The sequence below is a fragment of the Phreatobacter sp. AB_2022a genome (assembly GCF_026847585.1).
GTDB lineage: Bacteria > Pseudomonadota > Alphaproteobacteria > Rhizobiales > Phreatobacteraceae > Phreatobacter.
The window spans coordinates 1-41,279 of record NZ_JAPSET010000050.1; the positions used below are offsets into that span (position 1 = coordinate 1).

The following is a 41,279-nucleotide window of genomic DNA, read 5'->3' on the forward strand; positions in this document are numbered from 1 at the left end:
GCTGCGTCTCGGCCCAGGCGGCGCTCCAGGCAAGCGCGGTCGTGGCGCCGAAAAGCGCCGCGGGAACAAACCTTGAGAGCATGCGTCCAGCCAAGAATTGAGTCATGAAGCGGATCGGTAACCACAACGATAAGTGTGATCCTTAGCGCAAATAAGGCATGGCGATGCAAGCCTCGACCCTGCCGGACATGCTCGATTTGGTGGCTGCCGTGGCGGAAAGGTCGCAATTGGCTGGTCGATCGGACCGGTTTGGCGGCGTTCCGGGTTACGATCTGTTAGGGCCTGCGGCTGAAGCGCGGCGGCAAGACCTGTACCCGCCGGCACATGACTGGCGGTTCTGCTTGGCGCGACCGCCGGTGCGTCAGCCGCCCCTTCCGGCTCGCTCCATCGCCGCGAGGAGGCTGTCGGGAAGCGCCGCCGGCCGGCCCGTCGCGGTGTCGACATAGACGTGGACGAAGCGGCCGTGGGCGAGGGTCATCGGCTCGCCCGCGCGGAAGATGCCGATCTCGTAGGTCTGGCTGGTCCGGCCGCGTTCGGCAAAGCTTATGCCGGCCTCGAGTGCCTCCGGATAGCGCGCCGGAGCGAAATAGGAGCAGCGCGTGTCGACCACCAGGCCCTGCCAGGTGCCGCCGACCGGCGCGAGGCCGGCCTCGCCGATCAGGAAGGCGTTCACCGCCGTGTCGAAATAGGCATAGAAGACGACGTTGTTGACGTGGCCGTACTGGTCGTTGTCGGACCAGCGGGTCTGGATCGGGTGGAACCAGGTGAAATCGCTGCGCGGGCGCGGCACGGGGCGGGATGTCATGGCAGGTCTCGCGGCGGGCTTGGGATGGTCGGTCAGGTCAGGGCGGCCATGGCGGCGCCGAGTTCCGCGGCATCGAGCGGCCGCAGGTCGGGCGGAAGATAGGCCCGGCGCGCCGCGGCCGAGAACAGCACATCGCGGCTCCAGAAATGGAAGATGCCCTGCTTCGCGCCGAACGGGCTTTCGACGAAACCGTTGGTTCGCGCGGCCAGCGGCAGGGGGGCGACGGTCTCCAGATAGCGGGCCGCCGCCCAGGCGTAGTAGCGCGTCACCGTGTCGTGGTAGCCGCGCATGTCGTTGTTCGGCGTGCCGACCGCCTCGTTGTAGCGTCGGATCCGCTCGGCGAGCAGGTCGCCGGCGGCCTGTTCGCCTGCTGTCTCGACATGCCAGAGACCGACGGCGAGATGGGCCTGGTGGCTCCAGGCGGCGGCCGGCAGCGTCCGGGTCAGGAAGCCGCCGATGACGGCGCGCACGGCCTCGTCATCGTCGAAGGGCGCGAAGCTGCGCGCCGGGGTTTCCATGCTCATGCGACCGTCGTGTCCTGTTCGCCCGGCACGATCATGCCCGAGCCAGGGCGCCCCGCGCCAGGGCCTTCGCTCCTTGGCTGCGGCGGCCGGTCAGCCGGCGGGCCTGTCGTTCTTCGGGCCGCGCCCGGGAAAGACGATCAGCCGCGTCATGGCGAAGTTGGTGACGAAGGCGAAGCCGATCGGCACGATGGCGGCGATGGTCAGCGGCAGATAGCGCACCGCCACGAGGAAGCTCAGGACCTCGACCACCAGGCCGAGGGTGCCGGAGGCGACGAAACGGCCATAGGTCGGCCAGGTGAGCCGCCGGCCGCTTTCGGCGGCGAAGGTGGTGAGCGTGTTCAGCACGTAGGAATTGGTCACCGCGACGGCCCAGCCGACCGCCTTGATCACGCCGAGCGCCGTATCCGAGGCGCCGAGCCCCAGCGGCACCAGCACGGCCATGGTCAGGCCGACGGTGATCACGTAGTTGACCAGCGCGTTGACGACGCCGACCAGTCCGAAAGACACGAATTTCGGCGCTTCGCGCAGCGCGAAGGCGTAAAGCCGCGCGACGATCGAGCGATCCTGTTGGCTGCCGTTCATCATGGGGCCGTGCTCTACACGCTTTTGCGTCATGAAACAGCCGGCTTGGGCGCGCATCCCTTCACGCGGCTGTGAATGCGGTGCATCATGGCCGCCTTTCCAGGATCGGCCGGGGGCCGTGAGTACGATGATCGCGAATGACGGGCGAGTGATCGCCTTCCCGGGCGCAGAAGTCCAGCCTTTCGGCCTCACTATCGTGGTGCCGGCTTACAATGAGGCCGAGGCGCTGCCCCATACCCATGCCAAGCTCCTCGCCCTGGCGCGCATGCTGAAGCAGACGCGCGGCCTCAGCGTCGAGCTGCTTTATGTCGATGACGGCTCGCGCGACGGCACGCTGGCGGTGGCGAGCGGCCTCAAGGCCGAGGGCGCCGACGTCCAGGTGGTCTCGTTCTCGCGCAATTTCGGCAAGGAGGCGGCCCTGCTCGCCGGGCTCGACCAGGCCCGCTACGGCGCCGTCATGTTCATGGACGCCGACGGCCAGCATCCCACCGCCGTCGCCGAAAAGCTGATCGCGCACTGGCTCGACGACGGCTACGACGTCGTCTTCACCTACAAGGAGAACCGGCACGGCGAGCCGCGGCTGCGCACGCTCTTCGTCAATGCCTTCTATGGCCTCGTCAATGCCGGGGTGCGCCAGAAGATCCCGGCCGATGCCGGCGACTTCCGCCTGCTCTCGCCGCGCGCCGCCGCGGCGCTGCGCCGCCTTCCCGAGCGCGGGCGCTTCTTCAAGGGCCTGTCGAGCTGGGTCGGCTTCCGCCAGATCGGCGTGCCCTATACGCCCGATCCGCGCCGGCAGGGCGAGGCGAAATGGAGCTTTTTCGGCCTGCTCGCCTTTTCGATCGAGGGGCTCACCTCGTTCTCGATCGTGCCGCTGCGCCTGGCGAGTCTGCTGGGCGCGGTCCTGGCCACCGTGGCGCTCGTCTACGGCCTGGTCATCATGGTCGAGACGCTGCTGCTCGCCGAGAGCGTGCCCGGCTATCCCTCGCTCTTCGTCGGCATGATGTTCATCGGCGGCGTGCAGTTGCTGATGATCGGCGTGCTCGGCGAATATGTCGGCAAGATCCTGTCGGAACTGAAGGGCCGCCCGGTCTATCTGATCGGCGACCACTTGCTGAAGCGGGCGGTCGACAGCCCTGCCGCCGACCAGCCGGCCACGCCTTCGGCGCAGCAATCGGAACAATGAAGCGGCTGATCGTCTGCGCCGACGATTATGCCCTGAGCCCGGGCGTATCGGCGGCGATCCGGGAGCTCGCCTCGGCCGGCCGGCTCAATGCGACGTCGGTGATGACGCCGGGGCCCGATCTCGCGGCCGAGGCGGCGCGGCTGTCGGCGCTTGGCCTCGATGGCTTCCAGATCGGCCTGCACGTCACGCTGACCAGCGGGCTGACGCCGCTCACCGCCCCCGGCCTGCCGCGCTATTTCGATCTCGGCCCGCTGATGCTGCGCTGTTTCCTGCGCGCCGTCGACACACGGCGCCTCGCCGCCGAGATCGAAGCGCAGTTCGCGGCTTTCCAGGGCGTGTTCGGCCGGCCGCCGGATTTCATCGACGGCCATCAGCACGTCCACCTCCTGCCCGTCATCCGTCCGCTGGTGCTCGATGCCGCGCGCCGGCATGCGCCGCACGCCTGGCTGCGCCAGTGCCGCGGCGCGGGGGAGGGGCTGAAGGGGCGCATCATCTCGGCCCTGTCGGGCGGGCTCGTCGCCGATGCCCGTGTGCTGGGCTTTGCCACCAATCCGGGTTTTTCCGGCGCCTATGAGTTCGAGCGCGCCGCTGCCTTCGCCGAACTGTTCCCGCGGTTCCTCTCCGGGCTGCCCGACGGCGGGCTCGTCATGGTCCATCCCGGCCATGTCGACGAAGCGCTGAAACGGGTCGATCCGGTCCACGCGCCGCGCGCGGCCGAATATGCCTATCTGGCCGGGCCGGCCTTCCCGGTAGCGCTGGCCGCCGCCGGCTTTTCACTGTCCTGAGCCGAGAAAACATTTGACCTTGGGGGGGGACCTCCGTCACGCTCATGCAAATGATTTGCAGTTGCGTTGGGCGGAGGCGGGTGTGGCAAACGGATATCGCAGCGCGTCAGCGGCGCCGGCCGTCCGACCGCGGCGCATTGTCCGCCGGACGATCGGCGCAGTGGCGCTGCTGCCGCTGCTGTCGCTTTTGGCGGTTCCCGCCCGCGGCCAGGGCTGGGCGACGCCGGAGGGCGAGCGGGTCCCGGAAAATGTCAGGCTCAATGCCCAGCTGACCGAGTTCATCCAGGGTTATCCGAGCTTTCGGGCCGCCTATTCCGGGCCGAACAGCCTGCCGCCCGGCGGCCAGGTCCGCCAGTCGACCAGCATCACCGCCTATCTCGGCATGCGCCTGCCCTGGGCCGGCGGCGAACTCTATTTCAATCCCGAATATTTCCAGGGTTTCGGGCTCGGCCAGACGCTCGGCATCGCCGGCTTCACCAACGGCGACGCCCAGAAGGCGGGCAACCGTGTCGGCGTGCTCTCCATTGCGCGCCTGTTCCTGCGCCAGACCATCGCGCTCGGTCCGGAGACGGAATGGCGGCCGGGCGACTTCAACCAGCTTGCCGGCTTCGTGCCGACCCGGCGCATCGTCGTCACCGCCGGCAAGTTCGCCTCGCTCGACATCTTCCAGACGAGCGCCTATGCCGGCGACGCGCGCCGCCAGTTCTGGAACTGGTCGCTCTGGGGACCGGGCGCCTGGGACGTCGCCGCCGACGTGCGCGGCTATACGCAAGGGCTGGCGATCGAGATCGTGCCGGATCCTGCCTTCGTCATCCGCTACGGCGCGCTGCTCCTGCCCTCGCAGCCGAACGGCGGCGAGCTGCCGCTCCGCCCCAACAACGTCAACCACATTCTCGAACTCGCCTATCAGCACCGCTGGTTCGGCCGGCCCGGGACGGTCAAGCCCTTCGCCTTCTATTCGCTTGGGGCGATGGGCAGCTATCAGCAGGCTCTCGCGCTCGGCGCCGGCGGCCTTGCCGTCGACGACGCGATGGCCACCACGCGCCGCTATGGCAATCGCAAGTGGGGCTACGGCGTGCTGATCGACCAGGAGATCGCCGACAATGCCGGCTTCTTCTTCCGGGCGAGCTGGAGCGACGGCCGGACCGAGACCTTCGCCTTCACCCAGATCGACCGGTCGATCGCCTTCGGCCTCAGCTTCAAGGGCGAGTTGTGGGGCCGGCCCGGCCATTCCGCCGGCATTGCGGTCGCGCAGAACGATCTTTCCCGCTACCACCGTGATTTCCTGGCGGCAGGCGGCACCGGCATCATCATCGGCGACGGCGCCCTGCGCTACGGCTCGGAGCGGCTGATGGAGGCCTATTACGAGCTGCCGGTCTACCGCGAGAACCTGTTCGTCGCGGCGAACTATCAGCTCGTCCACAATCCCGGCTACAACCGCGACCGCGCCGGCCCCGTCCATGTTTTCGGCCTGCGCATTCACGCCCGTTACTGAGCCGGCGGATTTGCAATCGAACTGTCAGGTGGCATGCTTATTGTCGCGCCGCCGCCGATGCCGGTGAGCTGTCGTGAATGCAGGCGCCGTCATGGATCCGACGCAGACTTCTACACCTGGTCGCGGTGACCGCCGCGTGATCCTGCGCGTCGGCGGTATGGCCCTTGCCGCGGCGCTTGCCCTTCTGGCTCCGATCGGCGTGCCGGCGGCGGGCGCCTTCGATCTCGGTTCCATCGCGCGCCTGTTCGGGTTCGGCGGCGAGGCCGCGGCTCCGGCCGGCGGCGCCGAGCGGGTCAAGCCGCGCGACGGCCGCTTCGTCGTCTCCGAAGCCGACTGGTCGACATTCGGCCGCGTCACCGTGCAGGAGGTCACCTTCCGCGAACAGGTGGTGACCGAGGGGCGCCTCGCCATCGACGAGAACAGCGCGACGCCGGTCATCTCGCCCTATTCGGGCCGGGCGACGCGCATTGCCGTGGTGCCCGGCGACATCGTCAGGCGCGGCCAGCCCCTGCTCTTTCTCGAAGCCAACGAGATGGTGCAGACGCAGAACGATTTCATCGCGGCCATGTCGGCGCTCGACAAGTCGCAGACCCAGCTGCGGCTCGCCGAGATCAATGCCCGCCGGCAGCAGGACCTGTTCGCCGGCCGCGCGGCGCCGCAGCGCGACGTCGACCAGGCCCGCGCCGACCTCGACGCCGCGCGCGCCGACAACCGCACGGCGATCACGGCGCTGGAGGCGGTGGAAAACCGCCTGCGCCTGTTCGGCAAGACCGATGCCGACATCCAGAGGTTCCGCTCGGGGCGCCGAATCGATCCGGAAGTCGCGCTGCTGTCGCCGATCGAAGGCACGGTCGTGTCGCGCAAGATCGGTCCCGGCCAGTTCATCGCCGGCGGCGGCGGCGAGCCGATCTTCGTCATCGACGACCTCGATACGCTCTGGCTCAACGCCTATGTGCGCGAGGACGAGGCGCCGCGCGTCATGCGCGGCTCGCTCATCGAGTTCCGCGTACTCGCCTTCCGCGACCGGGTCTTCGTCGGCAAGCTCGACTTCGTCGCGCCGGCCATCGACGCGTCGAGCCGCCGGCTGCTGGTGCGCGCGACGGTGGAAAACCCCGATCGCGAACTGAAGCAGCAGATGTTCGTCAACGTCGCCATCCAGGTCGGCGATCCCGTCAGCTCGCCCGCCGTGCCGCGCAACGCCATCGTCTACGAGGGCGAGGTGGCGCGGGTCTGGGTGGCCTATCCCGACCGGTCGGTGGAACTGCGCCGCGTGACCGTCGGGCTCATTCGCGGCGAGACCGTGCAGATCACCAGCGGGCTGAAGGCCGGCGAGGAGGTGGTGGTGCGCGGCGCGCTGTTCATCGACCAGATGACGGCGGCCTTCCGCCGATGACGACGAGCCGGTCCCGGTCATGAATGCCATTGTCGAATTCGCGCTGAAACAGCGGGTGCTGATGGTGCTCGCCTTCGGCGCCATGTGTCTCGTCGGCGCGCTCACCTTCATGCGGCTGAATATCGAGGCCTATCCCGATCCCGTGCCGCCGATGGTCAACGTCATCACCCAGGGGCGGGGCCTCTCGGCCGAGGAGATCGAGCGCTACATCACCATTCCGATCGAGGGCGTCACGGCGGGGCTGCAGAACCTCAAGCTGATCCGCACCACCTCGGTCTTCGGCCTGTCCGACATCAAGCTGCAATTCACCTACGACGTCACCTACGAGCTCGCCCTCCAGCGCGTGCTCAACCAGCTGTCCCTGCTGCCGCCACTGCCGAACGGCGCCCAGCCGCAGATCTCGCCGATGAGCCCGATCGGCGAGATCTTCCGCTATCGCATCGTCGGGCCGCCCGACTACAGCGTCACCGATCTGAAGACGCTGCAGACCTGGGTGCTGCAGCGCCGCTTCCGCGCCATTCCCGGCGTCGTCGACGTCGTCGGCTGGGGCGGCAAGAACAAGACCTATGACGTCTCGATCGACTTCAACAAGCTGCTCGCCTATGGCCTCACCCTGCCGCAGGTGATGACCGCGCTGCAGAACGCCAATCTCAATGTCGGCGGCAATACGGTGTCGATCGGCGTCCAGTCGGGCGTCGTCCGCGGCGTCGGCCTGATCTCCTCGATCGACGACCTCAACGACACCTTCATCGCGACCGTCGGCCATTCGGCCGTGCGCGTGCGCGACATCGCGACGGTGACCATCGGCAACCAGCCGCGGCTCGGCATTGCCGGCCAGAACAACGACGACGACGTCGTGCAGGGCATCGTGCTGATGCGCCGCGGCGAGCAGAGCATGCCTACCATCCTGCGCGTGCAGGAGGAGGTGGCGCGCCTGTCGGCCGGCGGCGTATTGCCGCCGGGCGTGCGCATCGAACGCATCTACGACCGCAAGGAGTTGATCGACGTCACCACCGCCACCGTGCTGCACAGCGCGCTGTTCGGCATCGTCCTGATCTTTTTCGTGCAGTGGCTGTTCCTCGGCAATCTGCGCTGCGCCATCACGGTGGCCGCCACCATTCCCTTCGCGCTCGCCTTCGCCGTCACCATCATGGTGCTGCGCGGGGAATCGGCCAATCTTCTCTCCGTCGGCGCCATCGATTTCGGACTCATCGTCGATGCCACCGTCATCATGACGGAGAACATCTTCCGCCTGCTGGCCGAGCGCAGCCACCACAAGCGCACGCACGGCCTCGTCGAGGATGGCCCGACCGATCTCAGGCGCCGGCTGCAGACGATCCTCGGCGCCTCCAACCAGGTGGTCACCGCCATCCTGTTCTCCTGCCTGATCATCGTCACCAGCTTCATCCCGCTGTTCACCATGCAGGGGGTCGAAGGCTACATTTTCGGCCCCATGGCCAAGACCTACGCCTATGCCCTGGCAGGCGGCCTGACCGCCGCCTTCTTCGTCACGCCGGCGATCGCCGCCTTCCTGCTCAAAGGCGAACTGTCCGAACGCGAGACCCCGGTCGTCCGCGCGCTGCGCGCGGCCTACGAGCCGCTGCTCGAGCGCGCCGTCGCCCGCCGGCCGGTGACGCTGCTGTTCGCCGGCGGGCTGCTGGCGGTGTCCCTGCTCGCCGGCCGCAGCCTCGGCCTTGAATTCCTGCCGAAGCTCGAAGAGGGCAATCTCTGGATCCGCGCCACGCTGCATCCGACCATCTCGCTGGAGGAGGGCAACATCTACGCGAACCGGATCCGCCGGATCGTCGCCGGTTTCCCGGAGGTGGCCTCCGTCGTCTCCCAGCAGGGCCGCACCGACGACGGCACGGAGGTCGCCGGCTTCAACAATGTCGAGATGTTCACGCCGCTGAAACCGCGCGAGCAGTGGCGGCCGGGCGTCGACAAGGCAAAGCTCGTCGAGGAGATCCTGGCGGCTCTGCAGAAGGAGTTTCCCGGCGTCGACTTCAACTTCTCGCAATATCTCGAGGACAATGTCTCCGAGGCGGCGTCCGGCGTGAAGGGCGAGAACGCCATCAAGCTGTTCGGCAACAACCTCGCGGAAGCGACCGACTATGCCGAGCGGATCCGCAAGATCCTGAGCGGCGTGCGCGGCATCGACGATCTCGCCGTCTTCACCGTGCTCGGCCAGCCGACCATCGCCGTCACCGTCGACCGTCTGGCGGCCGGCCGCTACGGCCTCTCGCCCGGCGACATCAACACGGCGATCCGCACTGCGGTCGGCGGCGATACGCCCGGCGACTTTTTCGAGCCCAGCAGCGACCGGCGCTTCCCGATCATCGTCCGCCTCGCGCCCGAGTTCCGCCAGTCGCCGGAGGCGATCCAGAATCTCAGGATCGGGGTTGCCGACAGCGACGGCACGGTGACCCAGATCCCGCTGAGCCAGGTGGCGACCGTCAGCCTCGTCTCGGGCGCCTCCACCATCTATCGCGAGCAGCAGCAGCGCTATATCCCGATCCGCTTTTCCGTGCGCGACCGCGACCTCGGCTCGACCATTTCCGAAGCGCAGGCGCGGGTTGCGAACGAGATCAGGCTGCCGCCCGGCATGCGCATCGAATGGGCCGGCGAGTTCGAAAACCTGCTCGCCGCCATCGCCCGCCTGCAGGTGGTGGTGCCGATGACGCTGCTGCTCATCGCCTTCCTGCTGTTCGCCAACTTCAATTCGCTCACCGACACGCTGCTCGCGCTGTCCGTCATTCCGCTCGCCATGGTCGGCGGCGTCTTCTCGCTGTTCCTCACCGGCACGCCGTTCGGCGTCTCTGCGGCCATCGGCTTCATCGCGCTGATCGGCGTCTCGGTGATGGAGGGCATCATCGTCATCACCTATTTCAACGGCCTGGTGGCGCAGGGCCGCGAGCGGGTCTCGGCGGCCATCGAATGCGGCAAGGTGCGCATGCGGCCGGTGATGATGACCTGTGTCGCAGCCTGCGTCGGCCTGACCCCGGCGGCCCTGTCGACCGGCATCGGCAGCCAGGTGCAGAAGCCGCTCGCCTATGTCGTGGTGGGGGGCGTACTGGTCGCGCCGTTCCTGATCCTGGTCATCCTGCCGGCGCTGATCGTCATGTTCTCGCGGCGGCAGAAGGTGGATGCGGAGGCGGGGGCCCTCGGCTGAGGGCGTCCGCCGTCAGCGGCTGCTCGGCGGCCCTGCCGGGCCGGTCGGGTTGCGCAGCTCGCGCCAGGCGTCGAAGCGCACGCCGATGTCGGACTGCGGCTGGGGCGATGCCACCGCCGGCTGGCTGATGCCGAGCCGCGGCAGGTCGAGCCGGCCGGTCGCGGCGAGGATCGTGTAGGACGCCACCAGCCGGTCGCTCTGCGACTGCAGCAGCCGCGCCCGGGCATTCACGGAATCCTGCTGGGCGTTCAGGAGATCGGTCAGCGTGCGCAGGCCCGCTTCCACCTGCTTGCGCACGCCGTCGACGGTCACTTCGGCAGCGCGCACTTCCGCCGTCGCCGCGCGGATCGTCTGGTTGGCATTGTCGAGCGCGGCATGGCCGGCGAAGGCCGCCGAGCGCGACTGCACGCGGGCGCTGTCGAGCTGCATCTGCGCCTGGCCGAGCAGCTCGCGCGCCTGGCGCACCTGCGATTCCGGCGCGCCACCGGCATAGAGCGGCACGGTCAGACGTCCGACCACCTGGGCATTGTCGTTCTGCAGCGTCTGGGTATCGATGCCGTAGTCGCGCGAGACCTGCGCCTGCAGGCTGACCTGGGGCAGCATCTGGCCCTGGGCGACGCGCACGGCGGATTCGGCCGCGCGCACCGAGGCGATCGCCGCGAGCACCGCCGGATTGTCGCGGCCGGCAATGTCGCGCGAGCTTTCCCGCGAGCGCGGCAGCAGCCGGTCGACGGCGCCGACCGGGCTCAGCCGCGCGGCCGGCGGCGCCCCCACGATGCGCAGGAACCGGTCGCGCGCGATCGAGAGGTCCGTCTCCGCCTGGCTGAGGTCGGCAAGGCCGCGGCTGAGGCGTGCCTCGGCCTGCGAGACGTCGGTCGGGGTGGCGACACCCGAGGCGAGCCGCGTCCGCGTGGTGTTCAGCGTTTCGGTCAGGAAGCCGACATTGCGCTTCTGCACCTCGACCAGCGCCTGGCCGGTGGCGACCGCCAGATAGGTGGTGGCGACATCGAGCAGCACGGCCTGCTCGATGGCGCGCATCTGCTCGCGCTGGGTGCCGACCTGCGACTGGGCCTGCAGCACGGAGTTCTGCGTTCGCCAGCCGTCGAACAGCGTCTGGGTCGCGGTCAGCGCCACGCCGCGCTGGTAGTAGGTGGCGCCCTGCGACACTGTCGGCGGGCCGGCCTGCAGCTGGCGGATCGCCAGGACGCCGGCATAGGCGGTGGCGCTGACCTGCGGCAGCAGGCCGGCGCGCGCCTGCGGGATCGCCTCCTGGGCCGCCCGCGTCGCGGCGCGCTGGGCGAGAATGTCGGGATTGGTGCGGAAGGCGCGCTGGAAGGCAGCGCCGAGGGTGGCGATGCCGGTCTCGGCGCGGGCCCGTGCCGGCGCGGGATGGCTGCGCCGGGGCGGCTCGGCCAGGGCCGGGCCCGCCGCCAGCACGGCCAGCGCGGTCGCGGCCATCAGGCGGCCCCGCTTGCCGTGGAACGGAAGGCGCGGCATCCGGCGCTCCTGGGCTTCACCCGGGCTGTGGGCTTTCGCCGCCGCGAGAAGGCCGGCGCAAGCTGGCGTTGACGAAACTTTGGTCGGCATGTGTCAATGCCGCTGCGACAGGCCCTGCGGCCCGGTCGACGGCATCACGGTCGATTCGCTAGCATCGAAGCGGGCGAGGGTCGAGCGGGCTTGACGGCGGCGTGATGATGCTTGGCGATTATCCCCGGAAAAAGCCACGGATCGGCCATAACTCATCGTAAAAAGGCACTTCATGGCACGCTTCTTCTTCAACCGCCGTGGGGCCGACCCCGAAACGTCAGACGCCTCGCGACGACTGACCGCATCCGTTCGCGAGATCTTAACACTTGGACCTGACGACGGCGTTACAGTCAGTGAAATCGCCTGTTCGCACCCCGAATGCGGCGATGCCGAGACGGTGGTGCTGATCATGCGGCTCGGCCGCAGGACCGAGGCGGTCAAGATCCTCAAGGCCATGCGGCTGGTGACCGAGGACGATCTGCGCGCCTCTCTTGCGGCCGCCGGCGCGTGAGATCGCCTCTTTCCTTCACCGCCCGCACATGGTCCTGTGCGAGCGCGCGCCCGCAGGCCGCGCTCGCCACCCGGCGGGCGGCCCGTTCCCTTCCCCTCATCCGCGACTGAGGTCGTCCATGCTGCCCATCGCCGTCGTCACAGGCCTCGCCGGTATCGCGCTCGCGGGCGCCTGGCTTTCCGGTGCGCTCACCCTGCCGGCCTATCTGTTCATTCTGACGCTGGTTGCGGCGGCGGTGAGCTTTCTGGCGCGTCCGACCGCGACCCTGGTGCGCGCGATCGTCGGCTTCCTGGTGGTCTGGCACCTGGCATCGGTCGCGACCCTCGTCGCCAACGAGCTCGGCGCCTTCCCCGACGCGCTTGCGCCCTACCTGCCGACGCGGGCGAGCGTGCTGCTCTCGGCGGTCTTCGCCGTCGTCGTCTACGGCATCAGCTTCCTCGGCACGATCCGGCAGATCACCAAGCTTGCCGATCCCTATTTCGAGGCGCGCGACAAGGGCGTCATCAACCTGCCCTTCGGCCTGACCATCAGCATGCAGGAGCGCTACATCGCGCACGGCCTGCTGTTCATCCTGCTTGCGATCAACATCGCCCAGGTTCTGGCCACCGTCCTGCTCAACCAGTGGAACAATCGCTTCTACACGGCGCTGCAGGAACGCGCCGAGGCGACCTTCTGGACCGAGCTGCGCTTCTTCACCATCGTCGCCTTCATCTGGGTCGTGCTGGCGGTCTACGAGCTCTATCTGACCCAGTACGCCCAGATCCGCTGGCGCCGCTGGATGACCGCCCAGCTCACCTCCCATTGGCTCTCGGCGGGCGTGCACTACCGCATGCGCCTCACCGGCTCGCAGACCGACAATCCCGATCAGCGCATCGCCGAGGATGTGCGCCTGTTCACCTCGACGACCCTCGAACTGATGATCCGCTTCTTCTCGGCGGTGCTTTCGCTCTATGCCTTCGTGCTGATCCTCTGGGGTCTGTCGGCCAACTTCAAATATCAGGTTGCCGGCTTCAATCTGGAGGCCATCCCGGGCTACCTCGTCTGGGCCGCTCTGATCTTCGCTGTCGTCGGCACCGTCTTCGCCCACCTCATCGGGCGCTCGCTGATCACGATCAACTTCCAGCGCCAGCGCTACGAGGCCGACTTCCGCTTCAGCCTGGTGCGGGTGCGCGAGAACGACGAGCAGATCGCGCTGCTGAAAGGCGAGGAGGCCGAGCGCGCCGGGCTCCGCCGCCGGTTCGGCAACATCATGACGAACTGGTTCGACTACATGCGCTACACCAAGCGCCTGACCTGGTTCACCGCCTTCCTGAACCAGACCTCGATCATCTTCCCCTTCGTGATCCTGGCGCCGGCCTATTTTTCCGGCGCCGTGCAGCTCGGCGCGCTGACCCAGACGTCGGGTGCCTTCGGCCGGGTGGAAAACGCGCTCTCGCTGTTCACCAACCTCTATGGCTCGCTCGCCGACTTCAAATCGGTCATCGACCGTCTGACCGGCTTCAACCGGACGGTGGCGGCGGTGGAGCAGCCGCCCCAGCCGGCGATCGCCACGCGCACGGCCGGCGAGGCCCTGACGCTGACCGACCTCGCCGTCACCCTGCCGAACGGCAAGCCGGTGGTGAGCGCGCCGAGCCTGACCGTCCGGCGCGGCGATCGCGTGCTGGTCACCGGCCCCTCAGGCTCGGGCAAGTCGACCCTGTTCCGGGCGCTGGCAGGCATCTGGCCGCATGGCTCGGGCGAGGTGGTGGTGCCGGCGGGCGCGAGCCTCATGCTGCTGCCGCAGCGTCCCTATTTCCCGATCGGTACGCTGCGCGACGCGGTCAGCTATCCGGCCGGGCGCGGCGACTATTCCGACGCCGACATCGTCAAGGCGCTGGAGGCGGTGAAGCTGCCGGGCCTGGCGGCGAGGCTCGACGAGGAGGCCTCCTGGCACATGATCCTGTCTGGTGGCGAGCAGCAGCGCCTCGCCATGGCGCGCGCGCTGCTGTGCAGGCCGGACTGGCTGTTCCTCGACGAGGCAACCGCAGCGATCGACGAGCCGGGCGAAGCCGCGCTCTACACTACCGTGCGCGAATGGCTGCCGGACACGACCCTGGTTTCGATCGGCCATCGCTCGACCCTGGTCAATTTCCACGACCGCCGGGTGCATCTGACGCCGGACGCGAACGGGCTGCATGTCGCCGCGGAGGCGCCGCTCATGCTGCTCGCCAAGGCCTGATCCGCGACCGTCGGGACGAGGGGCCGCCCCTCTCGCGATGGTCAGAAGGCGGGAGCGAAGGTCACCGTGCCGCGCCGGCCGGTGAAGACCATGCCGCGCAGGCCCACCGGCCGCCAGTGGCTCGCGCCCTGGATGGCCCAGAAGATCGCCCGCTCCTGGCGGTCGATGACGCCGCCGCAGCGCCGCTCCACGAAGTTGAGCGGGCCGAAGCGGATGTCGTCGACGCCGCGGCGATAGTCGGCATTGACGGGATTGCAGCCCCCCCAGCCGGTCAGCCGGCCGCTCTCCGTGAAGGTGAAGCTCGGCCGGTCGGGAGCGACCGGCCGCTGGCCGTTGATCGAGACGACGGCGAGCCGCGTGCCGACCGGAAAGCGCAGATAGGTCTGGATCTCGGCGCGGGTCGGCTGGCGCGGGCGCGGCGGTTCGCGGCGGGCGCGCTGGGCTTCGGCGGCGGTGGTCAGGGCAAGCAGCGCAACGGCGGCAAGAGCGGGGGCGATGCGGGCACGGTTCTGCATGGTCTACGGTTTAACCCGCATTTCCAGCGCTGGCTACCGGGCGCCCGGCAGGCCTCAAGCCCGCAGGCGCTCGATCTCCGTGGCCGCCGGGTCGCCCGCATCGCCCTCGCGGGCCCAGTTCTCGCGCTTGCGGTAGATGGTCGACGGGCTGATCTCCAGCGCCGCGGCCGCCCGCGAGAGATTGCCGTCGAAGGCGGCGAGCGCGCCCTCGATGATGCGCCTTTCCTGCACGGCGAAGGGCTCGATGACCGGCGCGAGCGAGGCCGCCGCGCTGTCGGCGAGCTGTTCGACGCCGCCCTGCAGCGCGCCATGGGCGAGCGCCAGCGGCAGCATGGCCGCGCTCACCGTGGTGCCCTCGTGCATGACGACCAGCCGGCGCATGACGTTCTGCAGCTGGCGGACATTGCCCGGCCAGTCGAAGCCGGCGATGATGGCGGCCGCGGCGGGCTCGAAATCCCTGAACTGGCGGCCTTCCTCGGCGGCGAAGCGGGTCAGGAAGGCGCGGGCCAGCATCATCACGTCGTCGCCGCGCTGGCGCAGCGGCGGCAGGTGCAGCGGCAGCACGCAGAGCCGGTAGTAGAGGTCCTCGCGAAACCGGCCGGCGACCACCTGGGCCAGCGGGTCGCGGTTGGTCGCGCAGACGAAGCGGACGTCGACCCGGCGCACGCGCGTGTCGCCGACCCTGCGCAGCTCGCCGGTCTGGATGAAGCGCAGCAGCTTGGTCTGCAGGCTGAGATCCATCTCGCAGATCTCGTCGAGAAACAGCGTGCCGCCGTCGGCGAGCTCCGCCGCGCCGCCACGGTCCTCGGTCGCGCCGGTGAACGCGCCCCTGGCATGGCCGAAGATCTCGCTTTCCATGAGATCGCGCGGGATGGCGCCGCAGTTCAGCGCCACGAAGCGGCCGGCCGGTCGTCCGGAGCGCTGGTGGATCGCCTGCGCGGTGACCTCCTTGCCCGTGCCGCTCTCGCCGGTCACGAAGACCGGCGCCTTCGACGCCGCGACACGCCGGATCTGGTCATAGACCTCGCGCATGACCGGCGAACGGCCGACGAAACCTTCGAAATCGTTGCTGCGCTGCTTCGGTGGCCGGGCAGGGGCCGGCAGATGGCCGTCGCTGCCGAGCTGGGCGGCGAGCCGCCGGGCGAGCTCTCCCGGAGCGATCGGCGTGACCAGCATGTCGCAGGCACCGGCCCGCATGGCCTTGACCGCAACCTGCAGCGACGCCCTGGCGCTGACCGCAAGGATCGGCCCTTCATAACCACCGAAGCGCAGCGCCTCGATCACCTCGGCCGACACGGCGTCGCCGCGGTCGAGCGAGGCGACGACGGCGGCCGGCTCCATCCGGTCGAGCATCGCGAGCGCCTCGTCGGCATTCGCCGCCTCGCTGGTGCGCACGGCATCCTTCAGGCCCTGCACGAGAAGGCGGCGCGCCGTCGGGTCGGCGTCGACCACCAGAACGCTACGCGAACAGGGCGGCATTGCAGGCTCGAACGAGCCCATGTCAGGCATCATGGCCGGGCGACCCCTCACACCAACCGGGACGAATGGATGGCCGCCACTGTGCTTGAATCAGGGTAAACGGACCGTTGCCAAGATCTCTCAAACCTGAGGCGTTCGCGTTTTTCGGGCCGAGCAGCACCAAAGGACAGGGCCCGCGCGCGGCGCGGGCCCTCGACAGATCGGTTCGGGCCGCCGCTTACTGGCGGTTGTCGCCACCGGGGCCGCGATGCATGCCCGGACCGCCTTCGCCACGCATCATGCCGCGCTCGTGATGCATCATGCCGTGGCGGCCGGCCATCATGCCGCGGCCGCGGTTCAGGAACGCATCAGCGCGGCGCTTCTGATTGGCGTCGAGCGTGGCGTAGAGCGGCTGGGCGGCGTCGGCGAGCTTCTTCATCGCCGCGGCATTTTCCGTCATCCGCTCGGCGGCGGCGCGCAGCCGCTGGATCGGATCCTGCTGCGCGGCATTGGGATTCATGCGCATTTCGCGCCATTGCTGCATGCGCTGGGCGCGCAGCGTGGCGGATTCGCGCAGGGCCGCCTCGACCGGCGGCCACAGCCGCTCCTGCTCGGGCGTCAGGCGCAGCAGCGCCTTCAGTCCGGCAATGCGCGCATCGAGGAAGGCGGCGCGGTCTTCGGGGTTCATTTGCGCACGGCGGCCCCGTCCGGCCTCGGCACCGGCGGCCTGGCTTGCGCCCGGCTGCGCAGCCTGTCCCTGCGGAGCCGGCGTCTGCGCAAATGCGGTCGCCGCCATCATGGCCGCAAGGGTGCCTGCGACAACAAATGTCCTCATCGGGTATCTCCTCGAACGCCGCCCCCGCAGCAACGAAGGCATCATAGGGCCGAACACCCGGGCGCCCGAGTTAAACTTCGTTCATGTCCGCCGGACCGGCGCGCCGCCGATCTGCGCCGTCGCACCTACGCCTTCGGCCGGAACTGGTCGAACAGCCGTTCGAGTTGCGCCAGCTGCTGGTCCTGGATTTCGCGGCCGCTCTCGAACATGCGGCCCATCGTGGCGGTCCAGGTGTCGGCGGCCTGCTGGCCGAGGGTGCGGGGGCCGGAGGCTTCCGCGTCGGCGCCGGTCGCGGCCTGGGCCAGGCTGCCGTTGAGCAGCGGATTTGCCGCCTGCAGCTGGCGCGCCAGCGCGACGAGCTGGTCGAGGCCGGGCAGGCCCGCGCCGGTGCCCGGAGCCGGCTTCGCACCCATCAGCCCGCCCATCGCATTGGTGAAGGCTCCGACGAGGCCGGTCATGGCATCTGTCGCCGGCTTCGCCGCTCCGGCCGTGCCCTGGCCGAGCATGGCTGACAGCAGCGCACCCAGCGGGTTCTGCCCGTCCATCGCGCCCTTCAGCAGCGATCCCATCAGCAGGGTCGCCATGACCGGCATGACCTTGGCCATCATGTCCTGGCCGATGCCGCTGGCGGCGGCCGCCTGCTGCGCGATGGCCTGGGTCAGCGCCTGCGAGCCGAACAGCTTGCCGAGCACCTCCTGGCCGGCATTGATCATGGCCGGCCCCGCGGTCATCGGGTTCTCCAGGATCTCGGCATAGCTGGGCTTTACGGTGAAAAGGCTCATCAGGTCGGCCAGCCCGGCGGGCGACTGGGTCGCCCGGTTCATGCCCATGGTGAAGGCCGGCAGCAGGGCCGCCATGGCGGCCTGGGCCTGGTCGGGCGACCAGCCGAACTGGCCGAGCAGCGCATCGAAGCCCTGTTTGCCCTGAGCCTGGGCCAGGATGTCGGCGAGATTGAACATGGTCTGTTCCCGGCTGTCGTTCGGCCCGTGCCCGATTCCACCGGGCTGCCGGGGCATCTAATCACGCAGCGCGGAACACGTCACGCGCCCGCCGTCGCACCCTTGCCCGAGGTGAATGGCGACTGCGCTGTCGGCGGGCCGGCCGGCACCGGCTCTTCGTCCGGCGGCCTGCGCGCGGCGCGGTCGATGACCTTGAAGCAGACCACCATGGAAATGATGCCGAACACGATGCCGCCGATCGACTGGCCGGCAATGATGCCCTCCGCCCCGTGGGTCGGCCCGCCGAGCCATGCGCCGATCATGGCGAAGGGCACCGTGCCGAACGTCGCGCGGGCCCAGTTGAGAGCGGTCGAATAGGTCGGAAAGCCCAGATTGTTGAAGGCGGCATTGCCGACGAACACCGCGCCGTTGAAGGCCCAGGCGAGCGAGGCGTAGACACAGAAGAAACGGATCACCGCCTCCGCCGTGCCGGTCGCGTCGAAGGCCTGCACCACATAGGGCGTGGCGATGAGCAGGATCAGCCAGACGGTGATGCCGTAGAGGCTCATGAAGATCAGCGAGTCGATCAGGGTCTGGCGCACGCGCGGATAGAGCCGCGCCCCGACATTCTGGCCCATGATCGGGCCGACCGCCCCGGACAGTGCGAAGAAGGCGCCGAAGGCGACCGGCACCAGCCGGCCGAGCACGGCCCAGCCGGCGACCGCGCCGTCGCCATAGCGCGCGATCATGGCGGTGACGATGCTGTTGCCGACGGGCGTTGCAAGATTGGTCAGGACGGCCGGCACGGCGATCGCCGCGAGTGGCCTGGCGTCGCCGAGAACCGTCGCGAGATCGACCCGGGCGGTCAGCCGGTGCACCCGCACCACCGCGTGATAGCCCATGGCCAGCATGGCGAGCCGCGAGATCACCGAGGCGATGGCTGCGCCATCGACGCCGAGGCCGAACAGGAAGATCAGGATCGGGTCGGCGATCGCCGTGACGATGCCGCCGATGAGCGTCACCCACATGGCGCGCTTGGCATCGCCGGCCGCGCGCAGGATGCTCGAATACATCATGCCGACGCCCAGGAAGACGGTGGCTGGCATGACCATCCAGAGAAAGCGGTCGGCAATGGCCAGCGTCCGGCCGCTGGCGCCGAGCGCGGCGAGGATCCAGCCCGAGAAGGGCAGCGGGCCGAGGCTGACGATCAGCATGCCGACCGCCATGATGACGAGGCTCGACGTGCCGAGCCGGCGCGCCCTGTGGCGGTCGCCGGCGCCGAGTGCGCGCGAGACGAGCGCTGTGCCGGCGATCGACAGACCGATGCCGAACGAGGTGAGGAAGAACAGCACCGTGCCGGCATAGCCGATGGCCGCCGCCAGCTCCTGTTCGCCGAGCCGGGCGATATAGAAGAGGTTGAGGAGATCGACGACGAAGATCGCCACCAGACCGACCGCGCCGGTCACCGTCATCTCGACGACGTGGCGCATGGTCGAGCCCTGCGTGAATTTGGCAGGCGCCGCGGCGGTCATCCGGAAAACCTCGTTTCGTCCGTCAGCACGTCCTCCGCTTCCGGATTGAGCGCCCGGGCCTGGCGTGCGGGTTCGGTCAGCGGCGCCGGCGTCACCTGCTGCTGGTGCAGCAGGTGGTCGCCCGCCTGGATGCCGTCCTGCTGCTGCAGCACCAGCCGCTGGGCATCGCGCTTGCGCAGGTCCGCCATGACGGCGTCGGCGTGATCGGGATCGACGCCGAGCTCGATCAGCGCGCCGCGGCCGAACATGAGCGCGCTCTCGAAGACCTCGCGGATCTCGAAGTCGACGCCGGCCGCGCGCAGGGCGATGGTGTGGGCCCGGTCGAACGAGCGCACATAGAGCTTGGCGAGTGGGAATTCGCCCTTGACCAGCTCGACGATCCGGTCAGCGACGTCGCGCTTGTCGACGCAGACGCAGATCAGCCGGGCCCGTCCGGCGCCGGCGGCGCGCAGCACGTCGAGCCGCGTGCCGTCGCCGTAATAGATCTTGAAGCCGAACATGCCGGCCGCCTGGATCATCTCGACATCGTTGTCGATGATGGTCACCTCGGCCTGCTCGGCCAGCAGCATCTGCGAATTGACCTGGCCGAACCGGCCGAAGCCGATGATCAGCACCTCGCCGCGCACGTCGCTGAAATCTTCCTCGGGTTCCGGCGCGCCGTCGTCGCGCCGGGCGATGAGCCATTCGCCGAAGCGGTAGAGGAATGGATTGACCGCCATCGACAGCACCACCAGCGCGACGAGCAGCGAAGCGTGCTCGGAGGTCATCACGCCGGCCGAGACCGCCGCGGCATAGAGCACGAAGCCGAACTCGCCGGCCTCGGCGATCAGCAGCGCCACCTTGACCGACTGCGCATGGTCGTGCCGGAACAGGCGCATCACCGCATACATCACGCTCGCCTTGAGAACGAGCAGCAGCACGAGCGCAAAACCGAGGCGCCAGCCGGCCGCGATCACCACGGGCAGGTCGATGGTCATGCCCACCGACATGAAGAACAGGCCCATCAGAATGCCGCGGAACGGCTCGATATCGGCCTCCAGCTGGTGGCGGAAGTTCGATTCGGCGAGGAAGACGCCGGCCAGGAACGCGCCCATCGCCATCGACAGGCCGGCATAGGTCATCAGCGCCGCCGCGCCGACCACCACCAGCAGGGCGGCGGCGACCATGATCTCGCGGGCCCCCCAGGTGGCGAGAAAGCGGAACAATGGGTTCAGGAGATAGAGCCCGGCCAGCACGACGCCGCCGACGGCGACCACCACCTTGGCGAAGGACACCCACCAGACCTCGCCCGACTGCGCCGGCAGGGGCGAGAGGAAGGCGACCAGCAGCAGGAGCGGGATGACGGTGAGGTCCTGGAAGATCGAAATGGCGAAGGCCCGCTCGCCGTGCGGCGAATGCACCTCGCCCTTTTCCTCCAGCACCTGCATCATCACGGCGGTGGAGGTGAGGGCGAGGCCGAGGCCGGCGACCAGCGAGGCGTTGAACGGCCGGCCGAACAGATAGGGCACCCACATGACCACCGCGCCGGTGACGATCATCTGGGCCGCGCCGAGCCCGAAAATGTCCTGCCGCATCGACCAGACGCGCGACGGCTTCAGCTCCAGTCCGATCAGGAACAGGAACATGACGATGCCGAGCTCGCCGATGGTCAGGATGGTGCCGGGATCATGGAACAGCCCGAACACCTGCGGACCGATCAGGAGGCCCGCGACCAGGTAGCCGATCACCGTTCCCAGCCGGAAGCGGCGGAACAGCGGAACGGCCACGACGGCCGCACCCAGCAGGGTGACGGTGGGCACGAGGAAACTGGCGGAGGAGTGGTCGGTCATGCGTTCGGGGGGCGGGCCGGCGGGGAAGGTTCCATATCTAGGCAGTCGGCCGCGGCGGGGATACCCGAGGGTTTTCCCGCACGTCCGGCCGTGCCGGCCGCGACACGCCCGTCAGCCGGTGCCGCCGACCGTGATCCGTTCCATCTTCAGCGTCGGCTGGCCGACCCCGACGGGTACCCACTGGCCGGCCTTGCCGCAGGTGCCGATGCCGCTGTCGAGGCTCATGTCGTCGCCGATCATGGTGATGCGCTTCATGTCGGCCGGGCCCGAGCCGATCAGCATGGCGCCCTTGACCGGGGCACCGATGCGCCCGTTCTCGATGCGGTAGGCCTCGGTGCATTCGAAGACATATTTGCCCGAGGTGATGTCCACCTGGCCGCCGCCGAAATTGACGGCGTAGAGGCCCTGGCGGACGCTCGCGATGATCTCCTCGCGGCTGTGGCCGCCGCCGAGCATGTAGGTGTTGGTCATGCGCGGCATGGGCGTATGGGCATAGCTCTCGCGCCGGCCGTTGCCGGTTGGCGCGACGCCCATCAGCCGGGCGTTCTGCCGGTCCTGCATGTAGCCGACCAGCACGCCGTCGGCGATCAGCACCGTGCGGTTGGAGGCGGTGCCCTCGTCGTCGATCGAGATCGAGCCGCGCCGGCCGGCGAGCGTGCCGTCGTCGACCACGGTCACGCCCCTGGCGGCGACCTCCTGGCCCATCAGGCCGGCGAAGGCGGAGGTGCCCTTGCGGTTGAAATCGCCCTCGAGGCCGTGGCCCACCGCCTCGTGCAGCATCACGCCCGGCCAACCCGGGCCGAGCACGACATCCATTTCGCCGGCCGGAGCGGCGACGCTGTCGAGATTGACCAGGGCCTGGCGGATCGCTTCGTCGCAGGCGTGCTGCCAGCGGCCCTCGGCGATGAAGTCGGCATAGCCGGCACGGCCGCCATAGCCGTGCGAGCCGGTTTCCTGCCGGTCGCCCGCCCCGGCGACCACCGAGACGTTGAGGCGCACCAGCGGCCTGACGTCGCGATAGAGGCCGCCGTCGGCACGCAGGATCTCGACCACCTGCCAGGAGGCCGCGAGCGAGGCGGTGACCTGCCGGGCCTTCGGCTCGCGCGCGCGGATATAGGAGTCGATGGTCTCCAGGAGCTTGACCTTGTCGGCGAAGGCCGGCTCATCGAGCGGGTTCTCGTCGCCGTAGAGCCGCGCATTGCTGCGGCCCGGCTCGGCGGCGAACGTTCCCTCGTAGCCGCCGGCCACCGCCCGCACCGTGTCGGCGGCGCGCCTGAGCGCCTCTTCCGAGATATCGGAGGAATGGGCGTAGCCGATCGCCTCGCCCTTCACGGCACGCAGCCCGAAGCCCTGCGAATTGTCGGTGCCCGCCTGTTTCAGGCGGCCATTGTCGAACAGAAGCTGCTCCGACTGCCGATATTCCAGGAAAAGCTCGCCGTCGTCCGCGCCCTCGAGCGCCCGGGCGACGATGGTGCGGGTCTCGCCGGCATCGAGGCCGGCGCGGGCGAGCAGCGAGAGATCGGTCATGATCGATATTCCATTCTCGCGAGGACCGTCCGGCATTCCGGGCGGCATGGGCGTCTTCGGCGGGCGCCGGATCCGGCCCGGCACCGCTTGTGGCGGTCAATCTGGGCGCGGGCGTGACATAACCGCGGAGCCGAGGGTCACGGCAGGGCCGTGAAACCGTCCTTGAAGCCGTTGAGGGAGACCGGCACGCCGATGCCCTCCTCGGGCGTCTGGAAGATGATGAAGGTCGCGGTCTGGCCGGAGGAGAGCTGGTTGAGCAGCGTATCCTCCAGCACCACCTCGGCAACGCAGCCCGACGGCAGGCAGCGCACGAAGCCGGCGCGGCCGACATCGGCATTGTCGATCTTCAGCCCGAGGCCGGACGGCAGCAGCACTCCGAGCGGGGCCAGCACGCGCAGCAGGCGGGCGCGCCCGTCCGCCGTCTTCAGCGCGATGATGGTCAAGGCGACGTTCGGGCGGTCCTCGGCGGCGACGTTCTGCACCAGCGCGCATTGCTCGGAGCGCGCGCCGGGCGGGGTGTCGCAGCGAATCTGCCAGTCGCCATGGGTCGCCTTCACCGCGCCCTGCGCCAGGGCGGGCGCGGCCGCAAAGCCTGCGGCGAGCGCCAGCGCCGCGCCGAAGGCCAGGGCGGCGCGCGCCAGGCGAGGGCGCGCCATACCGATGCGCGCCGGGCCGCTCAGTCCGGGCGACCGCATCGAGGACGGCATGTTCATTGGTTGTGCTCCCAGAAGTTCAAAGGCACGGCGACGGCCGGGTCGAATCGCGCCGGACAGGCGGCCGAACCCCCCCGGGCCAGGGGAGGGACCATTCCACGGTAACCCTGTCAAGGCTGAGAGCCAAATGCCGGCGCGGTGCCGCAATCGCGAGGGCAAATGTCGCCTTTGGGAGGATTCCACGGTTCTGTCGTCGAGTTTATAACGAGTTTAGGCTAGATCTGTTTGGGGCGCCGCACAGGGCCCCAACGGTCGCATTGCGAGCATGGCGTTTTTGTGTTTCAAGGGGGCCGAAAGCCCCTCCTTTTACCGTGTGTGGCGTGTCCCGTGACGACGCGCGCCCGCTCGGAAAGCACGAGGATCTTTGCCCGCGACGCAGCGCCGGACCGGTGCGCAGGCCGCGAACGGATGAACAAAGTCGGACTCGCAGCACGAGGGAACGTGTTCGAGCCTGAGGATATGGAGCGGAAGAACATGCGTGAGGCGATGCGGAACGGCGCGCCGGCCGGGTGGGGCGGAGCTTTGGCGCTCCTGTGCGCCACGGTGCTGCTCGGCGCCCTCGATCCGGCAATGGCGCAGACCCCGGGTCTCGGTCAGCCGGAGCCGGGCGGCATCAATTTCCAGGTCGCGGCCTCGCCGATCATGGAATTCATGCACTGGTTCCATAATGCCTTCCTGCTGCCGATCATCGTCGTCATCTCGGTGTTCGTGGCCGTGCTGCTCCTGTGGTGCGTGTTCCGCTTCAACGAGAAGCGCAACCCGGTCGCCTCCAAGGTCACGCACCATGTCGGCCTCGAGGTCGCCTGGACGGTGATCCCGGTCTTCATCCTGATCATCATCGCCGTGCCCTCGTTCCGCCTGCTCTACCAGCAGCTGACGATCCCGCGCGCCGACGTGACCATCAAGGCCATCGCCTCCACCTGGAAGTGGTCCTACGAATATCCGGACAACGGCAATTTCAGCTTCGTCTCGACCATGCAGACCGAGCAGGAGATCGCCGAGCGGGTGGCCCGCGGCACGCCGCGCTCCGAAGTGCCGCGCCTGCTCGCCGTCGACAACGAGGTCGTCGTTCCCGTCAACAAGATCGTCCGCGTCCAGGTCACCTCGTCCGACGTGATCCACGCCTTCGCCCTGCCATCCTTCGGGGTCAAGGTCGACGCCGTGCCGGGCCGGCTGAACGAGACCTGGTTCCAGGCGACCCGCGAGGGGATCTTCTACGGCCAGTGCTCCGAGCTCTGCGGCAAGGATCACGCCTTCATGCCGATCGCCATCCGCGTGGTCTCCGAGCAGGCCTATGCCGCCTGGCTCGAGGAGGCGAAGAAGAAGTTCGCTTCCGCCGAACAGCCGGCGACCACGGTTGCTGCTGCCGATCTTCCCGCGGCGCGCTGATGCGCCGCTCTCGCGTTCATAACCGACAGAAGATGTCGAGGACTTGAAGTAATGGCTCAGGCTCACGCGTCCGCCGATCATGCGCACGATCACGCGCATGACGATCATGCGCATCCGACCGGATGGCGCCGCTACGTCTATTCGACGAACCACAAGGACATCGGCACGATGTATCTCGGGTTCGCGATCATTGCGGGCCTGGTCGGCTTCGCCCTGTCGATCGGCATCCGGCTGGAACTGATGCATCCGGGCATGCAGATCTTCACCAATCCGCAGACCTTCAACGTCTTCACCACCGGCCACGGCCTGATCATGATCTTCTTCATGGTCATGCCGGCGATGATCGGCGGTTATGCCAACTGGTTCGTGCCGATCATGATCGGCGCGCCGGACATGGCCTTCCCGCGGATGAACAACATCTCGTTCTGGCTGCTGCCGCCCGCCTTCGGCCTGCTGATCATCTCGCTGTTCGTCGAGGGCGCCCCCGGCACGCACGGCTTCGGCGGCGGCTGGACCATCTATCCGCCGCTCTCGGTCTCCGGCCATCCCGGTCCGGCGATGGACTTTGCCATCCTGTCGCTGCACATCGCCGGCGCCTCGTCGATCCTCGGCGCGATCAACTTCATCACGACGATCTTCAACATGCGCGCCCCGGGCATGACGCTGCACAAGATGCCGCTGTTCGCCTGGGCGATCCTGGTCACGGCCTTCCTGCTGCTGCTGTCGCTGCCCGTGCTCGCCGGCGCCATCACCATGCTGCTGACCGACCGCAACTTCGGCACGACCTTCTTCGATCCGGCCGGCGGCGGTGACCCGATCCTGTTCCAGCACCTGTTCTGGTTCTTCGGCCACCCCGAGGTCTACATCCTGATCCTGCCGGCCTTCGGCATCATCAGCCACATCGTCTCGACCTTCTCCCGCAAGCCGGTCTTCGGCTATCTCGGCATGGCCTACGCCATGGTCGCCATCGGCGTCGTCGGCTTCGTCGTGTGGGCCCACCACATGTACACGGCGGGCCTGTCGACCTCGACCCAGGCCTATTTCGTCGCCGCCACCATGGTGATCGCGGTGCCGACGGGCGTGAAGATCTTCTCCTGGATCGCCACCATGTGGGGCGGTTCGATCCGCGTCACCACGCCGATGCTGTGGGCGGTGGGCTTCATCTTCCTGTTCACGGTCGGCGGTGTCACCGGCGTGGTTCTTGCCAATGCCGGCATCGACCGTGCTCTGCACGACACCTATTACGTCGTCGCGCATTTCCACTACGTGCTGTCGCTCGGCGCCGTGTTCGCGATCTTCGCGGCCTGGTACTACTGGTTCCCCAAGATGAGCGGCTACATGTATTCCGAGTTCCTCGGCAAGCTGCACTTCTGGGTCACCTTCATCGGCGTCAACCTGGTGTTCTTCCCGCAGCACTTCCTGGGCCTGCAGGGCATGCCGCGCCGCTACGTCGACTATCCCGACGCCTTCGCGACCTGGAACTTCGTTTCGTCGATCGGCTCCTACATTGCCGCCGTTGGCGTCGCGATCTTCCTCGTCGGCATCGCGCTCGCCTTCATCCGCAAGGAGAAGGCTGGTGAGAATCCGTGGGGTGAGGGCGCGACCACGCTGGAATGGACCCTGTCCTCGCCGCCGCCGTTCCACCAGTTCGAGGAACTGCCGCGCATCCGCTGATGCCGGAGGCCGGTTCGCCGGCCCGACCACGAGACCGGCGGGTCCGAGGCCGCAGAGCGCCCCGGACCCGTCATCCACCCGGGCACCTGAGAGGTGGCCGACATGACCTTGAAAGCACCCCGGTTGCCGTCCGGCTTCCGGCCCGAGACGAGTGAAGAGCACGCTTTGGCTTTCGTCGACGAAACCAACGGAGCCGGCCGCGCGGCCTTGGTCAGCCAGGCGACGCCGGGAGACTTCATCGCGCTCCTGAAGCCGCGGGTGATGTCGCTCGTCGTGTTCACGGCGCTGGTCGGCATCGTGGTGGCGCCGGGCACGCTGCATCCGGTCCTGGCCGCGGCGAGCCTCCTGTGCATCGCGGTCGGCGCCGGCGCCTCCGGTGCGCTCAACATGTGGTACGATGCCGACATCGACGCCCTGATGTCGCGCACCGCCCAGCGTCCGATTCCCGCCGGCCGTGTCTCACCGGGCGAGGCGCTCGCCTTCGGCCTGATCCTCTCGGCCTTTTCGGTCGTCGTACTCGGCCTCGTCGCCAACTGGCTGGCCGCCGGCCTGCTTGCCTTCACCATCTTCTTCTATGCCGTCATCTATACGATGTGGCTGAAGCGCTCGACGCCGCAGAACATCGTGATCGGTGGTGCCGCCGGCGCGTTTCCGCCGATGATCGGCTGGGCTGCCGTGACCGGCACGGTGTCGCTCGAAGCGGCCGTCCTGTTCCTCATCATCTTCTTCTGGACGCCGCCCCATTTCTGGGCGCTGGCCCTGCTGAAGTCGGACGACTATGCCCGCGCCGGCGTGCCGATGCTGCCGGTGGTGGCGGGCGAGGCCGAGACGCGCAAGCAGATCCTGCTCTACAGCGTCATTCTCGCCCCGCTCGGCGTCCTGCCCTGGTTCATGGGCTTCGCCGGCATCGGCTACGGCGTTGCGGCCGCCATCGGCGGGATCGGCATGCTCTGGCTGTCGATCGAGGTCTACCGGCTGCGCGAAGGCGCTCCGGCGCGCAAGGCGGCCGGCCGGCTGTTCGGCTTTTCGCTCGTCTATCTCTTCGCGCTCTTTGCCGTCCTGCTCGTCGAGCAGGGCCTGATCGCCCGGTTTCTGTGAACGATGGGGCGTGTCATGGCAGGCCAGGAGCCGGAGAAGGGGATCGTCCTCACCGAGGAGGAGAAGAAGCGCCGCAGGCAGCGCAACGTCGCGCTGGCGCTGGTGCTCGCCGGTCTCTGCGTGCTGTTCTGGGCGGTCACCCTGGTGAAGGGCCCGGCCATGTTCAACCGTCCACTGTAGGGTCGCGCCATGCCCGGTCCGAAGGCTGACGACATTGCGAGGCGGAACTGGCTGCGCGACCTGAAGGTCGGCGGCGCGGCGCTCGGCTTCGGCCTCCTCATGTTCGGCGCCGCCTACGCCATGGTGCCGCTCTACGACATGTTCTGCAGGCTGACCGGCTTCGGCGGCACCACCATGGTGGCCGAGCGGCCGGCCGACCGGGTCGTCGACCAGGTCATCGACGTCCGGTTCGACGCCAATGTCGCGCCCGGCCTGTCCTGGCGCTTCCAGGCTGATACGCCGCGCCAGACAGTCAGGGCCGGCGAGACCCATACCATGGTCTACAAGGTCACCAACCATTCCGACCAGCCGGCCACCGGCATGGCGAGCTACAATGTCGCGCCGCTCGGCACGGGACGGTTCTTCAACAAGCTGCAGTGCTTCTGCTTCACCGAGCAGACGCTGGGGCCGCACGAGACGCGTGAATTCAGCGTCGTCTATTTCGTCGATCCGGCCATTGCCGACGATCCGGAAGGACGCACGGTCAACACGATCACGCTGAGCTATACCTTCTTCCGGCAGACGCCGGCGGCGCGGCCGGTGGCCGGCGCCCCGGCGAACGTCCGGGCGAACTGAACACGGAACGAAATCAGCCGGCGCGAGCCGCTGCGAAGGGAAACCGGAGAGACCAGAAATGGCCGAGGCCCATACCAAGCATCACGACTACCACCTCGTGCCACCGAGCCCCTGGCCGTTCCTCGGCTCGCTGTCGGCCTTCTTCATGGCGGTCGGCGCCGTCATGTGGATGAAGGCATTGCCGCTGGCCGGGCTGAAGCTTGGCCCGGTGGTGTTCTTCGCCGGTCTGATCGGCGTGCTCTACACCATGTTCGGCTGGTGGTCGGACGTGGTGAAGGAAGGCCAGCAGGGCGACCATACCCGGGTCGTCTCGCTGCACCTGCGCTACGGCATGATCATGTTCATCGCCTCCGAGGTGATGTTCTTCGTCGCCTGGTTCTGGGCCTATTTCGACGCCGCGCTGTTCCCGGGCGAGGTGCATCAGTTCCAGCGCACCGAGCTGACCGGCGGCCACTGGCCGCCGAAGGGCATCGAGACCTTCAACCCGCTGCATCTGCCGCTGCTCGGCACCATGGTGCTGCTGCTCTCCGGCACCACGGTGACCGCCGCCCACCACTACATCGTCACCGGCGAGCGCCAGGCCGCCAAGATGTATCTGTGGTTCACGGTCGCCCTCGGCGCCCTGTTCACGACGCTGCAGGCCTATGAATATTCCCACGCCCATTTCGGCTTCTCGGGCAATATCTATGGCGCCACCTTCTTCATGGCGACCGGCTTCCATGGCTTCCACGTCATCATCGGCACCATCTTCCTGCTGATCTGCGCGCTGCGCCTCTACAAGGACACGCACCTGACGCCAGCCAAGCATTTCGGCTTCGAGGCGGCGGCCTGGTACTGGCACTTCGTGGACGTGGTCTGGCTGTTCCTGTTCGCCTGCATCTATGTCTGGGGCTACAACTGGGCGGGCGCCGCGGTCGGCGCGGCCACCGGCGGCGGACACTGAGCCGCCGGAGGTCTCCTGATCCTGCCGCGGGCATGCGGTCTTTCCAGCAAGGGGCGGCTTTGGCCGCCCCTTTTTCGTGGGCGCCCCGCGGGTGGCCGGCCGGCACGATCATGTTTGCGCCAACATGCCGCGCGGACCGCAAAAATGCGGTATTGATGACAGATTGACCTTTTCTCCTGCGTGGTGCCCTCCATGCCGATCACCCGACGCTCGCTTGCCACGACCCTTGCCGCGACGGCCGCGCCGGCGCTGGCATCCAACGCCGGCGGCACGGTGCCGGTCGAGCGGGTGGTACGCAGCGTGCTGCCGAACGGGCTCGAGGTGATCGCCATTCCCGACCACCGGGTTCCCGTCGTCACCCACATGCTCTGGTATCGCGTCGGCTCGGCCGACGAGGAGGCGGGCAAATCCGGCATTGCCCATTTCCTCGAACATCTGATGTTCAAGGGCACGGCGCGCGCCCCTGGCAACACTTTCTCCACCGCCGTCACCTCGGTCGGCGGCAACGAGAACGCCTTCACCTCCTACGACTATACCGGCTATTTCCAGCGGGTCGCGCGCGAGCACCTGGCGACCATGATGGAGTTCGAGGCCGACAGGATGACCGGCCTCGTCCTGACCGATGCGGTGGTCGATCCCGAGCGCGACGTGGTGCTGGAGGAGCGCAAGAGCCGCACCGACAACGATCCCGGCGCCCGGCTGTCGGAGGCCTTCTCGCACCGGCTCTGGCGCGATCATCCCTACGGCATTCCCGTGATCGGCTGGGAGCGCGAGATCCGCCTGCTCAACCGGGACGACGCGCTGGCCTTCTACCGGCGCCACTACGCGCCCAACAATGCCGTCCTGGTGATTGCCGGCGACGTCACGCCCGACGACGTGGTGCGTCTCGCCGAGACGACCTACGGCACGATCGCGGCCAATCCTGCCATCCGTCCGCGCCGCCGGCCGCCATCGCCCGTGCATACGGAACGCGAACGGGTGCGGCTCGCCGATCCCCGCGTCGCCCAGCCGAGCATGAGCCACGCGGTGATCGTTCCGTCCTACGCGACGGCGGCGCCCGGTGAGGCCGAGGCGCAGGAAATCCTCGGCCAGATCGCTGGCAGCAGTCCCAACGGCCGCATCTTCAAGGCGCTCGTCACCGAACAGGGGCTCGCGGCCGGCGCCGGCGGCTTCTATGCGGGATCGTCGCTCGGCGACGGCCGGTTCGGCGTCTTCGCCTCGCCGCGGCCGGGCGTGACGCTGGAGCGCCTGGAGACGGCCATAGCGGATGTGCTCGGCCGGCTCGTGCAGGACGGCATCACCGAGGAAGAGCTGGCCCGGGCCAAGACCCGCCTGATCGCCGATTCCATCTTCTCACAGGACAGCCAGGCCTCGATGGCGCGCATGTACGGCTCCGCGCTGGTCTGCGGCGCAACGGTCGCCGACCTGCAGGACTGGACCAACCGGGTGCGCAAGATCACGGTGGCCGATGTCGCCAGGGCCGCCGCGCGCGCCTTCGCCCTCGACCGCGCGGTTACGGCCGAACTCGTGCGCGGGGACCACGGATGACCCCGGTTTCGCCTCGTCGTCGCTTCGTGTCAGGGGCCCTCGCCATGACGTCAGCCCTTCTGTCCAATGCCGCAGCGGCCGAGACCGCGAGCCGTGTCGAGCGGGTCAGGTCTCCCGGCGGGATCGAGGCCTGGCTGGTGCGGCAGACGCATCTGCCGATCATCGCCCTCGATTTTGCGATGAGCGGCGGCGCCGCGCAGGATCCGCCGGACCTGCCGGGCACCGCCAACATGCTGGCCGCCATGCTGGACGAGGGCGCGGGCGAACTGGACAGCGAGGCGTTCAGCAAGCGTCTCGAGGATCGCGCCATCGAAATGACCTTCGCGGCGGCGCGCGACACGCTGTCGGGATCGCTCCGGGTGCTCAGCGAGCACCGGGCGGAGGCCTTTGCGCTGCTCAAGCTGGCGCTCGCCCGGCCGCGTTTCGACGACCGGCCGCTGGAGCGCATCCGCCAGTCGGTGCTCGCCAACATCCGGCGCGCGTCGACCAATCCCAATGCGATCGCCAACGAGACCTTCTGGGCGACGGCCTTCCCCGGCCATCCCTATGGCCGGCGCATCATCGGCTCGGCCGAGAGCGTGCAGAAGATCACGCGCGGCGACCTCCTGGCCCTGCACCGGCGCATGGTCTCGCGCGCGCATCTGAAGATCGCCGTTGTCGGCGATATCACGGCGGAAGCCCTGGCGGGCGTGCTCGACGCGGTCTTCGCCGACCTGCCTGCCGAGGCCGGCCTGACACCCGTGCCGCAGGCGGCCCTGGCCGGAGCCGGCGAGCGCAGGCTCGTGGCGCTGGACGTGCCGCAGACGGTCATGTCCTTCGGACTCGCCGGGCTGAAGCGCAACGATCCGGACTTCATTCCGGCCTTCGTGATGAACCATATCCTCGGCGGCGGCACGCTGTCGTCGCGGCTCTATACCGAGGTCAGGGAAAAGCGCGGCCTCGCCTATTCGGTCACGTCGGGTCTTGCCGCCTTCGAGGCGGCGGGCCTGCTCACCGGCGGCACCTCCACCCGCAACGACCGGGCGGCCGAAAGCCTTGCAGTGATCGAACAGGAACTGGCGCGCATGGGCCGCGACGGGCCGAGCGACGCCGAGCTCGATCAGGCCAAGCGCTATCTCATCGGCTCCTGGGCGCTGCGCTTCGAAACCTCGAATGCCATCGCCGGCAATCTCATCCGCATCCAGCTCGACGGTTTCGGCCCCGATTACCTCGAGCGCCGCAACGGCCTGATCGCCGCCGTGACGCTGGACGACCAGCGGCGGGTCGCCAGGCGCCTGCTGGGTGATCCGAAGCTGCTGGTCGTGGCCGTCGGCCAGCCCGCCGGGTTCTGACCGGCTCTGGCACGCTTCCTGCGAAGCCCTTCGCACCATCACCGATGCACGCGAAGGGAGCGGACATGTACGCAGCGGCACTCGGCCTGCTGACCGGGGCGGCGAACGCCCTGAACAGCCAGGCCAATGGCTCCGGAAACACGCGCCGGACCGGCAATTCCAACGATTTCGAGCAGGTCTTCAACCGGCTCGACGCCAATCAGGACGGCCTCATCTCGCAGGCGGAGTTCCTCGCCGCCGGGCAAAATATGCCGACCGGCCAGGCAGAAGCGACCGAGACGGCCAATGGCGCGGACCGCAACGCCTGGTCGGCGTCGCGCCGCAACCTGTTCAAGGCCATGGACACCGACGGCGACGGCTCCATTTCGAAAGAAGAGGCGGCCGCCTTCAACGCCCAAAAGACTGCCGCCCGCGCGGCGCTGCTGTCGGTCCAGGAGCAGTTCGGCAGCGGCCAGCCGGCCGCCGGCGGCCAGCATGGCCAGCGTTCGGGTCAGCGCCGCGTCTGATCGGAGCTTGCCGAACGGAGCGAGGGGCCGGTCAGCCGGCTTCCCTCAGCGCGCCATGGCTCAGCACCATGCGGATATCCGTCGCGGTCCAGCGGGCGTGGCCATAGCACGGAATGCCGCGGGCATTGAGCAGGTTCGCGATCATACCGTGGTGGCGCGTGCCGCGCGCCAGATGATCACGGATCAGCGGCAGGGTCGCCTCGGCGAAGCCCTGAAACACCGCGTGCCAGACCTGCTCGTCGAGGCTGGGCCGGCGCGGCGCATGCAGCGCGAGAAGCGGCAGGGTCATGACACGCTCCGCATGAACGAGGGTTCGACCGGCTCGCTGCTCAGCGTCACGATATTGTCGTGGCCGCCCTCCACGAGGGCGAAGCGGATCGCCGCCTTGCGGGTGCGGAAGACGCCCTCGGCGCTGCCGTCGAGGTCGCGGGCGGCCCACAATCCGTGCGCACAGGGGCCGACGATGAAGAGGTGCGGCGCGCGAGCGCCGGAATGGCGTGAGGACTGGGCCATCGCGGTTCGTCCTCAGCGCGGCACGAAGACGTAGGCGCGCAGCGCCAGTGCCGCGATCAGCGGCAGCGCGAGGCAGCCGGCAACGGCGAGATGGAGTGCCAAGCGGCGCGCCAGAGCGCGCAGCGCCGCCGAGCGCGGCGGGTCGGCGAGGCTGCTGCGGGCGGCGATAAAGGGACGGGCCGGGCGGGGCTCGTGAACGATCGATGCCATGACGACCTCCTTGGGTCGCCCTGGATGTGGCGCCTCGGGCCGTCAAACCGCCATTCGGATTTGCCGGAGCGCGCATAAGCGGCGTGCAAAGACGCCGTCGGGCTGCCTACCGGCGCCGCCCCTGCAGCGCGAAGGCGATGAACACGCCGACCAGGGTCAGCGCGAGCCCGTACCAGGTCAGCGCATATTCGAGGTGGCGGTTCGGAAAGACGAGGCGCGTCTGGCCGCCCTGCGGCAGGCCGCCGGGCACATCGGCACTGTCGGCATCGATGAGGAACGGTGCGGTCTGGCGCCTGTCGAGGCCGAGCGCGGCCGCCATCGCGCCGATGTCGCGGGTATAGAACAGCCGGCGCGCCGCATCGTCGGGCGCCGCGAACAGCCCGCGGGCCTCCGGATAGCGCAGGAGGCCGGTGACGGTCACCACGCCCGGCAGCTGGCCTTGCGTCCGGCTCGCCGGATCGCGCCGGTCGGTCGGCACGAAGCCGCGATTGACCAGCACGATCCGCCCGTCGGCCATGACGAGCGGCGTGATCACCAGATAGCCCTGGCCCTGGGCGTGCCCGGCCTCGCCCGCCCTGCGGCTGTCGCCCGCGACGAAATAGAGATAGGCCTCGGCATCGTGGCGGAAGCTGCCGGTCGCGCTGACCCGGCGATATTCGTCGCTCTCCGCGGTCATGGCGGGCCAGGAGGCGGGCGGCGGCAGCGGCGCGGGCGCGGCGTGGCTGCGCGCCGCGACCTGCGCGATCAGCTCGTTCTTCCAGGCCAGCCGCGACAGCTGCCAGGTGCCCAGCCCGACGAGCACGGTGAGGGCGACGAGGGCTGCGATGCCGGGCAGCAGCAGCGAATGGCGGCGGGTATCGGTCATGCGGCCGGGCTTAGCGTTCCGGCCCGCCGCCGTCGATCCGGCCCTCGCGTGCCTTGTTGGCATATTGCAGGGCGATCATCAGGCCCTTCATCGGCCGGAGCAGGCCAAGCGTCACGATCAGGATCAGCGGCCCCCAGAGGAGGGCGTGCAGCCAGAAGGGCGGCTGGTAGCGGAACTCGACGAACAGCGCGAGGCCGCAGATCAGGAAGCCGGCAATCAGGATGACGAATACCGCCGGCCCGTCGCCCGCATCGGCGAAGGAATAGTCGAGGCCGCAGGCGCTGCAGCGGGCCTTGGGCGTCAGAAAGCCTTCGAACAGCGCGCCCTCGCCGCAGCGCGGACAGCGGCCGCCGAGCCCGGTCGAGAAAGGCGACTGCTCCTGGTAGTAGGTCATGCGGGATCTCCTGTGGCGCGCATCCTACAGGGCCGGCCGTTGCCATGCGAGCCCGGTGCAGGAAGGGCAGGCCGGCGGGACCTGCGCCGCGCCGCTCCCGAGCCTGGCCAACCAATCCGTAAGGTTAAGAAAAACCGGCGATAATCCCGCCCGAACCGCGCCTTTTTTCGCAGGGCCTGCTACCTTGCCGTTAACTGCTTCTTCAACGCTCATCTCTAGGTTTTGGCCCACGAAGCCCAGGAATGATCGGGCTTTGCGTGAATTCTCGACGGGCCTTGCCGGCAACGTCGTGGCGTTGGAGCAGGTTCGATGGCCGTTGATCTCTCGATGCCGATCCTCGTGGTCGACGACTACAACACGATGATCCGCATCATCCGCAATCTTCTCAAGCAGCTCGGCTTCGAAGACATCGACGATGCTTCGGACGGCTCGGCCGCGCTGGCGAAGATGAAGGAGAAGAAATACGGGCTCGTCATCTCCGACTGGAACATGGAGCCGATGACCGGCTACGAGCTGCTGAAGGAGGTGCGCGCCGACGGCCACCTGTCCCGCACGCCCTTCATCATGGTCACCGCCGAATCCAAGACCGAAAACGTCATCGCGGCCAAGAAGGCCGGCGTGAACAACTACATCGTCAAGCCGTTCAACGCGCAGACCTTGAAGGCCAAGATCGACGCCGTGTTCGCCGACTGACGGCCTGCGCATCCCGCAATGCCGATCCCCGTCCGGGGCGGGCCGCGGCCCGTTCCGCCGGGACCAGAAGTCGCCGGCCCCAAGGAATGGGTAGAGCCATGAAGCGCGTGTCAACCGATCACCTGGATCGGATCGTCGAATTCGTCCGCGCGCGGCGCGAGGACGACGTGTCGCTCGGCGACGTCGTGGCTCTCGCCGAGCTGACCGTCGAATCGCTCTCCAGCTTCTTCCGCTCGCTCGACATGGCCGTCTATCGCGAGCTCTCGGAGATCGCGACGTTCATCACCAACATGAAGGCGGAGATCGGTCGGCTGCAGCCGAACGATCTCAAGCAGAGCCGCATTCCCGCCGCCGGCATGGAGCTCGATGCCATCGTCAAGGCCACCGAAAAGGCGACCGATACGATCATGGGCGCGGCCGAGGAGGTGATGGCGGCCGATCCCGCGCAGCCCGGCTACAAGGCGCTCGTCGACGAGCGCATGATGCTGATCTTCGAAGCCTGCTCGTTCCAGGACATTACCGGCCAGCGCGTCGCCAAGGTGATCGAGACGCTGCAGCACATCGAGGCGCGCGTCTCGCGTTTCGCCGAGGCGATCAACGCCGCCGATGCCGAGGGCTACATGACCGACGAGGAGCGCCGGCGCGAGGAGCGCAAGGTGCGCAACATCCTGCACGGGCCGCAGCTTGACGGCGCGGGGGCGGACCAGAGCCAGGTCGATGCCCTGTTCTCCAAGCCGGAAGGCGAGGGCGGCAGCCAGGCCGCCATCGACGCCCTGTTCAAATAGCGCGGCGCGGGCAAGACCGGCCGGATCCGGCCGGCGCAATGCACCACCGGAGGGAACTCACCAGGTGAGCTTAGGCATCACATAGCGCGGGTGCATGCCGGTCTCGCGCATCAGCGCCGCCAGTCCCTCGGGCCGCAGGCCGTCGGGGCCGAGCAGGTCCTCGGCATGGATGCCCTCGGCGAGGAACAGGCAGTCGAGGCCCATGCGCGCGGCGCCGGCGACGTCGGTGCGCATCGCATCGCCGATCGCCAGCGTCCGGCTGCGGTCGACGGGCTTGCCGAGAATGCGCTCGGCAAACCCGAAACAGGCCTCGTAGGCGGGCTCGAACGGTTTGCCGGCATAGAGCACCTCGCCGCCCATCGCCTGGTAGCGGTCGGCGATCGCGCCGGCGCAATAGATCAGGCTGTCGCCGACCTCGACCACCTTGTCCGGATTGCCGCACAGGAAGAACAGGTCGCGGGCCCGCATCGCGGCAAGCTGGCCGGCATAGTCGTCGGGCGTCTGCGTGCGGTCGTCGACGAGCCCGGTGCACACGACATAGGCGGCCTCGTCGATGCCGACGAGCCGCGTGCCGATATCCTCGAAGATGACCAGGTCGCGCTGCGGCCCGACATGGTGCACCGGCTCGCCCGGCCGCTTGCGGATATAGTCCCGGGACACGTCGCCCGACGTGACGACCGCGTCATAGGCGGCGCGCGGCACGCCCAGGCGGTCGAGCTGGCCGATCACCACCGGGCTCTGGCGCGGCGCGTTCGACACCAGCACGACCGGCACGCCACGCTTGCGGATCTCGACGAGGGCGGCAGCCGCGGCCGGATGGGCCTTCATGCCGTTGTGCAGGACGCCCCAGACGTCGGACAGGACGACGTCATACTGGTCGGCGATGGCGGCGAGCCCGTCGATGACGGGAGGCAGGGCGATGGTGCTGGTCATGATCGTGTGGGAATCGATCCTCTTGGCGCGGGCCGGCCCTGGCGGTCCGGAGCCGAATGGGGCACCGGTTAGGGGTCAAGGTCGGAGAGGTCAAGTGATCCGGTGAAGCCGGACTTGCCGGCCGGCCGGATCTGAACCACCTTCGATCGCGCAACAGGGGAGGGGACCATGCCGGCCGCGCCGCGGGAGATTGCCGAGGCCTTCTACGAAGCTTTCGCGGCGCGCGACGCCAAGACCATGGGGGCACTCTATGCGGACGATGCCCGTTTCGAGGACCCGGTCTTCGGCCAGCTCGATGCGCGGCAAGCCCGTTTCATGTGGCGCCTGCTGGCCGGCCGGGCGACCGATCTGGCCGTCTCCTACACGATCGAGGCGGCCGACGAGACGACCGCGCGCGTCGCCTGGACGGCAGGCTATACGTTCAGCCAGACCGGCCGGGCGGTGGTCAACAACGTCTCGGCCCGCCTCGTCTGCCGCGACGGGCTGATCATCGATCACAAGGATACGTTCAGCTTCTGGCGCTGGTCGCGCCAGGCGCTCGGCCTGCCCGGCCTGCTGCTCGGCTGGACGCCCTTCCTGAAAGCCAAGGTGAGCGCCCGGGCGCGCGGCTCCATCGGGCTGGGCTGATCCGCGCGCGGTCGGGCATCATCCGCCGCGGCTCAGCCTCCCCTCAGGAACGGCAGCAGCGCGGCGAGCATGCCCTGCGGGTTCTCCTCGGGCACGAAATGGCCGGCATCGACCGCTTCGCCGGTGGCCTTCGGCGCGAACACGGCCCAGGCCTCGAGCGGGCCGGCGCCGGCGGAGGGAATGCCGGCCGAGCCCCAGACCGCGTGGACGGGGCAGCCGATCGTCCGTCCGGCCGCCTTGTCGGCTTCATCGGCCGCGAGGTCGGCTCCGGCGCCGGCGCGATAGTCCTCGCAGCAGGCATGGACGCGGTTCGGCTCGTTGAAGAAGTCGCGATAGTGCTGCAGAGCGCGCGGGTCGAAGGCGGCCAGCGTGCCGGCCTTGCTCCAGAGGCTCAGCTTCGCGTCGAGATAGCCGGTCGTGTTCTTCAGGACCTCGGCCTCCGGCACGCCCTCCGGCCCGGAGAGGAACAGCCAGTGCTCGGTCTTCGGCGTCACCTGGGCGCGGATGCGCTCCCACATGACGATGGTCGGCACGATGTCGACCACCGCCAGCCGCTCGACCCGGCCCGGGTGATCGAGCGCCATCCGGTAGCCGACGCGTGCGCCGCGGTCGTGGCCGACGACGGCGAAGCGCACATGGCCGAGGTTCTCCATCACCTCGATCAGGATCTTCGCCATGTCGCGCTTGGCATAGGGCGCGTGGTCCGGCCCGCCGGCGGGCGCCACCGACCAGCCGTAGCCGGGCAGGTCGGGCAGGACCAGCGTGAAGGAGCGGGCAAGATCAGGCGCGACCTTGTGCCATTCCACATGGGTCTGCGGAAAGCCGTGGATCAGCAGCAGCGGCGGGCCGCTGCCGCCCGACCGGGCGAAGATCCGGCCGATCGAGGTGTCGACCCAATGCGACTTGAAACCGGGGAAGAGGTCCGAGGTGGCCATGCGTGCTCCTGTCGGTATCGCCCACGGCAGACTAAGGCCTGCGGCAGGGAAGCAACAGGCCCCCGCCATCGACCCTGCGGCGCATGCGCTGCGGGTCAGGCTGGCTCGCCGCGTTCGCGCGCGACCGCCCGCCAGCCGATGTCGCGCCGGCAGAAGCCGCCGGGCCAGTCGATCCGGTCCACCGCCGCATAGGCCCTGGCCTGCGCTTCGGCGACGGTCGCGCCGAGCGCCGTGACATTGAGCACGCGCCCGCCATTGGCGACGAGTTCGCCGTCCTTCAGCGCCGTGCCCGCATGGAACAATTCGACCTGGTCGAGCGCCGCGAGGCCTTCGAGCCCGCGGATGACCGTGCCCTTCTGCGGCTTGTCGGGATAGCCCTTGGCCGCCATGACCACGGTCAGCGCCACGTCGTCGTGCCAGCGGGCGCTCATCGTCTTCAACTGGCCGTCGACCGTGCCGATCAGCAGGGTCAGCAGGTCATCCTTCAGCCGCGGCATCAGCACCTGCGCCTCCGGATCGCCGAAACGGCAATTGTATTCGATCAGCTTCGGGCCGTCGGACGTGATCATCAGGCCGGCATAGAGCACGCCTTTGAACGGGTGGCCCTTGGCCTTCATCGCCGCGACCGTCGGTCGGATGATGTCGGCCATGGTGCGCTCGATCATCTCGGGCGTCATCACCGGGGCCGGCGAATAGGCGCCCATGCCGCCGGTATTCGGACCGGTATCGCCGTCGCCGACCCGCTTGTGGTCCTGGGCGGTCGCCAGCGCCAGGGCCGTCTCGCCGTCCGACAGGGCGAAGAAGGAGGCCTCCTCGCCGCTCATGAAGGCTTCGATGACGACGCTCGCGCCATCTTCGCCCGACGCGATGGCGGGACCGTCGCCGGAAAACATCATGTCGACGGCGCCCAGCGCCTCATCGAGCGTCATGGCGACGACCACGCCCTTGCCGGCGGCGAGGCCGTCGGCCTTGATCACGATCGGGGCGCCCTGGGCGCGCACATAGGCCTTGGCCGGTTCGGCCGCGGCGAAGCGCTCGTAGGACGCGGTCGGAATGCCGAAGTCGCGGCAAAGATCCTTGGTGAAGCCCTTGGAGCCTTCGAGCTGCGCGGCGAAGCGGGTCGGCCCGAACGCCTTGATGCCGGCGGCGTCGAGATCGTCGACGAGGCCGGCGACGAGCGGCGCTTCCGGGCCGACGACGACCAGGACAATCGAAGCCTTGCGGCAGAAGTCGACCACGGCGGCATGGTCGGTCACATCGAGCGCCACGAGCTCGGCGACTGCCGCAATGCCGGGATTGCCCGGCGCGCAATAAAGCTTCGTCAGCAGCGGGCTGGCGCTCAGCGCCCAGGCAAGCGCATGTTCGCGGCCTCCGCCGCCGACCAGGAGCACGTTCATGTCAGGACCTCGATGACGCCGTCGCCATGGCGGGCAGATGTTGCGGCAAAGGTTGGAAACCTCGCATGCGGTGGCTTAGACAAGATGCGCGTCACCGGCAACGGATTCGGCAGGAATGACCGATATTGCAGTTTCGAATGCTCCCGAAATCACCGTTTCGGAACTCGCCACCGCCATCAAGCGAACGGTCGAGGATGCCTTCGGTTTCGTCCGTCTGCGCGGCGAGGTCTCGGGCTATCGCGGCCCGAGCCCGTCGGGCCATGTCTATTTCCGCCTGAAGGACCAGGGCGCGGTCATCGAGGCGGTCATCTGGAAGGGCACGTTCGGGCGCCTCAGGTTCAAGCCCCAGGAAGGCCTGGAAGTGGTCGCCACCGGCCGCGTCACCACCTTTCCGGGCTCGTCCAAATACCAGATCGTCATCGACAGCCTGGAACCGGCCGGCGTCGGCGCGCTCATGGCGCTGCTCGAGGAGCGGCGCAAGGCGCTGGCCGGCGAGGGCCTGTTCGATGCCGCGCGCAAGCGGCCCCTGCCCTATCTGCCCGAGGTCATCGGCGTCGTCACCTCGCCGACCGGCGCGGTCATCCGCGACATCCTGCACCGGCTGGAGGACCGGTTCCCGCGCAGCGTGCTCGTCTGGCCGGTGCGGGTGCAGGGCGAAGGCAGCGCCGCCGAGGTCGCCGCCGCCATTCGCGGCTTCAACGCCATCGGCGCGGACAGCGACCTGCCGCGCCCGGACGTGCTGATCGTCGCGCGCGGCGGCGGCAGCCTTGAGGACCTCTGGGGCTTCAACGAGGAGATCGTCGTCCGCGCCGCCGCCGAGAGCGCCATCCCGCTGATCTCGGCGGTCGGCCACGAGACCGACACGACCCTCATCGATTTCGCCGCCGACCGGCGGGCGCCGACGCCGACGGCGGCGGCTGAAATGGCCGTGCCGGTCCGGGCCGACCTGATCCTTGAAGTGGGCGATCTCGGCCGCCGGCACGGTGCCGGCATGGCCCGGCTGCTCGACGACCGGCGTATCGCGCTGCGGGCGGCGAGCCGCGCGCTCCCCGATGCCGAGCGGCTGCTGGAGGCGGCGCGCCAGCGCCTCGACACGGCCGCCGA

The 41,279-nt window shown here is 68.7% G+C and carries 40 protein-coding genes; 20 read left to right on the forward strand and 20 right to left on the reverse strand.

Annotation, left to right across the window (positions count from 1 at the left end; translation table 11 throughout):
• Positions 1-361 precede the first annotated feature (361 nt).
• From OZ671_RS26435 to OZ671_RS26445, 3 genes are all read right to left on the reverse strand, one after another.
• Complete coding sequence (locus tag OZ671_RS26435; RefSeq protein ID WP_268863482.1) at positions 362-805, reverse strand: acyl-CoA thioesterase; 444 nt, start codon at positions 803-805, stop codon at positions 362-364.
• Positions 806-837: 32 nt separating this feature from the next.
• On the reverse strand, positions 838-1,329 hold the full coding sequence (locus tag OZ671_RS26440; protein ID WP_268863483.1) for a hypothetical protein: 492 nt from the start codon (positions 1,327-1,329) through the stop codon (positions 838-840).
• Positions 1,330-1,419: 90 nt separating this feature from the next.
• Positions 1,420-1,914, reverse strand: a complete 495-nt coding sequence (locus OZ671_RS26445; RefSeq protein WP_268863484.1) for a GtrA family protein — start codon at positions 1,912-1,914, stop codon at positions 1,420-1,422.
• A 124-nt stretch (positions 1,915-2,038) separates the two neighbouring features.
• Between OZ671_RS26445 and OZ671_RS26450 the strand changes: the two genes are divergently transcribed.
• From OZ671_RS26450 to OZ671_RS26470, 5 genes are all read left to right on the forward strand, one after another.
• A complete protein-coding gene (locus tag OZ671_RS26450) occupies positions 2,039-3,094 on the forward strand; it encodes a glycosyltransferase family 2 protein (RefSeq protein ID WP_268863514.1) in 1,056 nt (351 codons plus the stop codon).
• Positions 3,091-3,879 (forward strand): ChbG/HpnK family deacetylase, encoded by a 789-nt coding sequence (locus OZ671_RS26455; RefSeq protein ID WP_268863485.1) that lies wholly within the window; start codon positions 3,091-3,093, stop codon positions 3,877-3,879. Before OZ671_RS26450 ends, OZ671_RS26455 begins: the two co-directional genes overlap by 4 nt.
• A gap of 160 nt (positions 3,880-4,039) precedes the next feature.
• Entirely contained in the window at positions 4,040-5,374 is a 1,335-nt protein-coding gene (locus tag OZ671_RS26460; protein WP_268863486.1) for a carbohydrate porin, read from the forward strand.
• 91 nt (positions 5,375-5,465) lie between these two features.
• A complete protein-coding gene (locus OZ671_RS26465) occupies positions 5,466-6,767 on the forward strand; it encodes an efflux RND transporter periplasmic adaptor subunit (protein WP_103169461.1) in 1,302 nt (433 codons plus the stop codon).
• Between the two features lie 19 nt (positions 6,768-6,786).
• Complete coding sequence (locus OZ671_RS26470) at positions 6,787-9,936, forward strand: efflux RND transporter permease subunit (protein ID WP_038304611.1); 3,150 nt, start codon at positions 6,787-6,789, stop codon at positions 9,934-9,936.
• A gap of 12 nt (positions 9,937-9,948) precedes the next feature.
• Here OZ671_RS26470 and OZ671_RS26475 read toward each other — a convergent pair whose 3' ends face one another.
• Positions 9,949-11,433: a TolC family outer membrane protein gene (locus OZ671_RS26475; protein ID WP_268863487.1), complete on the reverse strand. Its 1,485-nt coding sequence runs from the start codon at positions 11,431-11,433 to the stop codon at positions 9,949-9,951.
• A 262-nt stretch (positions 11,434-11,695) separates the two neighbouring features.
• Here OZ671_RS26475 and OZ671_RS26480 point away from each other — a divergent pair, with 262 nt between their 5' ends.
• Both OZ671_RS26480 and OZ671_RS26485 read left to right on the forward strand, forming a co-directional pair.
• On the forward strand, positions 11,696-11,974 hold the full coding sequence (locus tag OZ671_RS26480; RefSeq protein WP_103169459.1) for a hypothetical protein: 279 nt from the start codon (positions 11,696-11,698) through the stop codon (positions 11,972-11,974).
• Between the two features lie 118 nt (positions 11,975-12,092).
• On the forward strand, positions 12,093-14,192 hold the full coding sequence (locus tag OZ671_RS26485) for an ABC transporter ATP-binding protein/permease (RefSeq protein ID WP_268863488.1): 2,100 nt from the start codon (positions 12,093-12,095) through the stop codon (positions 14,190-14,192).
• A gap of 41 nt (positions 14,193-14,233) precedes the next feature.
• Here OZ671_RS26485 and OZ671_RS26490 read toward each other — a convergent pair whose 3' ends face one another.
• The 8 genes from OZ671_RS26490 to OZ671_RS26525 form a co-directional block, all read right to left on the reverse strand.
• Positions 14,234-14,707: an META domain-containing protein gene (locus tag OZ671_RS26490; protein ID WP_268863489.1), complete on the reverse strand. Its 474-nt coding sequence runs from the start codon at positions 14,705-14,707 to the stop codon at positions 14,234-14,236.
• A gap of 54 nt (positions 14,708-14,761) precedes the next feature.
• On the reverse strand, positions 14,762-16,186 hold the full coding sequence (locus tag OZ671_RS26495) for a sigma-54-dependent transcriptional regulator (protein WP_268863490.1): 1,425 nt from the start codon (positions 16,184-16,186) through the stop codon (positions 14,762-14,764).
• Between the two features lie 217 nt (positions 16,187-16,403).
• Entirely contained in the window at positions 16,404-17,000 is a 597-nt protein-coding gene (locus tag OZ671_RS26500; protein WP_268863491.1) for a Spy/CpxP family protein refolding chaperone, read from the reverse strand.
• A 125-nt stretch (positions 17,001-17,125) separates the two neighbouring features.
• Complete coding sequence (locus tag OZ671_RS26505) at positions 17,126-17,959, reverse strand: DUF937 domain-containing protein (RefSeq protein WP_268863492.1); 834 nt, start codon at positions 17,957-17,959, stop codon at positions 17,126-17,128.
• Between the two features lie 80 nt (positions 17,960-18,039).
• On the reverse strand, positions 18,040-19,470 hold the full coding sequence (locus tag OZ671_RS26510) for an MATE family efflux transporter (protein WP_268863493.1): 1,431 nt from the start codon (positions 19,468-19,470) through the stop codon (positions 18,040-18,042).
• Positions 19,467-21,299 carry a monovalent cation:proton antiporter-2 (CPA2) family protein gene (locus OZ671_RS26515; RefSeq protein WP_268863494.1) on the reverse strand — a complete coding sequence of 611 codons (1,833 nt, stop codon included), beginning with the start codon at positions 21,297-21,299 and terminating at the stop codon, positions 19,467-19,469. The genes OZ671_RS26510 and OZ671_RS26515 overlap by 4 nt, the downstream gene beginning before the upstream one ends.
• 111 nt (positions 21,300-21,410) lie before the next feature.
• A complete protein-coding gene (gene tldD, locus OZ671_RS26520; protein ID WP_268863495.1) occupies positions 21,411-22,826 on the reverse strand; it encodes a metalloprotease TldD in 1,416 nt (471 codons plus the stop codon).
• A gap of 137 nt (positions 22,827-22,963) precedes the next feature.
• Complete coding sequence (locus OZ671_RS26525; RefSeq protein WP_268863515.1) at positions 22,964-23,482, reverse strand: invasion associated locus B family protein; 519 nt, start codon at positions 23,480-23,482, stop codon at positions 22,964-22,966.
• A gap of 531 nt (positions 23,483-24,013) precedes the next feature.
• On the opposite strand from OZ671_RS26525, the gene coxB reads away from it, so the two are divergent.
• The 9 genes from coxB to OZ671_RS26570 all read left to right on the forward strand — a co-directional run bounded on the left by coxB (position 24,014) and on the right by OZ671_RS26570 (position 32,823).
• Positions 24,014-24,928 carry a cytochrome c oxidase subunit II gene (gene coxB, locus OZ671_RS26530; protein WP_442957130.1) on the forward strand — a complete coding sequence of 305 codons (915 nt, stop codon included), beginning with the start codon at positions 24,014-24,016 and terminating at the stop codon, positions 24,926-24,928.
• 51 nt (positions 24,929-24,979) lie between these two features.
• Complete coding sequence (gene ctaD, locus OZ671_RS26535; protein ID WP_268863496.1) at positions 24,980-26,602, forward strand: cytochrome c oxidase subunit I; 1,623 nt, start codon at positions 24,980-24,982, stop codon at positions 26,600-26,602.
• Positions 26,603-26,767: 165 nt separating this feature from the next.
• Complete coding sequence (locus OZ671_RS26540; protein WP_442957131.1) at positions 26,768-27,700, forward strand: heme o synthase; 933 nt, start codon at positions 26,768-26,770, stop codon at positions 27,698-27,700.
• Positions 27,701-27,715: 15 nt separating this feature from the next.
• Positions 27,716-27,880, forward strand: a complete 165-nt coding sequence (locus OZ671_RS26545; RefSeq protein ID WP_038304593.1) for a hypothetical protein — start codon at positions 27,716-27,718, stop codon at positions 27,878-27,880.
• Positions 27,881-27,889: 9 nt separating this feature from the next.
• Positions 27,890-28,495, forward strand: coding sequence for a cytochrome c oxidase assembly protein (locus OZ671_RS26550; protein ID WP_268863498.1), 606 nt, complete (start codon positions 27,890-27,892; stop codon positions 28,493-28,495).
• Between the two features lie 58 nt (positions 28,496-28,553).
• Positions 28,554-29,438 (forward strand): cytochrome c oxidase subunit 3, encoded by an 885-nt coding sequence (locus OZ671_RS26555; protein ID WP_268863499.1) that lies wholly within the window; start codon positions 28,554-28,556, stop codon positions 29,436-29,438.
• A gap of 192 nt (positions 29,439-29,630) precedes the next feature.
• Positions 29,631-30,986 carry a M16 family metallopeptidase gene (locus OZ671_RS26560; protein ID WP_268863500.1) on the forward strand — a complete coding sequence of 452 codons (1,356 nt, stop codon included), beginning with the start codon at positions 29,631-29,633 and terminating at the stop codon, positions 30,984-30,986.
• A 44-nt stretch (positions 30,987-31,030) separates the two neighbouring features.
• Positions 31,031-32,317: a M16 family metallopeptidase gene (locus OZ671_RS26565; RefSeq protein ID WP_268863501.1), complete on the forward strand. Its 1,287-nt coding sequence runs from the start codon at positions 31,031-31,033 to the stop codon at positions 32,315-32,317.
• A gap of 65 nt (positions 32,318-32,382) precedes the next feature.
• Positions 32,383-32,823, forward strand: a complete 441-nt coding sequence (locus tag OZ671_RS26570) for an EF-hand domain-containing protein (protein ID WP_268863502.1) — start codon at positions 32,383-32,385, stop codon at positions 32,821-32,823.
• 31 nt (positions 32,824-32,854) lie between these two features.
• Here the strand turns inward: OZ671_RS26570 and OZ671_RS26575 are convergent, their stop codons facing one another.
• The 5 genes from OZ671_RS26575 to OZ671_RS26595 form a co-directional block, all read right to left on the reverse strand.
• A complete protein-coding gene (locus OZ671_RS26575; protein ID WP_268863503.1) occupies positions 32,855-33,112 on the reverse strand; it encodes a hypothetical protein in 258 nt (85 codons plus the stop codon).
• Positions 33,109-33,336 carry a hypothetical protein gene (locus tag OZ671_RS26580; RefSeq protein ID WP_268863504.1) on the reverse strand — a complete coding sequence of 76 codons (228 nt, stop codon included), beginning with the start codon at positions 33,334-33,336 and terminating at the stop codon, positions 33,109-33,111. Before OZ671_RS26580 ends, OZ671_RS26575 begins: the two co-directional genes overlap by 4 nt.
• 12 nt (positions 33,337-33,348) lie before the next feature.
• Positions 33,349-33,546 (reverse strand): hypothetical protein, encoded by a 198-nt coding sequence (locus tag OZ671_RS26585; RefSeq protein WP_268863505.1) that lies wholly within the window; start codon positions 33,544-33,546, stop codon positions 33,349-33,351.
• Between the two features lie 106 nt (positions 33,547-33,652).
• The gene (locus tag OZ671_RS26590; RefSeq protein WP_268863506.1) at positions 33,653-34,411 is read right to left on the reverse strand and encodes an SURF1 family protein; all 759 of its coding nucleotides are present in this window, start codon (positions 34,409-34,411) and stop codon (positions 33,653-33,655) included.
• A 10-nt stretch (positions 34,412-34,421) separates the two neighbouring features.
• Complete coding sequence (locus tag OZ671_RS26595) at positions 34,422-34,805, reverse strand: DUF983 domain-containing protein (protein WP_268863507.1); 384 nt, start codon at positions 34,803-34,805, stop codon at positions 34,422-34,424.
• Positions 34,806-35,114: 309 nt separating this feature from the next.
• Between OZ671_RS26595 and OZ671_RS26600 the strand changes: the two genes are divergently transcribed.
• Together OZ671_RS26600 and OZ671_RS26605 are read left to right on the forward strand one after the other, a co-directional pair.
• On the forward strand, positions 35,115-35,498 hold the full coding sequence (locus OZ671_RS26600) for a response regulator (protein WP_038304568.1): 384 nt from the start codon (positions 35,115-35,117) through the stop codon (positions 35,496-35,498).
• Positions 35,499-35,596: 98 nt separating this feature from the next.
• On the forward strand, positions 35,597-36,283 hold the full coding sequence (locus OZ671_RS26605) for a protein phosphatase CheZ (RefSeq protein ID WP_268863508.1): 687 nt from the start codon (positions 35,597-35,599) through the stop codon (positions 36,281-36,283).
• A gap of 57 nt (positions 36,284-36,340) precedes the next feature.
• On the opposite strand, the gene OZ671_RS26610 is transcribed toward OZ671_RS26605, so the two are convergent.
• Complete coding sequence (locus OZ671_RS26610; RefSeq protein WP_268863509.1) at positions 36,341-37,216, reverse strand: TIGR01459 family HAD-type hydrolase; 876 nt, start codon at positions 37,214-37,216, stop codon at positions 36,341-36,343.
• Between the two features lie 168 nt (positions 37,217-37,384).
• Between OZ671_RS26610 and OZ671_RS26615 the strand changes: the two genes are divergently transcribed.
• Positions 37,385-37,843 carry a nuclear transport factor 2 family protein gene (locus OZ671_RS26615; RefSeq protein ID WP_268863510.1) on the forward strand — a complete coding sequence of 153 codons (459 nt, stop codon included), beginning with the start codon at positions 37,385-37,387 and terminating at the stop codon, positions 37,841-37,843.
• Between the two features lie 32 nt (positions 37,844-37,875).
• Here the strand turns inward: OZ671_RS26615 and OZ671_RS26620 are convergent, their stop codons facing one another.
• Both OZ671_RS26620 and purD read right to left on the reverse strand, forming a co-directional pair.
• A complete protein-coding gene (locus tag OZ671_RS26620; RefSeq protein ID WP_268863511.1) occupies positions 37,876-38,778 on the reverse strand; it encodes an alpha/beta fold hydrolase in 903 nt (300 codons plus the stop codon).
• A 95-nt stretch (positions 38,779-38,873) separates the two neighbouring features.
• Positions 38,874-40,175, reverse strand: coding sequence for a phosphoribosylamine--glycine ligase (gene purD / locus OZ671_RS26625; RefSeq protein WP_268863512.1), 1,302 nt, complete (start codon positions 40,173-40,175; stop codon positions 38,874-38,876).
• Between the two features lie 115 nt (positions 40,176-40,290).
• On the opposite strand from purD, the gene xseA reads away from it, so the two are divergent.
• Positions 40,291-41,279, forward strand: a 989-nt coding sequence (gene xseA, locus OZ671_RS26630) for an exodeoxyribonuclease VII large subunit (protein ID WP_268863513.1), incomplete at its 3' end; no start/stop codon positions are given.

Bases quoted from the DNA above. Each gene is read 5' to 3' on its own strand.
- OZ671_RS26435 (WP_268863482.1), bottom strand. From the start codon at position 805: ATGACATCCCGCCCCGTGCCGCGCCCGCGCAGCGATTTCACCTGGTTC.
- OZ671_RS26440 (WP_268863483.1), bottom strand. From the start codon at position 1,329: ATGAGCATGGAAACCCCGGCGCGCAGCTTCGCGCCCTTCGACGATGAC.
- OZ671_RS26445 (WP_268863484.1), bottom strand. From the start codon at position 1,914: ATGATGAACGGCAGCCAACAGGATCGCTCGATCGTCGCGCGGCTTTAC.
- OZ671_RS26450 (WP_268863514.1), top strand. From the start codon at position 2,039: ATGATCGCGAATGACGGGCGAGTGATCGCCTTCCCGGGCGCAGAAGTC.
- OZ671_RS26455 (WP_268863485.1), top strand. From the start codon at position 3,091: ATGAAGCGGCTGATCGTCTGCGCCGACGATTATGCCCTGAGCCCGGGC.
- OZ671_RS26465 (WP_103169461.1), top strand. From the start codon at position 5,466: ATGGATCCGACGCAGACTTCTACACCTGGTCGCGGTGACCGCCGCGTG.
- OZ671_RS26470 (WP_038304611.1), top strand. From the start codon at position 6,787: ATGAATGCCATTGTCGAATTCGCGCTGAAACAGCGGGTGCTGATGGTG.
- OZ671_RS26475 (WP_268863487.1), bottom strand. From the start codon at position 11,433: ATGCCGCGCCTTCCGTTCCACGGCAAGCGGGGCCGCCTGATGGCCGCG.
- OZ671_RS26480 (WP_103169459.1), top strand. From the start codon at position 11,696: ATGGCACGCTTCTTCTTCAACCGCCGTGGGGCCGACCCCGAAACGTCA.
- OZ671_RS26485 (WP_268863488.1), top strand. From the start codon at position 12,093: ATGCTGCCCATCGCCGTCGTCACAGGCCTCGCCGGTATCGCGCTCGCG.
- OZ671_RS26490 (WP_268863489.1), bottom strand. From the start codon at position 14,707: ATGCAGAACCGTGCCCGCATCGCCCCCGCTCTTGCCGCCGTTGCGCTG.
- OZ671_RS26495 (WP_268863490.1), bottom strand. From the start codon at position 16,186: ATGCCGCCCTGTTCGCGTAGCGTTCTGGTGGTCGACGCCGACCCGACG.
- OZ671_RS26500 (WP_268863491.1), bottom strand. From the start codon at position 17,000: ATGAGGACATTTGTTGTCGCAGGCACCCTTGCGGCCATGATGGCGGCG.
- OZ671_RS26505 (WP_268863492.1), bottom strand. From the start codon at position 17,959: ATGTTCAATCTCGCCGACATCCTGGCCCAGGCTCAGGGCAAACAGGGC.
- OZ671_RS26510 (WP_268863493.1), bottom strand. From the start codon at position 19,470: ATGACCGCCGCGGCGCCTGCCAAATTCACGCAGGGCTCGACCATGCGC.
- OZ671_RS26515 (WP_268863494.1), bottom strand. From the start codon at position 21,299: ATGACCGACCACTCCTCCGCCAGTTTCCTCGTGCCCACCGTCACCCTG.
- tldD (WP_268863495.1), bottom strand. From the start codon at position 22,826: ATGACCGATCTCTCGCTGCTCGCCCGCGCCGGCCTCGATGCCGGCGAG.
- OZ671_RS26525 (WP_268863515.1), bottom strand. From the start codon at position 23,482: ATGGCGCGCCCTCGCCTGGCGCGCGCCGCCCTGGCCTTCGGCGCGGCG.
- coxB (WP_442957130.1), top strand. From the start codon at position 24,014: ATGCGTGAGGCGATGCGGAACGGCGCGCCGGCCGGGTGGGGCGGAGCT.
- ctaD (WP_268863496.1), top strand. From the start codon at position 24,980: ATGGCTCAGGCTCACGCGTCCGCCGATCATGCGCACGATCACGCGCAT.
- OZ671_RS26545 (WP_038304593.1), top strand. From the start codon at position 27,716: ATGGCAGGCCAGGAGCCGGAGAAGGGGATCGTCCTCACCGAGGAGGAG.
- OZ671_RS26550 (WP_268863498.1), top strand. From the start codon at position 27,890: ATGCCCGGTCCGAAGGCTGACGACATTGCGAGGCGGAACTGGCTGCGC.
- OZ671_RS26555 (WP_268863499.1), top strand. From the start codon at position 28,554: ATGGCCGAGGCCCATACCAAGCATCACGACTACCACCTCGTGCCACCG.
- OZ671_RS26560 (WP_268863500.1), top strand. From the start codon at position 29,631: ATGCCGATCACCCGACGCTCGCTTGCCACGACCCTTGCCGCGACGGCC.
- OZ671_RS26565 (WP_268863501.1), top strand. From the start codon at position 31,031: ATGACGTCAGCCCTTCTGTCCAATGCCGCAGCGGCCGAGACCGCGAGC.
- OZ671_RS26570 (WP_268863502.1), top strand. From the start codon at position 32,383: ATGTACGCAGCGGCACTCGGCCTGCTGACCGGGGCGGCGAACGCCCTG.
- OZ671_RS26575 (WP_268863503.1), bottom strand. From the start codon at position 33,112: ATGACCCTGCCGCTTCTCGCGCTGCATGCGCCGCGCCGGCCCAGCCTC.
- OZ671_RS26580 (WP_268863504.1), bottom strand. From the start codon at position 33,336: ATGGCCCAGTCCTCACGCCATTCCGGCGCTCGCGCGCCGCACCTCTTC.
- OZ671_RS26585 (WP_268863505.1), bottom strand. From the start codon at position 33,546: ATGGCATCGATCGTTCACGAGCCCCGCCCGGCCCGTCCCTTTATCGCC.
- OZ671_RS26590 (WP_268863506.1), bottom strand. From the start codon at position 34,411: ATGACCGATACCCGCCGCCATTCGCTGCTGCTGCCCGGCATCGCAGCC.
- OZ671_RS26595 (WP_268863507.1), bottom strand. From the start codon at position 34,805: ATGACCTACTACCAGGAGCAGTCGCCTTTCTCGACCGGGCTCGGCGGC.
- OZ671_RS26600 (WP_038304568.1), top strand. From the start codon at position 35,115: ATGGCCGTTGATCTCTCGATGCCGATCCTCGTGGTCGACGACTACAAC.
- OZ671_RS26605 (WP_268863508.1), top strand. From the start codon at position 35,597: ATGAAGCGCGTGTCAACCGATCACCTGGATCGGATCGTCGAATTCGTC.
- OZ671_RS26610 (WP_268863509.1), bottom strand. From the start codon at position 37,216: ATGACCAGCACCATCGCCCTGCCTCCCGTCATCGACGGGCTCGCCGCC.
- OZ671_RS26615 (WP_268863510.1), top strand. From the start codon at position 37,385: ATGCCGGCCGCGCCGCGGGAGATTGCCGAGGCCTTCTACGAAGCTTTC.
- OZ671_RS26620 (WP_268863511.1), bottom strand. From the start codon at position 38,778: ATGGCCACCTCGGACCTCTTCCCCGGTTTCAAGTCGCATTGGGTCGAC.
- purD (WP_268863512.1), bottom strand. From the start codon at position 40,175: ATGAACGTGCTCCTGGTCGGCGGCGGAGGCCGCGAACATGCGCTTGCC.